This window comes from Pseudomonas pharyngis (genome assembly GCF_021602345.1).
Lineage (GTDB): Bacteria > Pseudomonadota > Gammaproteobacteria > Pseudomonadales > Pseudomonadaceae > Aquipseudomonas > Aquipseudomonas pharyngis.
The window spans coordinates 1-56,053 of record NZ_BQID01000017.1 but is presented as its reverse complement, the minus strand read 5'-3'; the positions used below and the strand labels follow the sequence as shown (position 1 = coordinate 56,053).

Sequence of the window (56,053 nt, the reverse complement as noted above, 5' to 3'; positions counted from 1 at the left end):
AAATCATCCCCTCCGATATGCCCGACGAAATCGCGGGACGGGTCGACGCGTTCGTTGAGGCATTGCGCCAGACACAGCAGCACTTCATCCCCACGTCCATACCCGTAGATATCGTTAAAGGGTTTGAAGCTGTCGATGTCGACATAGCAGATCACCGACTCGCGCCCCTGCTGCAGCAACCTCGTCAAACATTGCTGAATCGGCACATTCCCCGGCAGCAAGGTCAGCGGATTGGCATAGCGGGCCTGCTGGATTTTCAGTTCGGTGATCAGTTTGAGCACGTCAATCACCCGGCCCAAGCCCAGGTAGCTGCCGTTTAGGGTGATGATGAAATCCTCTTCGATGCGTTGGCGGGCGCGGCTGGTGATCAGGCGGCTGACCTGTTGCAGCGACTGGCTCATTTCCACGGCGAGGAAGTCGTCGTTCATCAGGCGGCTGATCGGTTTGCGGGCGAACAGGTCGGTGGCAAAGGGTTTGAGCAGCGCATCGGACAACGAGTGACGATGAACAATGCCGCACGGTTGGCCCTGTTCATCGAGCACCGCCAGCGAGTTGAGGTTGGCCTGGCGGCGGAAAGCCTCCAGTACGGTGGCGGTCGGTGTGTCGCGATTCACGGCGGGTTGATCGTTGAGCAGGGCGCTGAGATCGCTGCCTTCATCGTTCAGCGCCACGGCGCTGCTGTCGTGCTTGGGCATCAAGGCGCGGGCATCGCGCGGCGGGTGTTCCTGAGGACGGCCGAGCAGGTAGCCCTGCACCAGATCGACACCCATCTCGGTGAGCACTGCCAGTTCTTCCGACAACTCGATGCCCTCGGCAATCACCTGCGCCCGGGAAGCCTTGGCGATTTGCAGGATTGATCCGACGAACTCGCGTTTCAACGCATCCTGATGAATGCCGTCGATGAAGTGCCGGTCGATCTTCACGTAATCCGGTCGCAACTCCGACCACAGGCGCAGGCTCGAATAACCGGCGCCAAGATCATCGAGGGCAATTGAAAATCCCATCGCCCGATAGTGATGCAGTGCAGTCTGCAGCAACTGGAAATCATCGATCGGCGTCTGTTCGGTGAGTTCGATCACCACCTGGCTCGGCGGAATACCGAAATCCTGCAGCAGCTGCAGCGTGCGCCCCGGCTGGTGCGCGGCTTCGAGCAGGGATTCGGGAGAGACGTTGAGAAACAGCTTGCCCGGCAGTTGTTGTTCGTTGAAGCGCCGGCATGCACTTTGGCGACAAGCGATTTCCAGTTCGCTCAAGCGCCCGGCCTGACGGGCCACGGCGAACAGGGCGATGGGGGAGTGCAGCGGGCTGTTGGACGGGCCGCGGGTCAGGGCTTCGTAGCCGAGAATGCGCCGTTCGGAGAGGCAAATGATCGGCTGGAACAGGCTGTGTAATCCGCTTTGAGTCAGGATCGAGCTCAAGGCACTCAGCTGTTCGGTCGTGGTCATGGCAATCTCTGGCGATAAAAAAAGGACTGGGAGCGTTCTCGATGAAGAGAACAGCTCCCAGTCCTTTATTGCACGACAGAATGATGACTGTTTGATGACGATCCGGGGATCGTCAGCATTAAATTGCCATCACCTTACTTCTTTGCGACCTGGTTGCTCAGCTTCAGGTAATCCAGCAGCACTCGCCCGGTCTCGCTCAGGTAGGCGTCGTCTTCCGGTTTGACCTTGTCCGGCTCGGCGGCTGCCAGGGCGTCGTCGTCTTCTTTCTTCAGCTCTTTGAGCGGTTCTTCGCCTTTGGCCTTACGACGGATGTTTTCCATCGCCAGTTGCTTGGCGTCGATGTCGGCGTGCTGGGCACGGCGTTCGGCTTCATTGAGGCTGACGGTTTTTTCTTCCAGCAGCTTCTGCGCCAGGGCCAGCTTGTCGCGGATGAACACGAACTCCGCATCCTTGGCAGAACGGCTGTCATGCTCGGATTTCAGCTGGGCCAGGTACGGCTTGAACGGATCGCTCGCCGGTTTGATCGCTGCGCGGATGGTGTCCCACGGCATGGCTTCCGGCAGGGCGCTTTCGCCGATTTCCTTGGTGTCGATGATCGACGGGTAATCGATGTCCGGCAGTACGCCCTGATGCTGGGTGCTCTGGCCGGAAACCCGGTAGAACTTGGCCAGGGTCAGTTTCAGTTCGCCGTGGTTCAGCGGCTGGATGGTCTGCACGGTGCCTTTGCCGAAGGTCTGGCCACCGATGATCAGCGCACGGTGGTAGTCCTGCATGGCGCCGGCGAAAATCTCCGAAGCCGAGGCGGACAGGCGGTTGACCAGCAGCGCCATCGGGCCTTTGTAGAAGGCGCCCGGGTTTTCATCTTCAAGTACATCGACCCGGCCATCGGCGTTACGCACGAGCACGGTAGGGCCCTTGTCGATGAACAGGCTGGTCAGCTCGGTGGCTTCCTGCAGGGAACCGCCGCCGTTGTTGCGCAGGTCGATGACCACGCCGTCGACTTTCTCTTTCTGCAGTTCGGTCAGCAGCTTCTTGACGTCGCGAGTGGTGCTCTTGTAGTCCGGATCGCCGGCACGGAAGGCCTTGAAGTCGAGGTAGAACGCCGGAATCTCGATCACGCCGAGCTTGTAGTCCTTGCCGTCCTGTTTCAGGTTCAGCACGGACTTCTTCACGGCCTGGTCTTCGAGCTTCACCGCTTCGCGGGTGATCGGCACGATCTTGCTGGTCTGATCGTTCGGCGCATTGCTGGCCGGGATGACTTCCAGACGCACCACGGTGCCTTTCGGGCCACGGATCAGCTTGACCACTTCGTCCAGACGCCAGCCGACCACGTCAACCATCTCTTTGTTGCCCTGGGCAACGCCGATGATCTTGTCGGCCGGAGCAACCTGCTTGGTCTTGTCGGCCGGGCCTGCCGGCACCAGACGCACGACTTTCACCTGGTCGTTGTCGCTCTGCAACACGGCGCCGATGCCCTCGAGGGACAGGCTCATGTTGATGTCGAAGTTCTCCGCGTTATCCGGCGACAGATAGTTGGTGTGCGGATCGTAAGACATGGCGAAGGTGTTGATGTACGCCTGGAAGATGTCTTCGGCGCGGGTCTGGTCCAGACGCGCCAGTTGATTCTTGTAGCGCTTGGTCAGGGTTTCCTGGATCTGCTTCGGCTCTTTGCCGGCGATCTTCTGCCGCAGCACTTCGTCCTTGACGCGTTTGCGCCACAGGTCATCGAGTTCGGCGGTGGACTTGAGCCACGGAGCATCCTTGCGATCGATCAGCAAGGTTTCCCTGGTGGTGAAGTCCATCTTGTCGACGCCTTTGTTCAGCTCGGCAAGGGCGAAGTCCAGACGCGCCTTCACGCGGTCCAGGTAGCGCTTGTAGATGGTGAACCCGGCGTTGAGGTCGCCGCTCTTGAGGAAGTCGTCGAATTGGGTCTTCCACTTGTCGAATTCGGCGATGTCGCTGGCCATGAAATAGCTGCGCGACGGGTCGAGCAGCTTGATGTAGCTGTCGTAGATGATCACCGAGCGCGCATCGTCGAGCGGCGGCTTGCTGTAGTGATGACGCTTGAGCAACTCGACGACGTTCAGACTGGCGATCACTTCGTCGCGATCAGGCTGTAACTTGTCCCAGCTGTTGGCTGCGAATGTGGTGCCCGACACCGGCAACAGACCGATACCGATGAAAAGAGCGAGGGCGGTGCTGGGGAGCAGATGCTTCATGCTGATTCGACGCGGGGACAATTGATAACGCATATTAGGCCGTCTTTGAAGTCGCCGGTACCGCTACGCTCTGTACGATAACTGCTGTTCAGCGTTCGTTCAGACCCCAGGGCCGGTCGCATAATGCAAAAAGCCCGGCGCTACAGCTTCGGGCTCAGTCCAGACTCACTATGGAGGCACTGTGAAGGCATTGCAAGGCGTTGAAGGTCAAGTGGCATGGGTTGATGAACCAAGTCCTACATGCGATGTAGGACAAGTTCGCATCCGGGTGGCGGCAGCGGGCCTCAATCGCGCGGATTTATTACAGAAAGCAGGACTTTATCCACCCCCTCCGGGTGCCAGCCAGGTGCTGGGTCTTGAGTGTTCCGGGGTGATCAGCGAGGTCGGTGCAGGATCGTCCTGGCAGGTCGGTGACCGGGTCTGCGCCTTGCTGGCCGGGGGCGGGATGGCCGAAGAAGTGGTCGTCGACGGACGGCATGTGCTGCCGGTTCCGGAAGGTGTATCGCTGATCGAGGCCGCTGGCTTGCCCGAGGTGTACGCGACCGTCTGGCTGAATGTGTTTCAACTTGCGGCGCTCAAACCGGGTGAGAAAGTTCTTCTGCACGCCGGAGCCAGTGGTATCGGCTCAGCCGCGATTCAACTGTGCAAGGCTTTCGGCAATCCGTCCTGGGTCAGCGTCGGTTCGGCTGAGCGGCTGGTCTATTGCGAGTCGTTGGGTGCCCAGGGCGGGGTGGTGCGCACCGACGACCTGGAAAGCCTGCGGGATTTCGGGCCGTTCGATGTGATCCTGGATCCGGTGGGCGGCAACTATTCGGCGTTGAACCTCAAGCTGATGGCGCAGGACGGACGCTGGGTGCTGATCGGTCTGATGGGCGGCCGCGAGGCAAAACTGGATCTGGCCCAGGTGCTGGCCAAGCGCGTGCAACTGCTGGGTTCGACCCTGCGCAGCCGTGACGATCAGTTCAAGGCGGATCTGTTCAGCGATCTGAGCCAGCACGTGTGGCCACTGTTTTCCGAAGGACGCCTGAAGCCGCAACTGGCCAAGGCGTTCCCGATCAAGGATGCCGAGGCTGCGTTTGCGGAGCTTGCGAGCAACACCGTAGCAGGGAAGCTGGTGCTGGTGATCGACGAAAGCCTGAGCTGATAATCGATGCTTGTGGGAGCAGGTCTGCTCCCACAAGCCAATCGCCTATTTCCAGAGGTGGATCGGCCAGCCGGACTTCTCGGCCTCTGCAAGCAGTACCGGATCCGGATTGACCACATGCGGATAATCCACCTTCAACAGCAGCGGCAGATCATTGCGTGAGTCGGAATAGAAACTCGCGCCCTCAAGGTTTTCCTCTTCGGCATCCAGCCATTCCAGCAGACGGGTGATCTTGCCTTCGCGGTAGGTCAGGGTGCCCACGGTGTGGCCGCTGTAGACGCCGTGCGCCACTTCCAGCTCGATTGCCAGGACCTCGTCGATGCCCAGCCGCTCGGCGATGGGTTTGACCAGGTGCGTGCCCGAGGCCGAGATCACCAGGATCCGGTCGCCGGCCTTGCGGTGAGCGGCGATGGTCTTGGTGGCGTCGCTGAAGATGATCGGCTCGATGAAGTCTTCAACCCACGGCCCGACCAGATGCTCGACTTCCTCAGGGGTACGTCCGATCATCGGTTCAAGGCTGAAGTCCATGTAGTCTTCCATGCGCAACTTGCCATGGCTGTAGGCGTCCATCAGCTCGTTGTTTCGGCGCATGAACGACTCGGGATCGACCCAGCCCAGGCGCCCCATCTGCTCGCACCAGAGGGTGGCGCAGTCGCCGTGGATCAGGGTGTCGTCCAGATCAAAAATTGCCAGGGCCATCAGTTCAGTTCCCTCTTGGGTGTCAGCAAAGTCATCAGGCTACCTTACACAGGGCGGTGGGATCGATGGAAAGTGACAGGCGCTGACCGTCGGGATGCAGATCCGCCGCCGAGCGGTTGAGCACATCCACCACCAGTTCCACGCCCCGAGCTTCGACGCGATAGCGAATCACGTTGCCCAGCAGGCTGTGGCTGCGGATTTGCGCATCGGGTTCGCCGTTGAGGCTCAGCTCGATGGCCTCCGGGCGAATCGCGATGCGGTGGCTGATCGGCCGCTGCAACAGCTTCGACGCACTCTCGGCATCCAGCAGGTTGTAGTTGCCGATGAAGCCGGCGGCGAACACGTCGACCGGCGCGGTGTAGAGGGTTTCGGCATCGCCGCTTTGTACGATCTTTCCCTGATTCATCAGGAAAATCCGGTCAGACATGGTCAGGGCTTCTTCCTGATCGTGTGTGACGAAAATTGTGGTCAGGCCGAGTTCGCGCTGGATCTGACGGATCTGTTCGCGCAGGTGTTTGCGAATCCGTGCATCGAGGGCCGACAGCGGTTCATCCAGCAGCAACAGGCGCGGACGGGTCACCAGTGAGCGGGCGAGGGCGACACGCTGACACTGACCGCCGGACAGCTGATGCGGATAGCGACTGGCGAAATCGTTGAGTTCAACCAGCTTCAACACTTCGGCAACCCGTTTGTGGCTGTCGTCGGCATTGACCTTTTGCATGCGCAGGCCGAAGGCGACGTTTTGCTCCACGGTCATGTTGGGGAACAGCGCGTAGCTCTGGAACACCATGCCGATCCCGCGTTTCTGTGGGGTGAGCGGCACGATGTCGACGCCATCGAGCAGAATCTTGCCGCCATCCACCGGCGTCAGCCCGGCGATGCAACGCAGCAGGGTGGATTTGCCGCAACCGGACGGGCCGAGCAGGGTGACGAATTCACCCTTCTGGATTTCGCAGTTGATGTCGCTGAACACCGTGGTGCCGGCGTAGTTTTTTTGCAGGTGTTGGACGCTGACATAGCTCATTCGCTTTTGTCCTTGTTCAAGATGTTGGCGACCCAGGTCAGGACCAGCACGAAAAAGAAGTAGGAGATCACCAGCGCGCTGGTGAAGTGGCCGCTGCTGTTGCGCATGTTGTTCAGATAAACCTGCAGGGTCTCGTAGCGGGTGCCGACCAGGATGTTGGCGAACACGAACTCACCGAACAGGAACGAGAACGACAGCAGCAACGCGACCATCAGACCTTTGCGCAGGTTCGGCAGCACCACCAGGAAGGCTGCCTGAAAGGTGCTGGCCCCGAGTAGTTGGGCAGCGTCCATCAGGTCGCGCAGGTTGATCGCTTGCAGGTTGTTGGTGATCGCCCGGTACATGAACGGCAGCGCCACGGTGAAGTAGCAACCGATCAGGATCCACGGCGTGCCGACCATCGCGAACGGCCCGGAACCGTAGAGCTGCAGCAGGCCCACCGACGACACCACCGGCGGCACCGCGAAGGGCAGCAGGATCAGGATGTTCATCAGTGCATCGAGTTTCGGGAAGTGGTAATGCACCACGAACAGCAGCGGCAGGATCAGCACCACCGACAGGAACAGCGCGCCGACGCACACCAGCAACGACTGACCGAAGGCGTGCAGAAAACGCGGATCGCTCCACAGCTGGAGGTACCACTTGAAGGTGAAACCGCTGGGCAGGATGGTGGCCGACCAACTGCTGGCGATCGAATAGATCAGCGTGCCCACCAGCGGCAGCAGCAGGATGGCGAACAACAGATAGACCACGACGCGGTGGTAGACGCCGGCCGGTCCGGATTCAGCGCGAGACATGGTAGCTCCTCTTCAGCAGCAGTTGATGCACGACGGTCACCAGGGTCATCAGCGCCACCAGCACCACGGCCAGGGCACTGGCCAGGTTCGGATCGAGGGAAATGTCGCCGGAGACCATCGCCGCAATCCGGATCGGCAATACGTTGAAGTTGCCGGTGGTCAGCGCGTAGACCGTGGCGTAGGCGCCGAGGGCGTTGGCCAGCAGGATCACGAAGGTGCCGAGCAGGGCCGGGGTCAGTACCGGCAGACCGATGTGGCGCCAGAACTGCCAGCTGTCGGCGCCGAGCAGTGCGGCGGATTCGCGCCAGTCTTCACGCAGTGCGTCGAATGCCGGGTACAGCAGCAAGACGCCGAGGGGAATCTGGAAGTAGGTGTAGAGGATTATCAGCCCGGTTTTCGAATACAGGTTGAAGTCCTCGATGATCCCGGCCTGCTTCAACATGATGGTGATGCTGCCGTTGAAGCCGAGCAGGATGATGAACGCGAAAGCCAGGGGCACGCCGGCAAAGTTGCTGGTCATGTTGGCGAACGCGTTGACGAAGTTGCGCAGTTTCGAGTCGACCCGGCGCAGAGAATACGCACCCAGCACCGCGATGATGATCCCGAACACACTCGACCAGAAACTGATTTCGAGGCTGTACCGGATCGCCTGCAAATAGAATTTCGAATTGAAGATCTTGCTGAAGTTGGCGAAGCCCCAGCCGAACTCTTCCGATTGCAGGCTGTTGATCATCACCCAGATCAGCGGGGCGATTTCGAACACGATAAAGAACAGCGCGAAAGGCACCAGGCACAGGGCGGCCAGCCATTTGCCGCGAGTCATTGAGTTCACTTGAGCAACTCCCGGCACACAGGTTTGTCGTGGGGCACGCCAAGCAGTTCGCACACGGTGCCGCAGATGTCGGTCTGCTTCGGTGCAGCGTCACTGTTCAGGCTGAACGCATCACCGATCACGAACAGCGGCACCTGGCGCTCTTCCGGCAGCAGGCCGTTGTGCGATCGGTCGTTGTTCATGCCGTGGTCGGCGGTCACCAGCACCTGGCAGCCGGCGTCGAGCCAGCCTTGCAGGTAGTCGGCGAGGATGATGTCGGCGCTGCGTGCGCTGTTGCGGTATTGCGGGGTGTCGAGGCCGTGCTTGTGCCCGGCGTCGTCGATGTTCATCGGATGGATCAGCAGAAAATCCGGGGCGTGGCGCAGGCGCAGGTTTTCGGCGTCGGCGAACAGGTGCGAATCCGGGTAGTGGTCGTTCCAGTAGAAGTGGCCGTGCTGGATCGGTAGCGTCGGGTCATCGGTATGCCGATCCCGTGCCGCCACGAACGGCGAGCGGTTGTAGAGCTCGCTGACCCAGTGGTACGCCGCGGCGGCGGTTGTCAGACCGGCATCGCGGGCGTAGTGATAGATGCTGCGCTGGTTGGACAGGCGCGAGACGTTGTTATGGACGATGCCGCTGTCGATGGGCGGCACGCCGGTGAGGATGCATTCGTAAAGCGGTCGGGACAGGGCCGGCAGCTCGCACTCCAACTGGTAGAGTGCGGCGCGTCCTGCGCCAACGTAAGCCTGCAGATGCCCCATGGCGTGACGCGCGACCTCGTAGTTGAGGCCGTCGAGCACGACAAGGATGACGGTGTGCTTCATAGGGGCAAAAACTCCGCGAAACAGAAAATTTCAGGTTCAACCCGGATCCCCCTGTGGGAGCGGGCTTGCTCGCGAAAGCGGAGTGTCAGTCGATAATTTTTTGACTGATCCACCGCATTCGCGAGCAAGCCCGCTCCCACATTTGGATCTTCAGCAGATCACAAAAGGGTGATCAGCCGCTTTATTTCATCTCGACGATGACTTCTTCGTTCCACTTCTGCGGCAGGGCCTTGGAGGTTTTTTCCCAGGCATCGGCGTCCTTGATCGGCGTGACCTTTTTGTACTGCTCGTTCGGCAGCAGCTTGGCCTTCACGTCTTCCGGCAGTTGCAGGTGCTCGGCGCGGATCGGGCGAGCGTTGCCGCGGGCGAGGTTGGTCTGGCCGGCGTCGCTGAAGATGTATTCGCGGGTCAGCTTGGCGGCGTTCGGGTTCTTCGCGTATTTGTTGATGATGGTGGTGTAGCCGGAAATCACCGAACCATCGGACGGGATCAGCACCACGTAGTCATCCGGGTTGGCCATCTTGGCCTTGTAGCTCAAGCCGTTGAAGTCCCAGACCACGCCGACTTCGATCTCGCCTTTTTCCATGGTGGCGATGGTCGGGTTGGCCATCGACAGGCGCCCCTGCTTGGCGATGTCCGCGAACAGCAGCAGGGCAGGCTGGATGTTTTTCTCGTCGCCGCCGTTGGCCAGTGCGGCGGCGAGTACGCCGTTGGCAGCTTGTGCGGCGGTGCTCACGTCACCGATGGAAACCTTGTATTTGCCGCCCTTGAGGTCAGCCCATTTGGTCGGTACTTCGGAGCCGTGCAGCAGCTTCTTGTTGACGATGAAGGCGATGGTGCCGGTGTAGGCCAGCGCCCAGTTGCCGTCCTTGTCCTTGGCCCAGTCCGGCACCTGGTCCCAGGTACTCGGCTTGTACGGTTGCACCACGCCCTGCTTGACCGCGATCGGGCCGAAAGCCGCGCCGACATCGCCGATGTCGGCGGTGGCGTTGTCTTTTTCAGCGGCGAACTTGGCGATTTCCTGGGCCGAGCTCATGTCGGTGTCGATGTGTTTCAGGCCGTATTTCTTGGCCAGGTCTTCCCAGGTGCCTTTCCAGTTGGCCCAGTCATCGGGCATGCCAACACTGTTGACGGCGCCTTCCGCTTTCGCAGCGGCTTCGAGGGTTTTTAGATCGTCAGCCGCCATGGCGGCGGTGCACATGGCAATGGTCGAGCCTAACAGTGATGCCAGGAAAAACTGTTTCATTCCAAAGCTCCTTGGTCGTGTTCAACGCTGCAATTGCGGTTTGTGTTGGTCTAGGTCAGCAATACCTGAGCCAATTTAAGGGGGCTCGATGACACTTTGATGTCGGCGATGGCTCGCCCAGCCTTTTCTATCTCCGGTATCAGCGAGTGCCCGGTAAGCGTAGACCACCCGCCAAGTCCCGGCGGGCAAGGGACTTGGCCGATGTATTGCAAGTTGTCAGGGCGACCGTTCGGTAGTTTTGTCATCTCTCGGTCATCTGCACTGCCTAGGCTTGCAACACAACCGGACGGCACGATTGCTGTGCGGTTTTGCCCCGAAACAGTGCTGGTCTAGTCCAGATAGGTAACGTTGATGCGCGATGAGGCAACAAAAGCGGTGACAGCGATTGGCCAGATCCTTCAGGAGCAACTCGACCATGGGTTGCTGGCGGCGGGGAGCAAGTTGCCGGCCGAGCGCAAGCTCAGTGAGCTGTTCGGCACGACGCGAATTACGGTACGCGAAGCCTTGTTGCAGCTGGAGGCGCAAGGGCAGATTTATCGCGAGGAGCGGCGTGGCTGGTTCGTGTCGCCACCGCGTCTGGCTTACAACCTGATGCAGCGCAGTCACTTTCACGCGATGGTCAGTGCGCAGGGGCGGGTGCCGTCGACCGAGGTGATTTCGGCGCGGTTGCAGCCGGCTTCAGCGGCGGTCTGTGCGTGGTTGCAGTTGCCGGCGTTGTCGAGCGTGATTCAGATCTGCCGGTCGCGGCGGATCGATGGGCGGCTGGTGTTGTATGTGGAGCATTATCTGAATCCGCAGTTTTTTCCGGGGATTCTGGAGTTTGATCTGAATCAGTCGATTACCGAGCTGTATGCGCGGCATTACGATTTGCATTATGGGCGGGTGCGGTTCGAGATTGTGCCTACGTCATTGTCGGTGGATGCGGCGGCGGCGTTGCGTGTGTCGGTGGGGAGTCCGGGGTTGAGGATTGCTCGGGTTAATTATGATCAGGCTGGGCGGTTGATTGATTGTGATCTGGAGTTTTGGCGGCATGATGCGATTCACGTTGGGGTTGATGTTGTTTGACCTTGGCGGCCTCTGGGCCGACCAGGTTTTGGGTTGACTGTGTACATATCCGTTTCTTCGGGTGCTGCCGCTGACGGTTTCGCCCTTACGGCGAGTCACTTTGGCAAACGCCCCAAAGTAACCAAAACGCTGGGCCCCGGCGTTCGGCCCCTCGCTTTGGCTCGGTGTTCCTTCGTTCCGGGATTCATCCGGGGGCATCGCCTACGGTTTGCTTCGCTGCACCTCCTCTCGATGCATGCGGCTTCGCCGCACGGTCGCTGCGCTCCCACCCCCGGATAAATCCCTCCACTCAGCCTTCCGATGGGGCCGGCACGTCAAAAGCGGTACTCGAGCTAACGCTCATTGTGTTGAGTGGTGGAAGGGCATATGTGTTGCTTTTGCTCTCTGTGGGAGTTGGCTTGCCAGCGATGGCGGCCTGAAGTCGGTCAGATTCTCCGGATCTATTCTTGAGTTTGGCCGCCACCGCCTGCGGTGATCACTTGCACATTCATCCTTGGCGTCGCCAAGTCCAGTCCGGCCTCATCCAGATGCCGTTTCAGCGACAGGTTGAATGCTCGTGAAACTTCCCATTGTTTGATCGGTGCGGTCTTGAACCTTGCCCGCAGTATCGCGTTGCCGGATTCAAAGCTTTCCACGCCCTGAAACTCCAGCGGTGACCAGATGTTGCGTCGTTGCAGCGGGTCGGTGCGCATTTTCTGGCCGACGTCGCGCATCAGTTTGATGGCTTCGTCGATGCTCATGTTGAACGGCACGGCCACGCGGAAGATCGCGTAGCCGAATTCGCGGGAGTAGTTTTTGATGCTTTTGATTTCGCTGAACGGGATGGTGTGGACGATGCCGTCGATGTCTCGCAGGCGTACGGTGCGGATGGTCAGGCCTTCGACGGTGCCGAGGTGGCCGCCGACGTCGACGTAGTCGTCGATGGCCAGGGAGTCTTCGATGATGATGAACAGGCCAGTGATCAGGTCGGCCACCAGTGACTGGGCGCCGAAGCCGATCGCCAGACCGATCACGCCGGCACCGGCCAGCAACGGCGTGACGTTCATGCCCATGTTCGCCAGGGCGACGATCAGGGCGATGATGAAGATCGCCACGAACAGCACGTTACGGATCAGCGGCATCATGGTTTGTGCGCGGGCGTTGGCCAGGCCTTTGCGGGAGCGGGTGAGGGCGTGGTGCACGGCGGTGTCGCTGAGGATCCAGATCAGCCAGGCGAAGATCAGCGTGCCGATCAGGCTGAACAGTTTGACGCTGACGTCGTGGCCTTCGCCTTCGGTGAAGCCGATCAGCGACATGCCCCAGACCCGCAGGCCGAGTTCGATGAAGGCCAGCCACACCAGCAAATGGGCGAGGGTGTAGAAGAAGCTTTTCAGGCGCTCGGAATACAGCGCGTGGCGCTTCGGCCCACGTTGAGGCTTGAGGGCATGGCGGCGGACGAGGCCGTTGATCACCATGCACAACACCAGCAGCACGGTGCAGATCAGCGACTGGCGCAGGGCGGTGCTGGTGTCGCCGGCGGAGACGAAGGTGGCGAACAGCGAAATGCCCACCAGCACCAGCGCCGGGACGTACCAGAAGGTGCCGAGGATTTCGATGGTGTCGCTGAGGGCGCGGCGGGTCAGGCGGCGGGACAGTGGCTGGTTGCGGATCAGGTGGGCGATCGGCCGGCGGAAACGCAGGATGAACAGACCGGTCGACAGTGCCGCGAGGACGTTGGCGACGGTGGCGGCGGTGTGGGCCAGGTGCACGCCGAGGCCGGCTATCAGTCGCGGATCGCTCAGGGCTTCCCCGAATGCGGCGAAGCTGCCGATCAGCCACAGCGGGCGGAAGGCCTGGTGGCGCAGGATGTACAGCGCCCGGTGGCGGTGCGGGCCGTCGAGTACGGAAAAGGCAATCACGCAGATGGCCGAGAAGCAGGTGCCGACCACCAGCGCATAGGCCAACACCATCGCCAGGCTTTTGCCCAGCGACGATGGCAGCGCGTAACTCATGTACACGGTGATGACCAGGGCGATCATCCACGGCCCGAGCTTGCGCAGGGCGAAGCGCAGCATGTCGAGGGCTCGGGGATGTTGCGGCAGTTCTTCGGTCAGACCGAAGCGCATGCGTACCCGATGACCAAGCCAGATCAGCGCGGCGGCGAGCAGGCTCCAGACCGCGAGGATCACGGCGAAGGCGAAGATGATCGGCAGCCATTCGCTGGCCGGCAGCATCAGGCCTTTGAGCTCGTCCTTGGCCATGTCGAATTCGGCGGACCAGCGATTGAGCGGGCTGTCGGCACCGGAGAACTGTTTTTCGAAAGTGGCGAGGGTGCCGCCGATCAGTCCCAGCACCCCTTCTTCCGGGGTGGCCTGGGCTTTTTTCGTGGCGTCGCGCAGTTTTTTCAGATCAGTCAGCAACTGGGCGCGTTGCTTGTCGTTTTCCAGCGACTTGATGACTTCGTCCAGGGACTGGCCGAGCGGTTCCTGAGCTTCGGGCTGAGCCTTGCCGGCGCCCGTGAGCAATCCCGGCAGACCGGCGGCGTCGGCAGGCGCTGGCGACACCAGGGTCATCAGGCAAACGAGAAAGAGGCAGGGCAGGGCAAAAAGACGAGCAAACACTAGGCGGTCAACCTCGCAAGGGGCGGATCGGGCGAGTGTACGAGCCCGCCAGATTCAATGCGAGCCGGGCGCGGATTTATTCGTTGAGTTTGGCGAGGATCTTGTAGACCACGGTGGCCAGGATCATCAGCATGCCGATCCACATGGCGAACACACCGGCGTTCTTGTCACGGAAGTTGAAACCGATGGCCAGCAGAATCATTCCGCCGAGGATGGGAATGAGCATGGAGTGAAACGCGGACATCGAGATCATGGCGACAGCCTTGTCGAAGGAGATGGTTCAAGTTTAGGTGGGTTTTCGATGGACGGTGCTGATGTGTATCAGAAATGAGCCGGTTCTAAAGGCCGGGGATCGCAGCTCGACGCTGCGATCCCGGCTGTTTCCTATGGCAACTCGCGACTGGCGTAGAACGCGCTCAGTACTTTGACCAGGTGAGCCAGGTCGTGTCTGCCGCACAGTTCGCGGATCGAGTGCATGGCGAACGTTGGCAGGCCGATGTCGACGGTGCGCACCCCCAGGTGGCTGGCGGTGATCGGGCCGATGGTCGAGCCGCAGCCCATGTCGCTACGCACCACGAAGCTTTGCACCGGCACTTCTTCGGCCATGCACAGATGGCGGAAGAAGCCGGCGGTTTCGCTGTTGGTGGCGTAGCGCTGGCTGCTGTTGACCTTGATCACCGGGCCGGCGTTGAGTTTCGGGCCGTGGTTGGCGTCGTGCTTCTCGGCGTAGTTCGGGTGTACGCCGTGGGCGTTGTCGGCCGAGACCAGCAGGGATTTCTGGATGGTGCGTACGAACTCTTCACCTTCCGGCAGCAGGCGGCGCAGGGTCTGTTCCAGCATCGGGCCGTCGGCGCCGCAGGCCGAGCAGGAACCGACTTCTTCGTGGTCGTTGCACACCAGCACGCAGGTTTCTTCGGTGTCGGCGGTCAGCAGGGCTTGCAGGCCGGCGTAACACGACAGCAGGTTGTCCAGGCGCGCGCCGGCGATGAAGTCGCCATGCAGGCCGATGACCGCAGCACTCTGGGTGTCGTAGAAACTCAGCTCGTAATCCAGCACCACGTCGGCGTTGAGGCCGTGTTCGCGAGCCAGTTGATCGGTGAGCACCGCGCGGAAGTCCACGCGCTCGTCACCGGCGAACTGCGCGAGAATCGGCGGCAGCTCGGTCTGGGCGTTGATGGCCCAGCCCTGATTGGCTTCACGGTTGAGGTGAATGGCCAGGTTGGGAATGATCGCGATCGGGGCCTTGAAGTCGATCAGCTGGCTTTCAACCTTGCCGTCGCGGCGGAAGGTGACGCGGCCGGCCAGCGACAGGTCGCGGTCGAACCATGGCGCCAGCAGCGCGCCGCCGTAGACTTCGACGCCGAGCTGCCAGAAGCCCTGGCGCTGCAATTCAGGTTGTGGCTTGACCCGCAGGCACGGGCTGTCGGTGTGGGCGCCGACCAGACGGATGCCGTCGTGCAGCGGCGAATTGCGGCCCATCTTGATCGCGACAATCGAGGAATCGTTACGGGTGACGTAGTAACGACCGTTCGCTTCGGTGTGCCAGGTTTCGCGCTCGTCGAGGCGCACATAACCGGCGGCCTCCAGGCGTTGAACAAGGCTGGCGGTGGCGTGGAACGGGGTAGGGGAGGCCTTGAGGAAGTCGATCAGGCCTTGGTTCAACTCTTCGCGCATAAGAAGCTCCAGACAGCAATGGGCGGGAGTTTAACGCATCGGCCTGATGCTTGGGACATGACATGTGCCGCTCGCGTCAACGAGCGGCTGCCACGCGTTTTTTCAGGTAGTTCATGATCACTTTTTCGTCTTCAGGCTTGTCCGGACGGGGTAGCTGTTTTGGCCAGCGACTCTGTTCCAGAAGCTTTTTCTGACGGCTCTCGTCCCAGCGCAGAATCTCCCGCGAGGCGCATTCCCACCACTCATGACGACAGGCGCTGTAGTACGGGTGATCCGGCGCGGCGCTGCCATACAACAGATCCCGACCCACCTTGCGCATGGCGCCGCTCTGGTTGCGCAGCTTCCACTTGATCTTCAGGCGCTGCCAGGCGGACGGAAAGGGTTTGACCCGGGGCACGTCAGTGCACAGGTCCACCAGTCGCTGGCTGAATTTTTCGCCGTGCTGAGCGAAGAAGAATGCCTGCATCGCATGGAAGAAGCGTTTTTCCGCAAAGTAGTGGTAGACGTGTTTGCGCGCTTCCACCACCGGCCGTTCGCGCATCGCGTAGGACAAGGCGATCTGCTCGATGGTGTGAATCTCGAATCCGTCGGCCGTCCATTCATCGATCAGGCGGATCGATTCCTCGAACAGCGCCGAATCGCGGTCGGTGACACCACACAGGCCGCTGTTGTAGAGCTTGAAACCGTTCTGCGGGCAAACGCCATGGGCTCTGAGGTCGCGAGCGAGCTTCAGGTAATCCGGTCGCTCGAAGACGTCTTTCCAGTCGTATTCGAAGCGATCCATCACTGGCTGATTCGCCTCGATATATTGGAACAGGCTGCTCGGGTGGCTGGTGAACAGGGTGTCGGTGTCGACGAACAGGGTTTTCTCGGCCAGTTGCAGGCCGGCGGCGATCGCGCAGGCCTTGCGCCGATGGTGATAGCCGTTCTGCCCTTGCCAGCGGGTCAGGGTCGCTTCGTCGAGCAGCACGGTGTCGACCGGCCAGCCTTCGTAATCCTGCGGCCGGTCAGTGAGGATTCTGATCGCCGGGCGCTTGCCGTTTTTGGCCTGGGACAGGGCGGTCAGGATGCTGAACTTGGCTTCGCGCCGGTAGACATCCTGATTGCCGTAAATCAGGTAGAGCAGTTGATGACGGGTCTTCTTGACGGGTGTTGCCAGGGAATCAGTACAACTCATCCGGAACAAAATCCTATAAATCGGGCAGCTGTCGGTCCGACAGTGCTTAAAACGGTGCCGGGCATTCGAAACGCAAGCGTTCGCCGGACTGAGGATGGGTGAAGCTGAGCATGCTCGCGTGCAGGCACAGACGCGGCCAGGCGGCCAGGGCTTGTTCGTGGGCGTAAAGGCCATCACCGAGCAACGGATGACCGATGGACAACATGTGCACCCGCAACTGGTGCGAACGGCCGGTGATCGGTGTCAGTTCGACGCGGCACCAGTCGCCGCAGCGTTCCAGCACACGCCAGAAGGTCAGGGCGTGCTTGCCGTGTTCGTGATCGACCACGTGGCGCGGTTTGGTCGGCGGGTCGTAGCGCAACGGCAGATCGATGCTGCCGCTGTCCAGTTCCGGCTGACCCCAGCAGAGCGCAGTGTAGGCTTTCTCTGTTTCACGATCGTGAAACTGGCGCGACAGTTCGCGGTGGGTGTCGGCGTCGCGGGCCAGCAGAATGATCCCCGAGGTTTCCCAGTCCAGGCGATGGACGATGCGTGCTTCCGGGTAGCCGTTTTCCTGCAGACGGGTGATCAGGCAGTCCTTGTTGTCATCGGCCCGGCCGGGGACGGAGAGCAACAGGGTCGGTTTGTTCACCACCAGAACGGCGGCGTCCTGATGAATGATTTGGACGTTGGACAACGGCATTAAAACAGCCTCGTAACAAATGCCAACGGCGGCTCAGGGCCCCTCCGGTGTCGGAAGGGCCCTGAGCCGCCGTCGTTCTTGCCGGATCGACTCAGCGGTCTGGCAGGGTGATGTTGAGTTCCAGAATCGAGCAGCTGCCCTGGCTCTCCAGTGCCACGTGCACGTCGTCGTTGCCGATGTTGACGTACTTGCGGATCACTTCCACCAGTTCCTTCTGCAAGGAGGGCAGGTAGTCCGGGGTGCTGCGCTGGCCGCGTTCATGCGCCACGATGATCTGTAGACGCTCTTTCGCGACCGAGGCGGTACTTGGCTTTTTGTTGGCACGAAAGAAGTCAAAAAGGTTCATTACCTACCTCCAAACAGACGCTCGAAGAATCCCTTCTTCTCGACATTCAGGAACCGGTGTTCTTTTTCCTTGCCCAGCAGGCGATCAACGGTATCGCTGTAGGCCTGGCCGGCGTCGCTTTGATCATCGAGGATCACAGGTACGCCCTGGTTGGAGGCCTTGAGCACGGCCTGGGATTCCGGGATGACGCCCAGCAGGCGTACGGCGAGGATTTCCTTGACGTCTTCGACGCCGAGCATTTCGCCTTTTTCGACGCGCTCCGGGTGGTAGCGGGTGATCAGCAGGTGTTCCTGGATCGGCTCTTCGCCGCGTTCGGCGCGACGGGACTTGCTGGCCAGCAGGCCGAGCATGCGGTCCGAGTCACGTACCGAGGAGACTTCCGGGTTGGTCACGACGATCGCTTCGTCAGCGAAGTACATGGCCAGGTGCGCGCCTTTCTCGATACCCGCCGGGGAGTCGCAGACGACGAAGTCGAATTGTTCCTTGAGCTCCATCAGGACTTTTTCCACGCCTTCGACGGTCAGCGCGTCTTTGTCGCGGGTCTGGCTGGCGGCCAGTACATAGAGGTTTTCCAGGCGCTTGTCTTTGATCAGGGCCTGTTGCAGGTTGGCTTCGCCGTTGACGACGTTGACGAAGTCATACACCACGCGGCGTTCGCAACCCATGATCAGGTCGAGGTTACGCAAGCCCACGTCGAAGTCGACGATCACTGTTTTGTGGCCGCGCAGAGCGAGGCCGGTACCGATAGCGGCGCTGGTGGTGGTCTTACCCACACCACCCTTGCCGGATGTAACCACGAGAATCTTGGCCAAGGTGTTTCACCCCTAAGGAAGAAGGACTGTTCAGCCCCTGAAAAACATCTCTAGAAAACTACTGCAGTCGGACAGCCTTGGCTGGAATTCGGCTTTTGGCCTTTTTCCTACTTCGTTTGAGCCGTTTTCGCTACGTTTTAGAGATGCTTGGAAAATGCGGCAGTATCCGTTAAAGCCGAATGATGTTCAACACGTCGCCCGACAGGCTGACCTGTACGCCCGAACCCCACATCGGATCGCGACGCAGGTCCTCGGAAACCTTGTAATGGCCTGCGATGGAGATCAGTTCAGCGCTCAATTGCTGACAGAAAATCCGCGCCTTGGTGTCGCCCTTGACCCCGGCCAGCGCACGACCGCGCATCGGGCCGTATACATGGATGTTGCCATCGGCGAGAAGTTCCGCCCCCGGGCTGACCGAGGAAACCACCACCAGATCGCCACCTTGCGCATATATCTGTTGGCCACCACGTACTGGCGTGGTGATGACGCGGGTCGGTTTGACGGCCGGCTCCGACGGCTTTTCCGGCTTCTTCGGGGCGACGGGTTCGGCTGCTTCCAGCGGTCGTTCGCGGGCGCCGGACGGCGGCAGCACCGGGATGTCGATGGCGATGGCGGCGGCGATGTCTTCGATGCGGCTGGCGCGGATCGCCAGGGTACGCAGGCCGTGCTGACGGCACACGCGCATCAGGCCCGGCAGGTCGACGGCGCCTTCGCTTGGCGGCAGTTTGTCCAGCGCCAGAACCAGCGGCGCGTTGCTGAAGAAATTCGGTGCCTGGGCGACTTTGGCGGCCAATTGCCGATCGAGGCTGTCCAGGTCGTTGCGGGACAGCTCCAGCACCGTAATGGCGAGCATGCTGCCCTTCAGCTGGAACACGGGATCTTGGTCTTTCGGTTCGGTTTGGCTCATGTCGGCATACAACGGCTTGTCACTAAAAGTGCCGAGACTTATAACGAGAACGCCCGCAGGCCGCAAGCCGGGTCGAACGATGTAGAATGCGCGGCCACTGTATTTACGGAAGCTTTAATGGATCGCCCGCGTTTTCGAAAAGCATTTCTTGCCCCACGCTTCTGGCCGCTCTGGTGCGGCCTCGGGCTGTTGTGGCTGACCGTGCAACTGCCATATCCGGCGTTGCTGGCCATCGGTCGTTTTCTTGGTGCCCTGATGTATCGCTTCGCCGGCGACCGGCGGCGCATCGCCAAGCGCAATCTGGAACTGTGTTTCCCGGAAAAGTCCGCCGCCGAGCGCAAGCGACTGCTCAAGGAAAACTTCGCCTCCACCGGCATCGCCTTCTTTGAAATGGCGATGAGCTGGTGGTGGTCGCGTCAGCGTCTGGCGAAACTGGCCCACGTCGAAGGTCTTGAGCATTTGCAGAAGGCCCAGCGCGAAGGCAAGGGCGTGATTCTGATGGCGGTGCATTTCACCACCCTGGAAATCGGCGCGGCGCTGCTCGGCCAGCAACACACCATCGACGGCATGTACCGCGAACACAAGAACCCGCTGTTCGACTTCGTCCAGCGTCAGGGCCGCGAGCGGCACAATCTTGATTCGCTGGCGGTGGAACGTGACGACGTGCGCGGCATGCTCAAACTGCTGCGCGCGGGTCGGGCGATCTGGTACGCGCCGGATCAGGATTACGGCGCCAAGCAGAGCATCTTCGTGCCGCTGTTCGGCATTCAGGCTGCAACGGTCACCGCCACCAGCAAGTTCGCGCGGTTGGGCAAGGCGCTGGTGGTGCCGTTCACCCAGGAACGTCTGGCCGACGGCAGCGGTTATCGTCTGGTGATTCATCCGCCGCTGGAAGGTTTCCCGGGCGAGACCGAAGAAGAAGATTGCATCCGCATCAATCAGTGGGTCGAAGGCGTGTTGCGTGAGTGCCCCGAGCAATACCTGTGGGCACACCGGCGCTTCAAGAGCCGGCCACCGGGCGAGCCGAAGCTGTACGCCAAACGCGGTTGATTTGACCCATCCCCATAAGCACCACGGAGCGTTGCGATGAGCCCAGCTGAACCGGTCACAGGTTTGATTCTTTCCGGCGGCGGGGCTCGGGCGGCGTATCAGGTGGGGGTGCTGGCGGCGATTGCCGAATTGTTGCCGCTGGGGGCGGACAATCCGTTTCCGGTGATTGTCGGCACGTCGGCCGGGGCGATCAACGCGGTCAGCCTGGCCAGTGGCGCTACGGATTTTCGCGCCGCCATCGAACGCCTGACCCTGTTCTGGCAAGGCTTTCGCAGCCATCGGGTGTTGCGCAGCGACTGGCCGGGAGTGATCCGCCAGGCCAGTCGTTTCGTCAGCCACAGCCTGTTGGGCATGGGCCGGCAACTGCCGGTGGCGCTGCTCGACAGCTCGCCGCTGCGTCATCTTCTCAACGAAAAACTGCACCTGCCCGGCATCGCCGAGTCCATCGCGCGCAAGCAATTGCACGCGGTGGCAGTGACGGCGTTCGGCTACGAGTCCGGGCAAGCCGTGACCTTCTACCAGGGCGGCGGCACCATCGACTCCTGGCTGCGTCATCGGCGCATCGGCGTACCGACGCAGTTGTCGGTGGAGCACTTGCTGGCCAGTTCGGCGATCCCGCTGTTGTTCGCGCCGGTGAAGATCGGCGATGAATATTTCGGTGATGGCGCGGTGCGGCAATCGGCACCGATCAGCCCGGCGCTGCACCTGGGCGCGAGCCGGGTGCTGGTGGTGGGTGTCAGCGGCAACCCGCGCGGTTTCGATCCGGCGCAACCGCTGGAGCGCGCCTATACCGGGCAGCAGCCGACGCTGGCGCAGATCGGCGGGCACATGCTCAACAGCACCTTCATTGATAGCCTGGAAAGCGACATTGAGCTGCTTCAGCGTCTGAACCAGTTCAGCCGTCTGATGCCTGAAGGCACGCCGACCCGCGCTCTGGGTGTGGCGCCGGTGGAAGTGTTGGTGATTTCACCAAGTCAGCCGATCGATGAAATCGCGGCGCGGCATCGTCAGGAATTGCCGGCGGCGTTGCGGCTGTTCTTGCGTGGGCCGGGGGCGACCAAAACGAGCGGGGCAGGGGTGTTGAGTTACTTGCTGTTCGAGGCGGGGTATTGCAGCGAATTGATCGATCTGGGCAGGCGCGATGCCTTGGCCAAGCGCGATGAGCTGTGCCGGTTTCTCGGGATTGGCGAGGCGGTGGCTCCCGCTTGAGATTTGTGGTGCCGCCATTCGCGAGCAAGCCCGCTCCCACACTGGTTTTGTGAACGACACAAAACCAGTGTGGGAGCGGGCTTGCTCGCGAAGGCGTCCTTTCAGACGCCACTGACACCAGGATCAGAAGTGGAACTTCACCAGGAAGCTCGTGGTGCTCTGATCGGTCTTGAAGTACTGGCTGTCCTTGATCCCGTACTTGTCCGACCAGTAGTCGTACTCGACACCCACATACAGCTGCTTCTCGCCAATGCTCAGCGCCTTGCCCAGGTCGTATTTGACCTGTGGGTTGAAGTGCAGATTGGCGTGGTAATCGCCTTTGGAGTTGGAGTCGTTGTCGACCACCCAGTCCATGAAGCCGTCGATCAGGATGTTCGAGTCGCCGACCGGAATCGTGTAGGACCAGACCGGGGTGATCTGCCAGACGTTGTCACCGGCGCGGGAGCCTTCGGTGTGGCGCTGGTAGAAGTTCAGCTGGAAGTAGTCGAAGCCCGGGATCGCCAGGTCAAAGCCTGGACCGATCAGGTACGACTCGGTATCGCCTTCACCGAATTCGTAGGTCATGGCCAGCAGTACGTCGGTGACCGGACCGAAAGCCAGTTTCTGATCGAAGATCTTGCCGAACGACAGACGCGGGCTGATTTCGCCGTAGTAAGTGTTCGAGCCGACACCGCCGTCATCCTTGCCGTTGTAGAAGATCTTGTCGACGAACACGAAGTTGTCGCCGTACTTCCAGGCATCGGCGTGTTCGAAGGTGACGGTCTGCTGAATGCGCGGGTTGACCTGGAAGTCCTTGCCATAGAGGTAGGTCAGGCTGTTGTTCTGCCATTGCAGCAGGCCGTCGGCCATGGCCTGACCCCCTGCCAGCAGCGATCCCGCAAGCATCAGGCTGGTGCACATACGTTTCATTCGGTTGCTCCCAAAGTAGGTGTTCCACGTTTATTTTTTTGAGTCGGCGCTCTGGTGTGGCGCCTTTTTTCGTTGCAGCAAAAAATCATCCATCCGGTCAGCTTTCATGCTGTTAGCAAGAGCTGAGCCAAGGCTTTTCGAAAAGCAAAAAAACGCCCGTCGGCTGCTGAAAAACAGTCGATTGAGCGTGTTTTCGGGATGCCTCGGTACTGACCGAAGCCTGGATAAGTTGGCTTTTCGGTCAGAAATTAAATTCGGGCTTTTTTTTAGACCGAATTCAGGAGGCCGCGGAGAATACTGACTCAACGGCCAGGCCTCAAGTGCCCCGCAACAGAGCACCGACGACAGGTACGGGGCACGGTTGCGGGTCATCTTAGAAGTGCACCTTGACCAGCAGGCTGGCGGTGTTCTGGTTGGTGTCGAAACTGTGGGTGTTTTCGACCCCGTATTTGTTTTTCCAGTAGCTGTATTCGGTGCCGACGTACACCTGCTTTTCACCCCAGCCGAGGGCTTTGCCCAGGTCGTATTTGATCTGCGGGTTGATGTGCAGGTTGGCGTGATAGGTGCCGCGCGAGTTCTGATCGTTGTCGACCACCCAGTCCAGATAGCCGTCGATCAACAGGTCGGAATTGCCCACGGGAATGCTGTAGGACCAGCCGGGAGTGATCTGCCAGACGCCATCGCCGGGGCGCGGGCCTTCGGTCTGGCGGCGGTAGAAGTTCAGGGTGAAATAGTTGAAGCCCGGCACCTTGAGGTCGAAGCCGGGGCCGATCAGGTAGGCCTCGCTGTCGCCTTTGCCGTACTCGTAGGTCATGGCCAGCAGTACGTCCTTGATCGGGCCGAATTCCAGCTTTTTGTCGAAGATCTTGCCGAACGACAGGCGCGGGCTGAATTCGCCATAGAACGCGTGGGGGCCTTTGTTACGGTCTTCCTGGCCGTTGTAGAAGATCTTGTCGACGAACAGGAAGTTGTCGCCGTACTTCCACTTGTCGGCGTGCTCGAACGTCACCGTCTGCTGGATCGACGGGTTGATCGCGAAGTTCTTGCCGTACAGGTAGCTCAGGCTGTTGGTCTGCCATAGCAGTAAATCGCCGGCCATGGCTTGCGAGGCGGCCAGCAGGCCGCCACCCAACAACACGTTGGTTTGAGTCCGGATCATCTGTTGCTCCCTCTTGTTTTTATTGTTTGAGGCAAAGCTGTCGCGAGGGGGCAGGCTTTGGCGAACCCCCTTTTTTACTCTTCGGATCAGTGCGGGTGTGCGTGGCAGTCGTTGATCGCGGCGCGTTCGGCGCCGCCGAGGATGTTGAACAACAGGTTCAGCGTCAGCGCGCTGAGGGTGGCCATGGCAATCCCGCTGTGGGTGATCGGGCTCATCCACAACGGCAGGTGGGCGAAGAATTCCGGACGAACCACTGGGATCAGGCCCATGCCGATGCTCACCGCCACCAGCAATTGGTTGCGACGGTCGCCGATGTCGGCTTCCTGCAGAATCTTGATGCCGGTGGCCGCGACCATGCCGAACATCGCAATCGCCGCACCTCCCAGTACCGCTGGTGGAATCGACGCCACCAGGAACGCGGCTTTGGGCAGCAGGCTCAGGACGATCAGCAGACCGCCGGCGACGATGGTCACCGAGCGGCAGCGCACGCCGGTCATCTGCACCAGGCCGATGTTCTGCGCGAAGGAGGAGTGGGTGAAGGTGTTGAAGAATCCGGCGAAGAACGACGCGCCGGCATCACACAGCAGGCCGCGACGCAGCATGCGCGGGCAGACTTCCTGGCCGGTGATCTTGCCCAGCGCCAGAAACATCCCGGTGGACTCGACGAAGATGATCACCACCACCAGACACATCGACAGGATCGGTGCCAGTTCGAACTTCGGCATGCCGAAATGCAGCGGGGTGACGAACTGAACCCACGGCGCGTTGGCCATGCCGCTCAGGTCGACCATGCCGATGGCGCCGCAGAGCACGTAGCCCAGGCACATGCCGATCAGCACGGAAATATTGACCCAGAAACCGCGCATGAAGCGGTGGATCAACAGAATGGTGGCCAGCACCAGTGCGGCGATGGCCAGGTAAATCGGTGAACCGAATTGAGCGGCGCCAGCGCCGCCACCGGCCCAGTTCACGGCCACGGGGAACAGCGACAAACCGATCGAGGTGATGACCGTGCCGGTCACCAGAGGAGGGAAGAAGCGCACGACCCTGGACATGAACGGCGCGATGAGCATGCCGAAGAACCCGGCGGCGATGGTTGCGCCGAAGATTCCCTGCAGACCGATGCCCGGCATGCCGGCCATGGCGACCATGCTGCCGACGGCGGCGAAACTGGCGCCCATCATCACCGGCATGCGAATGCCCATCGGGCCGATGCCCAAGGACTGCACGATGGTGGCAATGCCGGCGACCAGCAGGTCGGCGTTGATCAGGAAGGCGATTTCTTCACGACTCAGGCCAGCGGCCTGTCCGATGATCAGCGGTACCGCGATGGCGCCGCCGTACATCAGCAGAACATGTTGCAGACCGACCAGGATCAGTTGCAAAAGGGGCAAACGCTGAATGGCGGGTGCGTCGGGGATGCGCGCTTTGGACAGCTCGGACATGCAACACCTCGGATCTTTTTTATTCTTGTGATTGAACAGCTGCCGGGTTGCTCACAGCTGTTTCTTTGCATCAGGTAAACCGCGTTGCGGCTAATCGCTGGCGAGCCAGCTCCCACACAGGCAGTGCAAAGCCCTGTGGGAGCTGGCTTGCCAGCGATGCTTTTACTGCTTAGTTGGTCTGGGCTCCCTGGGCGATCCATGCACCGATCAGATCACGTTCCTGCTGGGTCATCTGCGTGATGTTGCCCAGTGGCATGATCTGCGTGGTGATGGCTTGCGCCTGGATCCGCGCCGCGTTCTGGCGGATCTGCTCGGGGGTGTCGAACATCACACCGGCCGGTGCAGCGCTGAACAGCGGGCTGGTCGGTTTGGCCGAGTGGCAGACCGCGCAGCGTTCCTGGATCACCGTGTGCACCTTGTCGAAACCCGGGCCGGCATTGGACGCCTGCGCCGGAGCGGCAGCAGGAGCGGCAGGGGCTGCCGGTTGTGCCGCTTCAGCCGGTTTCGCGCCACCACCCAGCGCCGTTTCCGGCAGCGGCTGGTACTCGATTTTCGCAGGTGCCTTGGCCACGTCCGGCGCGGTCGTCATCGGCGCCGGGCCGGTGACGTACGCCAGACTGATCATGCCCACCGCTGCCACTGGCAGGGTCCAGGCAAACTTGTGGCTGTCGTGACGGGTGTTGAAGTAGTGACGCACCAACACCGCCAGCACGGCGATCCCGGCCAGGATCAGCCAGTTGTACTGGCTGCCGTAGGTGCTCGGGAAGTGGTTGCTGATCATGATGAACAGCACCGGCAGGGTGAAGTAGTTGTTGTGACGCGAACGCAGCAGGCCTTTGGCCGGCAGGGCCGGATCCGGCGTGCGGTTCTCGGCGATCGCGGCGACCAGGGCGCGCTGGGCCGGCATGATGATGCGGAACACGTTGCCGACCATGATGGTGCCGATGATCGCGCCGACGTGCAGGTAGGCACCGCGACCGCTGAACACCTTGCTGAAGCCATACGCCGCGCCGATGATCAGCACGAACAGGATGAAGCCGAGCAGGGCCGGTTTCTTGCCCAGAGGCGAGTCGCAGAGGAAGTCGTAGATGAACCAGCCGGCGATCAGCGAACCGATGCCGATGGCCACGCCTTCAGGGCCGGTCAGGCCGCTGCCGGGTGCCACGAGGTAGAGCACGGGGTTGGAGTAGAACACCACGCACAGCAGCGCGATCCCCGACATCCAGGTGAAGTAGGCTTCCCATTTGAACCAGTGCAGGTTCTCCGGCATCGACGGAGGGGCCAGTTTGTATTTTTCCAGGTGATAGATACCGCCGCCGTGGATCGCCCACAGATCACCGGCCAGACCGGTTTTCGGGTTGACGCGGTTGAGGTTGTTCTCCAGCCAGACGAAGTAGAACGACGCGCCGATCCAGGCCACGCCAGTGATCATGTGAACCCAGCGCACGCTCAGGTTCAGCCATTCCAACAGATGTGCTTCCACAGTCTTTACCTCTCGCCCGTCACTCTTGTTGTCGAGTGATCGGACCTTCTCTTATTGGTGGGGGGCGAGGATCAAACGCTCATCCTCTTTGAAAAAATGCTCATCGCAGTTGTTGCCTGTGCCACTGCGATCAACCACCAGGAAGTCATCCCGCTTTTCGATCGTCAGCACCGGGTGGTGCCAGACGCCGCGATGGTAATTGATGCCCTGCCTGCCGTTGGTGACGAAGGCGCGGACCAAGCCTGATACAGGTACATCGCCAAGTGGCGCGACCACGATCAGAAAGGGGTTGCCGAGCAGCGGAATGAAAGCCTGGCTGCCCAGCGGATGGCGTTCCAGCATGCTGACGGTCAGCGGCATGTCCTGCGCGTCGGCGCGGAAGATGCTGATGATCGCGTTGTCCTCAGGCGTCGCGGTTTCGACCGTCGCCAGTTTGTGGAAGCGCATGGTCGAACCGTTGTTGATCATGAAGTGATCGCTGCCGTCGGTTTCGATCACGTCACCGAAAGGGGCGAAGGCTTCTTTGGTCAGCGGTTCAATCGTCAGTGTGCGCATGCTGTTCTTCTTTTCGTTGAGTTCTGTGTTGTTGGTTCTGACGCCTTCGCGAGCAAGCCCGCTCCCACATTCGATCGGATTCCCCTGTGGGAGCGGGCTTGCTCGCGAAGGGCGCACCGCTTATTTAGCGACCTTGCCGAGAACGCGCAGGCGGCTCACACCACCATCCGGGAACACGTTCAGACGGATGTGGGTGATCGGGCCCAGTGCCTTGATCTGCTCGACGAAGGTGTGTTCGGCGTGCATTTCCAGCTTCTGGCTTGGCAGCAGTTCACGCCAGAACAGCGACTGGGTTTCGATCTGGCTGTCGGTGCCGCCCTTGACGAACGCGCCCTGGATCGAGCAAGTGTCCGGGTAGTTGCCCTTGAAGTGCAGGGTGTCGACGATGATTTTTTCGATCTCGCCCGGGTGGCCCAGCGCGACGATCACCCAGTCATTGCCTGGCGTGCGACGACGTGCGGTTTCCCAGCCGTCGCCCATGTTGATGCCACGGCCCGGGTTGAGGATGTTGCTCATGCGGCCGAAGTGTTCGTCGGAGCAGGCAAGGGCGCGGCCACCGTTGAGGGCTGCGGCGAGGTCGACTTGCTCGTTGTCGCCAACAGCGGACCAGTCGCGGAACGGAATGCCGTATACGCGCAGACGGGCCACGCCGCCATCCGGGTAGATGTTGAAGCGCAGGTGGCTGAACGCCTTGTCGTTGCTGATTTCGTGGTAGTGGTGGCTGTTGCCTTGCAGTTCGACGGCCGACAGCACTTCAGTCCACTGGGTGTTTTCGTCCGGCTCGCCCGACGCCAGGAAGCACGCTTCCAGCGAGGCCGATGGCGGGAAGTTGCCGGTGAAGAATGAAGTGTCGATGTCCACGCCTTTGATCGAACCCGGTACGCCCAGGCGGATCACCGCGCTGTCGTAGCCTTCGAAGCGCTTGCGGCGGGACTCCCAGCCGTCCATCCACTTGCCGTTGTCATCGAACACGCCCTCCTTCCACACGGCCGGGGTCGGCTGAAACAGACGATTGGCGTCTGCGAACCAGTCATCGGTGACCGAGATGATTTTGGTGCCCAGACGGGCATCGGCCAGGTTGACGAACTTCTCGAAAGGTACGGCGTAAGCTTTCATTCTTCTTGTCTGCCTTTAAATAAGTGGCTGGGGATGCTTGCAAGGCCCTGGGAAACGCAAGCGTTCTAGAGGTTTCTCGGGCCAGGCTTGCTAGAGAGTCAGTAATCGGAACAGGGCGATCTTGTTGATCTCCGCCAGCGCGCATTTGAACTCGGTGTCCACCGGGTTGTGAATGCGCGTTTCGAACGCCGCGAGGATCTGATGCCGGTTGCTGCCTTTTACCGCCATGATGAAGGGAAACTTGAACTTGGCTTTGTAGGCGTCGTTCAGCTCGGTGAAGCGCTGGAACTCTTCGGCCGTGCATTGGTGAATACCGGCGCCAGCCTGTTCATGGGTGCTGGCTTCGGTCAACTCGCCCTGGACGGCAGCTTTGCCGGCCAGGTCCGGGTGAGCGTTGATCAGTGCCAGCTGACTGGCGTGATCGGCGCTCAACAGGATGTCGCTCATGCGCTGGTGCAGGGTTTCGATCTGGTCGATCGACGCATCCTGGCCCAGGTCGAAGGCCTTCTCGGCCACCCATGGCGAATGTTCGTAGATGTCGGCGAAGGCGTTGACGAAGGCGTCGCGGCTCAGAGTCGACGGTTGCAGGGTTTGAAAGGTGCTCATTTGGCAGCCCCTTGGTACGGGTGGGTTTCGTGCCAGTGACGTGCGATGTCGACGCGGCGGCTGAACCACACCTGTTCATGACTTTTAGCGTATTCGATAAAGCGCTTGAGCGAAGCCAGACGCGCCGGACGGCCGATCAGACGGCAGTGCAGACCGATCGACAGCATCTTCGGCGCTTCGGCGCCTTCGGCATAAAGCACGTCGAACGCATCCTTGAGGTATTCGAAGAAATCGTCGCCCTTGTTGAAACCCTGGACCTGGGTGAAGCGCATGTCGTTGGTGTCCAGGGTGTACGGGATCACCAGGTGCGGCTTGCCGGTCGGGTTGTTCGGTTCCCAGTAGGGCAGGTCGTCGTCGTAGGTGTCGCAGTCGTAGAGGAAACCGCCTTCTTCCATCACCAGACGACGAGTGTTGGGGCCGGTGCGACCGGTGTACCAGCCCAGTGGGCGCTCGCCGGTGAGTTCGGTCAGGATGCGGATCGCTTCGAGCATGTGCTCGCGTTCCTGCGCCTCGTCCATGTACTGGTAGTCGATCCAGCGGTAGCCGTGGCTGCAGATCTCGTGACCGGCCGCGACCATCGCGCGGATCACATCCGGGTGACGCTGGGCGGCCATGGCCACGGCGAAGATGGTCAGCGGAATGTCGAATTCCTTGAACAGTTTCAGGATCCGCCAGACGCCGGCACGGCTGCCATACTCGTAAAGCGATTCCATGCTCATGTTGCGCGCGCCTTGCAGAGGCTGGGCCGCGACCATTTCCGAGAGGAAGGCTTCCGATTCTTTGTCGCCATGCAGGATGTTGCGCTCGCCACCTTCTTCGTAATTGAGTACGAAGGACAGGGCGATCCGGGCATTGCCCGGCCAGTGTGGGTGAGGAGGGTTACTGCCGTAACCGATCAGGTCGCGTGGGTAGTCAGCGCTCACTGCAGTCTTCCTTCTTATTCGTTGACAGATTGTGTGGCGCCTTGAAGATGGGATGGCAGCTGGCGTCACAGCGATGGGCTGATTGTATACAACTTTATTCTCAATTTGTAAGCCTGAATTTTCGCATTTTTCACCGGCCGTCCTCTTTTGCTGATAAAGGCGAGAGCCTGCAAGAAATCTGCCTGATCAGTCAGCTAATGGATCAGAGGTTCAATGAATGCATGGTTCGAGGCCTGAGCAGCGGAAAATCGGCGGAGGCTGGGGGTGGGAGGAAAAATGTCGTTTTTATTGTGTACAATTTTTTTGAAAAGTGTCTTAATCAGTCGCTCGCCGCAGCTTTTCGTGCTCCGAAACGGTGCGGTCTCCTTTTCAACTGACTTCGGGAGGCGCGAGGTCTGACTGCTCCACGCAGGCAGGCGCGCAGAATCAATGGGACGTTTGACAACACACGTTTTGGACGCTGCACACGGTTGCCCGGGCAGCTCGATCAAGGTCGAGCTGTACCGCGTTGAAGGTTCGCACCTGGAATTGGTCGCCAGTGCGCTTACCAACAGCGATGGCCGGGTCGATGCGCCGCTGCTGCAAGGCGATGACTACCGTACCGGTGTCTATCAGGTTCAGTTCCACGCCGGCGATTACTACCGCGCACGTGGCGTCCAGTTGCCGGAGCCGGCATTTCTGGACGTGGTGGTGCTGCGGTTCGGCATCTCTGCCGAACAGGATCACTACCACGTGCCGTTGCTGATCTCGCCTTACAGCTATTCCACCTATCGGGGCAGCTGACCCCCAAGCAGCTGCCCCTGCCGGGAAGCGACTGCGCATATAGCTTCTTTGGTCTTTCGCCCGCTCACACTGCGGGCTTTTTTTTGCGTTTCGAACCACGCCCGGCAGGCAGAGTCACGGCTTCAAAGCCTCGCGTCATTGTCCCTGACGATGAAAACGGTATCCGCGTGGGAGGCGAGTATTTGAGATCCACCCTTGAGCCAGATCAACCGGTTTTGTGCATGTGCCTCTCTGACCACCTGTGCTGCCGGCGGGTCGACCAGATGCTCCAGTCGTGCGTCGAAGTTGTTCGGCTCGAGATTCGTCAGCCGATGAATTTTCCGGCCCCTGACGCGATATAGGCTCAGGCAATACACAAAGTCGTGCATCTTCTGGCGAAGAACCAACGTTGGATATACGGTTGCCCTGCTGGGATCGAAAACTTCGTAGCCATTGTGTCGCAGCACGTACGCCATGAAGCGCTTCAGGTCGACCGCTGACTGCGTCAACATGTAATTTCGCCATTGCGGCCGAAACCTCTCCGGATCGAAGTCCAGTCGTTGCAGGGAGCCGTCCGTATTGGGAGTCGGAAGCTCCAGCGTCAGATCGTTGCTGTGGGCGTTGCTGGACGTATGCAGTATCGGCAGCATCAGCAGTGGATCGGCCAGCTCCGGGCGCAGTGCATCGTTGCCCATGCGCCAGTCATTGAAGGTTTGCCTGAGCCGGGTAAGTCCGCTGCCCGTGGCAATGTCGCCGCCATTGGCGAGGACGAACTGGTGTCTGGCCACGTTGCGGACCGTGGTTTGGGACAGTTGTGGAAACCGATTGGCGACATAGTCCGTCAACGGTTGCTGGAAGGGCGGATTCGGGTCGATTTCCCAGTGAAACGCAGGAGGTACGCGGATCGCGCCACGGGGTTGTTGCATGAAATCTCTTCGCAGAACCCGCTCCAGCAGCGCGAAGTCGTAAATCATGTGCTCCGGGTTCTTGATATATACGATCGGATCTCCGGCATCGGTGCCACGCGGCAGCAATTTGTAATGGATTCCGTCGACGATGATGTCGTCTGGCGATCGGTGATGGAGAGGAGGTTCCCATTGTCGCCACGGGTCAGCCCATTGTCCGGATGTGGCAGCGTCCTGCGGCACTGGCACGCGACTGATGAACAGCGTGGAAGGCGCGTCGTCGGTTTCAGCCCTCGAGCGTACGCGCCATTGAAGTGAGCCTTCTATCTGTTCGAGCCGAGGGCCGGAAGGGTTGATTTCACTCGCAAGCCTGGCCCTGAAACCGTTTTCCGCATCGTTGCCGACCAGCACTGTTCCACCTTCCTGGAGATCGACATAGTGCCTCAGCGCCCCGGCTGATCGAATGCCTGATCGTGGATCGGGATCGGGCAGGCGGGTGAGCAGTCTCGGTGGGAGAAAATACTGGTCGATCGGCATGTGGGGAGCGACAGGGGTGATCAGCGTGTCAGCGGGGAGGTCGACGATCTCAAGGACACTGTGTTCGGGATATGTATGAACAAACTCGCGCGGGGCGATTGTGGGTGTTGCGTCGATACCGTGATGAGGGGCTGTCGGGGGTGGACGTGAAATGATCGGAATCGTTGAATCGCGGATCCCGACGTTCGATTCCTGTGATGAGGTTGCTGGTTTGGGGCGTGTTGGACGTTTGGGGCTCATGGGATAGGTACTCGCAGAGTCGATTCATGTCTCTCCGGACGGGAGAGGCTGGATGTTCAATGAATCGACTCGGCGAAATGCGGTAGATATGTCTACGCACCGAAACAGATGTTTCCAGGTGTCAGCCGGTGTGCCGGGGTCAGTGGCTGCTCAGCAACGATGCCGCCCCTGCGCCACCAAACAATCCGGCGCTGATGCGGTTGAACCAGCTCTGGCCCTTGCCGCTGCGCAGGTAACGCGCCGCGCCGTGGGCGCCGAGGCCGTAGGTCAGCTTGCACAACAGATCAAGCACCGTCCAGGTCGCGATCATCACCAGCAGTTGTTGCAGAAATGGCTGCTCGGCATTAAGGAACTGCGGCAGGAAGGCGGCAAAGAACAGGATGTCTTTTGGATTGCTTGCACCCAGTACAAAGGCTCGACCGAACAGCGCGCGAAAGCGTGGAGCCGGCGCTGCATTCGGGACTTCGGCCCCGACCGATGGCTGACGCGATTGCTGCCAGCTCTGCCAGGCGAGGTAGAACAGGTACAGGGCGCCGACGATCTTCAATGCGCTGAACAGCTTTTCCGATGCCAGCAGCAGGGCACCCAGGCCCAGAGCCGAAGCGCTGAGCAGGCAGATCGATGCACTCACGCCACCCAGAAAGGCCGGGTAGGAACGGCGTAGACCGTAATTCAGACTGTTGCTGATCATCAGCAACGACAGTGGCCCCGGAATCAGGATCACCACCAGCGCAGCGCCGCTGAACAGCAGCCAGGTTTCCAGACTCATCATGTGCTCCTTTTTATCGTTATCGAGAATGTGCAAAAGCCCCACCCGGTGAGGTGAGGCTGTTTTGAAGCATGAACCGCGTAGTGCTTACAGGAAGATGAACTTGGCGATGAAGATCGCGCAGAGCACCCACAGGCTGACGGAGATTTCCTTGTATTTACCGGTGCCGGCCTTCAGCGCGACATAGGTAATGAAGCCCAGCGCGATACCGTCGGCGACCGAGAAGGTCAGCGGCATCATGATCGCGGTGACGATCGCCGGAATGCTGTCGGTCGCTTCGTCCCATTCGATGTGCGCCATGCCGCCCATCATCAGCATCGCTACATAAATCAGCGCGCCAGCGGTGGCATAGGCGGGAATCATGCCGGCCAGCGGTGCAAAGAACATCGCGGCTATAAATAGCACACCCACGGTGACGGCGGTAAGACCAGTCCGACCACCAGCGGCCACACCGGCTGCACTTTCCACGTAGCTGGTGACGGGAGGGACACCAACTACCGCGCCGAATACGCTGGAGGCGGAGTCGGCTTTCATGGCGCGGGACAGGTTTTCGATGCGCCCGTCAGGGTTCACCAGGTTAGCGCGCTGGGCGACGCCCATCAGGGTGCCGGCGGTGTCGAACATGTGCACGAACAGGAAGGCCAGCACCACGCTGATCATGCTGACGTTGAATACGCCGGCGACATTCATGGCCATGAAGGTTGGCGCCAGGCTTGGCGGCGCGGACATGATGCCCTCGTAGTGCACCAGACCAATTCCCCAACCGGCCAGTGTCACGGTGATGATGCTGATGAGGATTGCGCCGAACACTTTGTGATAGCTGAGGATCGCGATCATCAGGAAGCAGATGGCGGCAAGTAGCGGACCGGGTTCACGCAGCGAGCCGAGCTTGATCAGGGTGGCCGGGCTATCGACGACGATGCCGGCGGTTTTCAGGCCGATCAGCCCGAGGAACAGACCCACGCCGGCACCCATCGCATAGCGCAGGCTGACCGGAATGCTGTTGAGCAGCCATTCGCGAATCCGCGAAAAGGTCAGGATCATGAACAGCACGCCCGAGACGAACACCGCACCGAGCGCGGTTTCCCAGTTGTAGCCCATGGTGCCGACCACGGTGTAGGTGAAGAAAGCGTTGAGACCCATGCCCGGCGCCAGGCCCACCGGCCAGTTGGCGTAGAGGCCCATCAGCAGGCAGCCCAGCGCGGCGGCGATACAGGTGGCGACGAAGGCGGCACCGTGATCGATCCCGGCATCGGCCATGATGTTCGGATTGACGAAGATGATGTAGGCCATGGTGATGAAGGTTGTCAGACCGGCAATCAGCTCGGTCTTCACCGTGGTGCCATGCAAGCTGAGTTTGAAGATGCGCTCAAGCAGGCCAGTGCGTAACGGCGGCGAGAGTTCCAGCGTCGATGCTTCGGATTTGCGGCTTTCCACAGCGAGTACTCCTCAAGAGTTTTATTGTTATTTCCAGGACCGGACCCATGAGGGGTGGCAGCGGTCCTTTGAGGCATACGCGAATTTGTTGACCGTGTAGTCAGGAACTCGCACGCTGTGGATTATGCTTTTGTGTACAAATAAAGCAAATATTGTTTTTGGTTTTGTAGACGAAAAGACTGGTGATCGAGCTATATCACTCGGCCGGGCGATTGGTTCCCAGCGCCAGATTCACCGTCAGCCAGCCGTTGACCGCCGTTTCGCCGGCTTCGGCAAAGACGCGCTCGAGCAATTTCACCTGTTCACGACGCAGCGCCTGCTCAAATTTCGCACCTTCGGCGGTCAGCTCCAGCAGGCGTTTACGTTTATCGGTCTCGGACGCGACGCTGTTCACCAGGTGCATTTCCTGCAATTGCCGCAACGGCATGTTCAGCGCCTGCTTGCTGACGCCGAGCAGCGCGAGCAACTCCTTGACGCTCAGGTTCGGATAGCGAGCTATGAAAAACACAATGCGTTGATGCACTCGGGACAGGCCGCGACGCTCGAGCATTTCGTCAGCCTTGGCGGTGAACGCCTGATAACCGAAGAAGAAGGCTTCCATGGCCTGTTGTTGGCTGGCGCAGTTTTTAAGGTCAAGCATGTTGACGTTTCCGGGTGAGGTGTCGTAATTTCAGTCAACAAGTTTGACTCATTTTTCCCATGCCTCGCTAGCGGTGACTTCCATGGCTTTTTCCGAACGTGTCTCGCGCCTTAAAAGTTCTCTGATCCGTGAAATCCTTGCTGCGGCTCAGCGCCCGGAGGTCATGTCATTCGCAGGTGGTTTACCGGCCGAAGCCATGTTGCCGAAGGTCGAGTGGGCTGAGATGCCAGTTTCTCTCGGCCAGTACGGCATGAGTGAAGGTGAGCCGGCACTGCGCGAAGCGCTGGCGGCAGAGGCGAGGGCGTTGGGTTTACCGTGTGAGGCGAGTCAGGTGCTGGTAGTCAGTGGTTCCCAGCAGACTCTGGACCTGGCGGCCAAGCTGTACATCGACAAGGGCACCGAAATCCTGCTCGAAGCACCGACCTATCTGGCGGCCTTGCAGATTTTTCAGCTGTTCGGCGCCGATTGCCTGACCGTGCCGCTGGAGGCTGATGGCCCGAACCTCGCACAGTTGCGCCAGCGTCTGGAGCAGCACCGCCCGGCGTTCATCTATTTGATTCCGACCTTCCAGAACCCATCGGCCGTGCGCTACAGCGAAGCCAAGCGCGAAGCCGTTGCGACATTGCTCGACGAATTCGGCGTGACCCTGATCGAAGACGAGCCTTACCGCGAACTGACCTTCGACGGCGGCAGCGCTCAACCGATTGCCGGGCGCCTCAAGAAATCCAGCTGGATCTACACCGGCACCGTGTCGAAAACCCTGCTGCCAGGCCTGCGCGTCGGCTACCTGATTGCCAGCCCGGACCTGTTCCCGCACCTGCTCAAACTCAAGCAATCGGCGGATCTGCACACCAATCGCATCGGTCAATGGCAGGCGTTGCAGTGGATCGGCAGTGAGCAGTATCAGCAGCACTTGAGTGAATTGCGCAGCTTCTATCGTCAGCGCCGCGACGCCTTTCAAGCGGCGCTGGAAACCCATTTCGCCGATCTGGCGGACTGGAACACGCCGCAGGGCGGGCTGTTTTTCTGGCTGACCCTGAAGCAACCGCTGGACACTCGCACATTGCTGAACACCGCGCTGGCCAATGATGTGGCGTTCATGCCCGGCGAACCGTTCTTCCCCGATCCGGATCGCAACCCCGGGCATCTGCGCCTGAACTTCAGTCACATCGATCCGGCTCGACTGGACGAAGGGCTCAAACGCCTGGCAGCGGTGGTGCGCCAGGCACAGGCCGCACAGGCGGCATAAAAAAACCGGCCATCAGGCCGGTTTTTTTTGATTCAGACTGCGGCGAACCGCTGGTTCAGATACTCGATGATGGTGTTGGACTCATACATCCAGGTGGTCTGGCCGTTCTCTTCGATGCGCAGGCACGGCACTTTGATCTTGCCGCCCTGTTCCAGCAGGGTCTGACGATCCTGCTCGTTGTTTTTCGCATCCTTCAGGGCCACCGGAACGTTCAGGCGACGCAGGCTGCGGCGGGTCTTCACGCAGAACGGGCAGGCGTGGAACTGATACAGGGTCAGGTTCCTGGCGGCGGCATCAACCTGAGCCTGGGCAGCGGCGGGGCGCTGCTTCTTGCCCGGGCGGGTCAGAAAGTCCACGAAAATGATCAGTTGGCCGAGGCCGACACGAAGCGCTTTGACGAACACGTTACAAGCCTCACAGGGAGATTGAAGAAGGCGCGCAGCTTACCCGATTTTTCACGGACGAAAAAAAACCGGCGATCAACGCCGGTTTTTTCTGTCACGCATTACTTGATCAGGCTGAGAAACTCGCTGCGGGTCGCCGCGTTTTCACGGAACTCACCGAGCATCACCGAAGTGATCATCGACGAATTCTGTTTCTCCACACCGCGCATCATCATGCACATGTGCTTGGCCTCGATCACCACGGCCACGCCCAGCGCGCCGGTGACTTGCTGGACCGCATCGGCGATCTGGCGGCTGAGGTTTTCCTGAATCTGCAGGCGGCGGGCGTACATATCGACGATCCGCGCGACCTTCGACAGGCCCAGCACTTTGCCGCTCGGGATGTACGCGACGTGGGCCTTGCCGATGAACGGCAGCAGGTGGTGTTCGCACAACGAGTAGAGCTCGATGTCCTTGACCAGCACCATTTCGCTGTTGTCGGAGCTGAACAGGGCACCGTTGGTGACCTCTTCGAGCGTCTGTTCATAACCGCGGCAGAGGTACTGCATGGCTTTGGCGGCACGCTTTGGCGTGTCGAGCAGGCCCTCGCGGGAGACGTCCTCGCCCAGTTGGCCGAGAATCGCGGTGTAGTTCTGTTCCAGTGTCACAGGGGCTGATTCCATAAGGGTTTCAGAGGGGTACTGTTTCTGTCTGTACCAATTTTGTACCAATCAAGCTGTTTTCGAGCTTACCGAGTTCACCCCAGTCAGTGCTGGAGTTTATCCATCGGGCGTAAGTCGATAGCAACATCTGAACGCTATGACCAAGCTGAGTGGCAATAAACGCAGGGTTCATACCCGCCATGAGGCACATGGTAGCGTATGTGTGTCGGCAGTTGTATTGCCGGCGGGCGCGAATCCCCAATTCGGTAAGTGCAGCCTGGAAGTGTTTGTCGGTCACACTCGATTGTTGAATGAACTCAAAGTTCTTCGTCGGCGGGAACACGTAGGGCGATTCGGCGCGTTTGCGGCGGCTCTGCAAAGCGCGTTGTTGCGCCTCCAGCTCGGCCTCATCGAGGGCGTGCAGCGCGCGGCTATTGAGCATGACCTGGCGCACGTTCCGGGTTTTGGTGCGTTCCTCGATCTTATAGTCCGCGACGATCCGACACACGTTGACGAGTCGCTTTTCCTTATCGACCTCTTCCCAGCGCAGCGCTGCGATCTCGCTGGGGCGCATGCCGGTGTAGAAGGCGAACTCGAAGTACGCCGCGTAGATCCGCATCGAATGGGTCAGCGTCTTGTACAGGTGTTCGATGATCTGGTTGGCCTCACCGACCGTGAAAGGATCGATGGGTTTCTTGGCCTTCACCGGCAGCTCGATGGACTCCACCGGGTTACGGTTTATCAGCCCGTCCTTCACTGCAGTACCAAACACCGTGGTCAGGCGCTGGATCGCCGCGCGCTTTACGCCCGGCGTCGGCCATTCGGTATTGGCTACTACCTTGCGCAGCATCACTGACGTGATGCCGTCGATGGGGAGCATTGCCAGATACGGCATCCAGTACAGATTGAGCGAGCCGAGGTAGTTCTTGCGTGTCCCGGCCACGATCTCCCTGCTGTTGAGCCACTCTTGGGCATACTCCCCGAAACGGGGAGTCGCCGAGTAGTTGGCATAGGTGGAGTTGGGGAACAGTTCGGCGTAGCGCTGATCATCCAATACGCCATGCTTGATCAGGCTGGTTACGTTAGCGCGTAGGTCGGCGGCAGCCTTAATCCCCTTTGGCGTTTGGGGATAGGGGAGGGTTTCGCAACGGCGTTGCCCGTTCCAGGTGAAGCGAATGCGGACGGACTGTCCAGCAAATTCAACTCCGGTGGGCAATCCCATTGGCTTTCTAGCCATGCCTCGTATCTCCTAATGCTGTAGTAAATGCGGCTGTCGATGGTGTTCCAGACACCTTTGGGGATAACGCCTCTGGCGCGTTTACCTTGTAACGCCCGGCGGGTGGTACCAACCAACTCGGCCATCTTGTCTTCTGGAATCTTGTCCAGGTGATAGGTCGGGAGCGATGAGTCTGCATCGTCATCAACGGGCGTATACCCCTCAGCAAGCTGCGCGGGCGGGCGTTGCTGAGCGGTCAGCGTTGCATTGGGTGCCGCTGCCCGGCGCAGCTTTTCTTGGGGGGGAAGTGCCTCGGTAGCGGCTTGAGGAAAAGCACTAATGCCTGCTGCTGCGCAGCAGAGACTTTTTATTTCTTGAGTGTCGACGCGCGTGCTGTCGCAGAGCAACGCGGTCGATAATCGTGCTCGTACACGAGATTGCTCGCCGCCTTGCTCTGAGATCCGGTAATGCGTCGGTCCGAAGTAGGAGAGTGTGCCGTTCATGCGGCTTCTCCCTCATTTGCAACCTGCAGAAGGTCTGCCATGGCCAGTGCTTGGTCGCGCAGGGCTCTGGTCTCGCGTTCGAGTTTTTTGCCGGTGCGGAAGGCGGCGAATGTCTCGGCGGCAATGCGGAGCTTTTCGGCGATGTCGAGCAGCGTCTGGCGTTCGGGTTCGCCGAGTGCCAGCGCTTGCTGAAGGCGTTTGCTGAATTGGGCTAGGTGGGCGTGGTCGGCCCTGATGAAGTCGAGGGATGCCCTTAATTCGCGAATGGTCTTGGCGCTTTCGGCGCGCTGGATGTCGTCGCTTTCTTTCATGCCGGCGACCATGCCGTCGCTGTGGCCCATGAAGTAGCCGGCCCAGACTAATAACCCGGCCAGGGTGATCAGGGCGATGAGTGCGCAGATCGGAATTGCAGTCATGTGGTGTGCTCCTGGTGATGTCATTGGCTGGTGGTGGCAGCCATTCGGTTTTGGTGGTTACTCGTTGCTGTCGTCCTGTTGCCGCTGCATGTCTTCGTCGGCCTTGTAGGCGCGGATGTCGATCAGGGAGGCGACGTGGCGGATGTGGGCGTACTTCGGTGCCTTGCGGCTGGTGTCCAGCGTGGTGATGGGGAGCTGGATGCGGCCGCTGCTGATTTCGGCCGCGAATGATTGCTCGTTGAGGTTGCGAAAGTAGCGTTCGCGAACTCTGTCTAGCGGGATCAGAACGTCGCCGAAGGTGCGAAAGAGCAGCTCGACGGTGGCTGACTCCGGTGCCGGGTGTAGGCGTAGCGGATTTTGGGCTGTGTTACTCATGGCTCTGTTGGGCCTCCTTGCGTTGTTTTCGGGCCGGGTGGTTCCAGGCGTTCAGGCAGTGGGTTCTGGTCAGCTCGCGCAGATGTTCGGGCACTTCGAGGAGCGCGGCGTTGCGCTCCTCTCGTGTCCGCATGGCGATGATCTGGCGGGCGTATTCCCTAGGCCACGTCACGGTTGTCTGCCGGGATGGCAGGCAGGTCGATGCCCAACTGTTCGGCCAGCCAGCGGATGCCGGGTTGTTTCACCCTGGTCGACTGGCTGTACTGCATGCCGAGCTGGTCGTGGTACCACTGGCCGTCCTTGATGCGCAGGTAATCGCGGTCGCGGTTGGGGTAGGCCGGTAGGTTCCTCTCGTTCAGCAGGCCTTTTTCCCGCATGCGAGCGATGAGTTTTGGCCGAGTGAGGCCGAGTTGGGTTGCGGCTTGGGCGAGGGTGCGTTCCATGGCGCCCTCCTCATGCCGCGTGCGCGGCTGGGGTGGCCGCTGCAGCGAGGTGGTTGATGGACTCGGTGACCTTGCCGTAGATCTCGACATCGGTGCCGTAGGCGGTGAAGCAGCGGGTGTGCGGGCTTTTGTTGCCGATGCTCAGGATGGTGGTGACACCTGAGCGCGATTGCGTGCGATGCACCGCGACTTGCAGGGGGTAATCGAAGCCCATATCGAGGCTCAGCACGCCGCCGGTGCGGACCAGCTCGAACACGCGTTGCTTGTCGGAGACTTCGAAGCGGCCATATTCACGGCTGGCATGCGGGCGGTGCACCAGGTCGCTGGTGTTGCTTGCATCGAACGGGCCGTTGGCAATCTCTTCGATAAAGTCGGCCAGCTTGAGGTGCGTTTTTTTGTCGTTCTGCAGGGTCAGCGTGTGGCGTTCGCTGCCCAGCTCGACGACGAAGGTGCTCTCCGTTGTACCGCGTTCGACCTTGAGACGGAACGCCAGGCACTCACGCTTGGGCGCTGTTCGGAGGACGTGGTTGAAGGTCTCGGTCAGGTTGACCTGGGCGTTGAGCAACTGCAGGGTGCGGTTGTCGATTTTGTACTTGATCATGCAGCATGCCCTCCGCCATTCGGATCGAATGGGGTGGGGGCGGGACGTGCGAGCTGTTTCGGTTTGCTGGTGACAAATGAGCAGCCGCTCTCGCGCGCTAAGCGGCGGATTTCGAAGATTCGGAAGGGATCAGCAGCGGCCGGGTGGACGTGCAGGGTTGCTTTGGTGTGCATTGGTTTGTTTCGCTCTGTGGTGGAGAGGAAACAAAAAATTAACCTTTAAGGTTAATTTTTGTCAAGCTTCACTTTATTGAAATGCTTGATAAGCTCTCCCGCACTGGGATTGATGGCAATTGGTCACCAGTAGGGTTTGGTTTCTTTAACTCACTTCTGACTATGGAGCGGTTTGTGAGCGAATATTTTGAGATTGCCTATGCTGCTGCTTCAAAGAGACTGTGTTTTTTTACAGGGACGGGATTCTCAAAATCAGTGACGGGGAACTCTGCTCCAAGTTGGCAAGAGCTCTTAGAGCTTGTATGTAATTCAACAGCTGATCCAGTTTCGTTGAAGCAAGCGCTTTTTCCAGTTTCAGGAACGAATCCTCTAAGTTTAGAGGAAGCAGCTCAGGTTATAGCCTTAGAGTTGGTAAAAGTTGATAAAAGTATTCATTTTGAAATTTCTGAAATAATTAAATCATTGGTGTTGGTGGGTAATAACTCTATAATTAGTAACTTCATGTCTAATAACTATGTAGATGTGGTTACAACTAATTATGATCTTCTTCTTGAGGGGTTGTCTGGGAATGGTTGGCAATCTTTGGCGCCTGGGCTTCCGGTACCTCGCTCTGATGCAAGAGTGCGCATATATCATGTCCATGGTTCTGTAGTTTCACCAGGTAATATGGTTGTGACTTCTGAGGATTATTTTCGCTTTTTAAATAGTGAATCGTATTTCTCAAGAAAACTTAGTACGGTGCTGCACGAGAATACAGTTGTTATTTTGGGCTATTCACTCGGAGATACCAATCTCAAGGCGATAATCAATGAATATAAGGGTTTTTCTAAAGCGCATGTAATTAGCTCTAACATTTTTTTAGTATCAAGGTCTGCTGTAAGTCAATACGTCAAGGATTACTATTATCACTGTTATGGAATCCGAGTCTTGGATTCTTTGCAAGTCCATGATTTTTTCTTCAGGCTCAACCTGTACATGCCTGTCGCGGCACGGTGTACTCAACCCTCATTGGAAAATATTCGGAAAATATTATATGACGGCCAAGAGTACACACCCGCATATCTTCAGGCAGAGAACTCATTTTACGAGATAGTTTCGTCTTTTTCCGCCGTTGGAGTTAGTATTAATACCCCGGCAGTGGTAAATAGTATTGGTAGAATTATTCAAACGAAGCAAGTGTTGAGTTCTGTCAGTGGTGCGTGGGATCAGTACACGCATATGGCAAAGTGGTTGGTTTATTTAGGAGGTATTCTGGAAATAAAGGGCACCTCGATTGAGGGTCTTTATTTGTCGGCAGTCCAGTCTTCTATGGCTAATATGACTAATACATTTCTTTATGGATATTCGTGGGACGCGTTTGCCTGCTGGAATACTGGATGGAATTCCGTCATTGCATCTAATAGGTCAATGATCAAAAGACATATTTTTAACAACCTTATGCTATGGCCTCCGGCGATGGCAGTAGTGAATCAGTGATATTTAACTCGGTGGGAGGCTCTTTGGTTTCATTACAAATCGGAAATCTTCCAGCGCGCACGTCCGCAAATGCTCCAGTCTTCTGTTAGTCGAATTATTCTTTCTGGCCAATCGGGATTAAGAGCATAAAGATAGTGCTCGTTGCCTTCTTTCTTTAATTGCTTAAGCGTGGCTGCTTCGTCGCTAGTTCTTTTTGCTACTACGAAGTGGCCTGGCAGAGCTTCAAGTGAAGGATCGATAACAATTTTATCGCCTTCAAAGAATTTAGGCTCCATGCTTATTCCTTCAACACGTAGTATGAATGCATTGGGGCCTACTGGGCCGGGCGCATCAATCCATTCCTCGGCTTCTATGGGTTCAATCTCTCCATTCATTTCGCACCAAGCGCCAGCCGCGATAGCACCTATTACTGGCAGCTTTCGGCCGGTCATGGTCAATACCGTCGCGTTGTTAAACTCCCCTAGACCAAAGGGCATATCAAGGTAGCCCTGGTGCAAATTCAAGGCTTTTTCAATCTCTCTAGCAATTTGGTCGCCGATGCCCTTGGTCGGATTTTTCCCACCGAAAGCGCTGACTTGAGCCGGCGCCTTCCCTAGCAAATCTGCGATGTCGGTCAGTCTTAGCTTTTTGTCTGCTAGGACGCGTCGGAAATTTTTTAGGCGGGTATCGGAAATTTTCATGACTGGATTCTGAGCAGATTAACCTATAAGGTGAATGTCCTTATAGGTATTGATAAAAATAACCCGCAGGGTTAATATTGAGGCTAGGGAGGTACATATGAGGCTTCGCGAATACATTCACAACCTGGACCTTAGCGGCCAAAAGGCATACGCAATGCGATGCGGCATTGCCGTGAGCTATCTGCGTCTTCACATTAAATATGCAAGCAAAGACCCCAGCATTTCATTAATCAAATCACTGGCTCGCGAGAGTGAGGGACGCGTTTCTCTTGGTGAAGTGTTGGAACATTTCGGAGTTACTGAAGCTCCGCCACTTAGCAATGCGGCGTAGATAGAAAAAAGGCGACCCAAAGGCCGCCCAGTTCCTCCCGACACGCACCACCACAGCGCTGTCGGGTCGCGATAAAGGTAGGCGGGCACACCACATGCAACCACCTCTCTTTATCGCGCTTTTCCAAGGCTCGGAAGCCTTGGTGTTGCTGCCTTTTCCACCACAGATTGGGCAGCTGTTGCGCCAGGGGGGAACAACGGATTGTTCGCCCCGGCACGGTGCCGGTATCGATCCCGAAGATCTAGCCGGCGTTTGGGCCCTTTCAAGCCACGCGGCAAATGTATCACCACTGCATGCCGCGCGGCACTGGCAACTTACAAGGATTAATGCCATGAGCCGTATCATTCTGAGCTCTCGAGACCGGGCGCAGCGGGAAGTTTTGCCGCTCGATCTTGCGCTTTACCATGCTGCCCGGGACTACCCCGGCGGCGCCGCTGCTATCGCCGCCACCACCGGCCGAAATGCGACCACGCTGCAGCACAAGCTTTCCCCGACCCATCCCAGCCACACGGTGAACATCCAAGAGTTCGGTGAGATTCTGGAGTTGACCAAGGATCGCCGCATTCTGGATGCGGTGCATGCGCTGGTCGGTGACACGACCTGGCAGGAGCTGGCCGAGGCGTACACCAATGACATGCCCGAGACGTTGACCACCGGTATCGCGAAATACTTTCGCGAGGTGGCGGATCTGGCGGACACCTGGGCCAAGAGCATTGGTGACGGTGTCGTCACTGATGAGGAACTGGCCGCGATTCGCCTGCAGGTGTTTCGTGGGATTCAGGGCTTGCTGGGGATGTTCAACCGCGCCACGTATGTCAACCAGACGACGCGGGGTGTTGATCGTGGCTGATATCGCTGACTTCGCTAATGACCTGGTGCAAGAGCGTATCGATCAAGCGCTCGCTGCACGCAACGCCGCCAAGCCCGCTTTGGCGGCGCATTCGTTTCTGTACTGTGAAACGTGTGATGACCCGATCTCGGAGGCTCGTCGTTTAGCGTCGCCCGGCTGCACACAATGCGTGGGATGCCTCTCAGTCGAGGAACTGAAGGGGGCTCGCCATGCTGGATGAGGTACTAGGGCAATTCGCCGACTATGGGCTTGAGCCTGCGCAGCCATTGGTGTTCGGTAAGCTCACCCGGTGCAAGACGGCGCAGGACAAGGGCAAGGAGAAGAACGGCTGGTACATCGCCCATGAGCATCGCACAGAGAAGGGCGAGACGCTGATTTTCGGCGCGTTCGGTGACTGGCGTTCAGGTGAGTCGCAGAAGATCAAGGTCAAGGCCGGGCGGATGTCGCCGGAAGAGCGTGAGGTCATGCGCGCTCGGCAGGAGGAGGCCAAGCGCCGCGCTGCAGAGATTGCGGCCAGTGCGGCACGTCGTGCAGCCAAGCGAGCGGCGGGCATGTTCAAGCGCATGCCGGAGAAGGGCCGTAGCGATTATCTGGATCGTAAGCAGATCGTCGGTATCGGTGTTCGGTATGCCCCGCGAACTGGTGCATTCCTGGTGCCGATGTGCAACGTGCGCGACGAGATCGTCGGCCTGCAGGTGGTGTACCCAACCAAACAAGAAGACACCGGTCGCGACAAGACGTATTGGCCCTATGGGATGTCGAAGGAGGGCGCTTTTCACCTGATCGGTCCGCATCCGGATCCGGGTGAGCCGGTGTTGGTGTGTGAGGGCTACGCCACGGGCGCAAGCCTGCATATGGCGACGTCGCTGACCGTGGCCATCGCGTTTGACGCCGGCAACTTGCTGGTGGTGTGCAAGGCGATGCGTGAGCGCTTCGCCGGCTGCCCGCTGATCATCTGCCGGGACGATGACTGGAAGACTACGAAACCGAACGGCGATGCCTGGAACCCTGGTGAAGAGAAGGCCAACAACGCGGCGCTGATCGTCGGTGGCCAGGTGGTTGCGCCGATCTTTTCCGGTGAACGGGAGATCAAGTGGACCGACTTCAATGACCTGCATGTTGCCGAAGGTTTGGAAGCGGTGCGTCGTCAGGTACTGGCGGTGGTCAAGCCGCCGGCCGCTGGTGGCTGGAAAGACATGCTGGCTCGAAGCGAGAGCGGGGCGTTGATCGCGCACATGCAGAATGTCGAGTTGATCCTGGCCAACGATGAACGTTGGGCCGGGGTGATCAGTTACAGCGCGTTCAGTTCGAAGATCGTGAAGCTGCGTGCGGCGCCGTACGGCGGCGGCACGGGCGATTGGGCGGACATCGATGATGTGCGGGTGATGAAGTGGCTCGCGCAGCAGTACAACTTGCGGGTCAAGGCGTCGCATGTGATCGAGGCGGTGAGTGTGGTTGCGCATGACCATGCGTTTCATCCGGTGCGGCAGTATCTGCGCAAGCTTGAGTGGGATCGCGTGCCGCGCCTGGAAAGCTGGCTCACGGATGTCATGGGCGTGAAGGCCACCGATTACTCGAGCAAGGTCGGCAAGCGCTGGATGTTGTCGGCCGTGGCGCGGGTGATGAAGCCGGGCTGCAAGGCTGACTCGGTGATGATTCTTGAGGGTGCGCAGGGCGCCGGTAAGTCGACGGCGATGAGCATTCTCGGCGGCGAGTGGTTCATGGATACGCCGTTCGCCCTGGGCGACAAGGACGGCTTTCAGGCGATACGGGGTAAGTGGATCGTCGAGCTGGGCGAGTTGGACAGCTTCAACAAGGCCGAGAGTACCAAGGCCAAGCAGTTTTTCTCGGCGTCCACCGATACCTACCGTGAGAGTTACGGCCGTCGCACGATGGACGTGCCGCGTCAGTGTGTGTTTGTGGGTACGACGAACCAGGACGAGTACCTGAAGGACGCGACCGGTAACCGCCGTTATTGGCCGGTGGCGTGTACCAAGGTGGATCTGGAGCTGTTGCGTTCGATCCGCGATCAGCTGTGGGCTGAGGCAGTGTTCTGTTACGACGCGGGCGACCTTTGGTGGGTGACGCTGGATGAGGCGGCGATGTTCGGCGAGGAGCAGGACGAGCGCTTTGTGGTGGACGAGTGGGAAGGGCCAATTCTGACCTGGCTGGAAGAGTCGCAGATCGGCGAGACCACCACCGGTAGCGAAGTGCTGAGCAGTGCGTTGAAGTTGGACTTTGGGCATTGGGGCAAGCCTGAGCAGATGCGCGTCGGGGCGATCATGCATCGGTTGGGATGGCGCCGTGTTCGGATGCCTCCGTTGGTGAAGAGTGGCCAGCGGCCGTGGGCTTACAAGAAACCGGCAGGTTGGGGCGGTGCTTCGGCGTTGAAGCGGGAACCGATTGAGGAGCCTTGCTTTGATTAAGGAGATCGATTCGCTGCTTCGGTTGTGGGCGCAGGAGCTGCATTCCGAACATTCGAAAGGGGGGCTTGCTGGGGGGAACATGGTTGCCATGATGATGGAGAGCAATGGGCAACTTATCCGTGGACGGCGGGCCTTTCGTGCGCCGCTGGAGAGTTCTCTCGACATCGAGCTGATCGTGACCAAGCATCTGGCGCCCGAGCTGGTGACGGTTGTGCGGGAGCATTACTGCATGCTCGATGTTGATATGCGCTCGCGTTACGCACACTGCGGTTGCGGCCGCGATACGTACTACCAGCGTCTGCATGACGCACACCTGCAGATCTTCGGGGTGATGATGGGGATTGCTGCGTGACCCCAGGCATTCGTCCGGCTGTTGCTGTCCCACTGGCCCGTCTTGTCCCGCTGCGTTTCGATGCAGTGGGACAGGTGCGGGCCTTGTCGTTGTTGGGTTGTCCCACCGTCCCGCTACAAAGTGCCTCCCGCCCGTGTAAGCGTAGCGGGCAGCAATACGCGCGTTTCGCGCGCACGCGTGTTCTTTAAGATTCTTCCTTACACGAGAAAGGAGAAATCAAAGTAGGACAGTGGGGCGAAGCCCCGAATTTAGGCGCTTTCAGGCGTCCCACTTCGATTCTGAAAAGTGGGACAGATGGGACGCCGCCGAAACAGCAGCATGCCGGGGTGGGATATTCGCCGACATTCGCTAGGCGTTCACCCGGTGTTACCCACTTATTCGCCGGGTGGCATTAAACCGGGGTTGCTGCCACCGGAATCGACCTGTAAAAAGTAGTCATCTTCGATAGGTGCGACCGCAGAGAGCGGCAGGCACCACACCACCAAACCCGGCCATTGCGCCGGGTTTTTGCGTTTAGGGGTTGGCGATGACAAACGAGCAACAAGCGCTGGCAGAGATGCCGATCTGGTTAGTGATCGTCCTGGCCCTGGTCGGCGGCGTATCGGGGGAGATGTGGCGGGCCGACAAGGATGGGGCGCGGGGCTGGGCATTGTTGCGCCGCCTCGCGCTTCGGTCCGGGGCCTGCATTGTCTGCGGGGTGTCGGCGATGATGCTGATGATCGCAGCCGGCATGACGCTCTGGACGGCGGGCGCCTTGGGTTGCCTGACGGCAATGGCCGGTGCCGATGTGGCCATCGGGTTGTACGAACGCTGGGCTGCCAAGCGGCTGGGCGTCTGCGAAGTCCCGCCAGCCGGGGGCGAGCAGGGGTGATGCACCGATCTGGGACGCCGAAAACCGCCGGGGACCCTGGCGAATTTCGGGGGGTACGGGGTCGGAAACCCGCGGGAAAGTGTTAGCGGGAGCGCCCCCAGCTTACTGAAATTCAATCCATTGAAATTGAAAGGTCTGCATTGAAAAGCCGTTGAAAGGAGGGCTTATGACAGAACCAACCTACCTGTCGAAAAGCGCCTTCGCGGCGCGGATCGGCAGGGCACCGAGTTACATCACCTGGTTGAAAAACAACAACCGACTGGTGCTGTCGCCAAACGGAAAACTAGTGGACGTGCAGGCCAGCGAAGCGTTGATTCGCGACACCGCTGACCCAAGTAAAACCGCCGTCGTTGACCGGCACCAACAAGACCGGATTCAGCGCGACGTTTACAGCCAACTTTCCCCCACGACCGAGCCGACTTCCACGGCTGCGCCGCCGCAGGTGCTTACCGGCGAAGGCAAGCTTCCCGACTTCCAGAAAGCCCGCGCCCTGCGCGAACACAACATGGCCAAGCTGGCCGAGATCGAGTTGGGCAAAGCACAAGGCTCACTGGTCTCCAAAGAGGCAGTCGAGACAGGTGCCTACAACGCCGGCCGCTTGCTGCGCGACCAACTGTTCGGCCCGCTGCCGCAACTGTCCCACGATCTCGCGGCCATGACCGATCCCTGGCTGATCGAAAAACACCTGACGGCCACCTTCCGTCGAACGCTGGAAGAGGCCGAGCGCCTCTCATCAGCCGACCTTGAACACGCCATGACAACGGACTGAACCCATGCACACGGAATTTCCTGACGGTGCAGAGGTGTACCGTGAGGCTTATTTCCGTGGACTGCGCCCCGATCCTGATCTCTGGATCGATCAATGGGCCGACGAGTACATGCGGATCCCGCGAGACACCGGCGCCCCAGAGCCCGGCCAGTACCGCACCTCACGGACGCCTTATGCCCGCGAGCCCATGCGTTGCCTGTCGCCGGCTCACCCCTGCAGACGCGTGGTCACCATGGTGGCCTCGCAGTTGATGAAAACCCAGATCGCCCTGAACTGGATGGGCGGCCTGATCCACATGGCGCCCTCCAACATCCTGGCGCTGCTGCCCAGCCTCGGCCTGTCCAAGCGCGTGTCGGGGCGGATCAGCAAGACCATCAAGGCCACCCCCGTTCTGCGCGAGCGGGTTGCGGCCACCCGCTCACGGGATGCCCGCAACACGATGGATACCAAGGAATTCGAGGGCGGCTCGCTGTACGTCACAACCGCCGGTTCTGCGGCCAACCTGTCGGAGCTGTCGGCACGCTACATCTACGGCGACGAGGTCGACCGTTGGGAGAACGATGTCGGCCAGGAGGGCGATCCCATCAAGCTGGCAGAGACGCGGGCGACCAACTTCGGTCGCAACGCCAAGATCTACTTCTCCAGCTCGCCGACGATCAAGGGCGCCTCGCGGATTGCCGACCTGTTCGAGTCCAGCGACCAGCGTTACTACTACGTGCCGTGTCCCACCTGCGGCCATATGCAAGTGCTGGAATGGGAACGCCTGCTCTACAGCAAGGACTACAGCACCGTCCATTACCAATGCGCAGCCCCTGAGTGCGACGTGCTGATCGAGGAGCACCATAAGAGCGACATGCTCGCCCGAGGCGAGTGGCGCGCACATGGTAGCGGCGACGGCAAGACCGTCGGCTTCCATCTCAACTCACTCTACTCGCCCACCGGCTGGATGGACTGGGCCTCGCTCGCCGAAGAATTCGAGGACGCAAAAAAGGCTCAGGCTCAAGGCGATACAAGCCTGATGCAGGTGTTCTACAACACCCGTCTGGCCAAGGTTTGGGACAGCGCACTTGAACAGACCAAGGCGGAAGTGCTGATCGCCCGGGCGCGGCAGGAGACCTACACCCTCGGCGCGATGCCGGCCGGTGTGCTGATGCTGACCGGTTCCGTCGACGTTCAGGCCAACCGCCTGGAAATGATGGTGATGGGTTTCGGCGTCGGCATGGAGCGCTGGGTGGTCGATCACCAGGTCATCTGGGGCGATCCAGCCGACGAGCGCACCTGGTCCGTACTGGACGAAAAGCTCAAGGCTCGCTACCGGCATCCTTGCGGCGTCGGCTTGGGCATCCTTGCCGTTGGCGTCGACTCCGGCGGTCACCACACCGACGAGGTCTATCAGTTCTGCCGTGTGCGTCGTTGGCGCAACGTGTTTGCCATCAAAGGCGCGAGCAAGCCGGGTAGGCCGGTCATTGCACAGCGCCCGTCCCTGGTCGACGTGACCTGGAAAGGCCAGACCGAACGCAACGGCGCCGAGCTCTGGTTCGTCGGCACCGACACGGCAAAGGATTGGATCTACAACCGCTATCCGTTCCCGGACGGCCCGGGCTCGCTGCACTTTGCCAATGACCTGCCGGACGAGTTCTTCGTCCAGTGTGTCGCCGAGCGCAAGGTCGTGCGCTACGTGCGCGGCCACAAACGCATCGAATGGGTCAAGGGCAAGGCCGAGCGCAACGAAGCGCTCGACCTGATGGTGTACTGCCTGGCCATGGCCCATTACCTCGGCATCAATCGCTACCAGGAACACGACTGGGATCGGGTGCGTCAGGCACTGGCCCAGTCTGGTCTGTTCGACGACGCGCTTGGCGTCAAACCGGTTCAGGGTGAGCGCGTTGATGGAGGCCAAACACCTGAACCTGCTGCTGTGCGACAGGCTCAAGTCGCGGCACCACCACCTGCTGCGCCGGTCGTGCAGGCACGCCCAGCCGCACCCCCTCAACGCCGCAGTTCCACCAGCGGTTATCTGAAGAGACGCTGATATGTCCTTTACCCAGAAACACCTCGAAGCTATCGAGCGCGCCATCGCACGCGGTGAAAAGACCGTGCGCTACAGCGACCGAACGGTGGAATACCGCGACGTCGACGAACTGCTCCGCGCTCGTGAAGAAATCCGCAGTTCGCTAATCAGCGCTGCCGCTCCGCGCTCGCGGGTCGTGCGGCTCAGTCACGGAGGCAAGGGAATCTGATGTCTCGACAATTTCCGGCTCTGACCCGTAGCGGATTTTTGCTGCCATCGAACATCAAGGCCAGCTACGAAGGCGCCGGAGAGGGCCGTCGTTCGGCCAGTTGGGATGCTTCCGATAACGGCATCAACAGCATCAACACCCCGGCGCTACGCAACCTGCGAGCCCGGTCGCGGGCAGCGGTACGCAATGACCCGTATGCGGCCAACGCGATCAACAAGCGTGTCAGCAACCTAATCGGCACCGGTATCACGCCTCGCCCGAAGGTCAAGGACGAAGCACTGCGAACGCTGCTGCAGGAACTTTGGGACGACTGGGCCGACGAGTCGGATGCAGACGGCCTCTGCGACTTCTACGGGCAGCAGGCACTGGTGGCTCGCACCGTCGAAACGGCGGGCGAGTGCTTTGTCCGATTGCGTCCGCGTAGTCTCGACGATGGACTGGTCGTGCCGCTGCAGCTGCAGACCCTGGCGCCGGAGTTTGTGCCGCACGACAAATTCGAAACCACTCGCGATGGCAACATCATTCGCGCCGGGATCGAGTTCAACCCGGCCGGCAAGCGCGTGGCCTATTGGATGTACCGCTCGCACCCGCGTGACGCGTCGTCGCTCAACAGTGGCTACAACCAGCTGGTGCGTGTACCGGCCAGCCAGGTGCTGCACATCTTCGAACCGCTGGAACCGGGTCAACTACGCGGCGTGCCTCGCATGTCACCAGTCCTCAAGCGACTGCGTAGCCTGGACAACTACGACGACGCGGTACTGTTCCGGCAAGAGGTGTCCAACCTGTTCGCTGGTTTCATCAAACGTCCGTCGCCGGACATGGGCCAGGTTCCTCGCGACCCGGTCACCGGCCAGTTGATCACCGCCGACCGCGACGGCTTCACGCCGATGGTCGCGCTGGAGCCCGGCACCATGCAGGAGCTGGGCGCCGGTGAGGAGGTCGAGTTCTCCAAACCACCGGATGCCGGCAACAACTACCCGGACTTCATGCGTCAGCAACTGATGGCCGCAGCAGCCGGCACCGACACGCCTTACGAGATCCTCACCGGTGACATGAAAGGCATCAACGACCGGGCGCTACGAGTGGTGCTGAACGAGTTCCGGCGCCGCCTTGAACAGCTGCAATTCAACGTCTACATCCACCAACTCTGTCGACCGGTACGCGCCGCGTGGCTGGACATGGCCGTGCTGGCTGGAGTGATTGACCTACCGGACTACGCCAGTCGCCGCCGCGAATTTCTGCGCACTCGCTGGGTGCCGCAAGGCTGGGCCTACATCCAACCAGTACAGGACGTGCAAGCGCGAATGCTGGAGGTCAACGCCGGATTCGCCTCGCGCAGTGAGATGTGCCTGCGCACAGGCTACGACGCCGAAGCCGTCGACGCGGAGAACGCGGCTGACGCCCAACGTGCCCGCGACCTGGGCCTCAATTACCGAACGCTCGTCGAGGTCGATACCCACCCTGACGACCAGGAGAAACCATGAAACCGCCGTTTCCTCTACGGATCTTCAACAAACTGGACGGGCAGCTGCCCGTGAAAGACAAACACTGGTACAGCCTCCGGGCCAGCGGTGAAGCCGAACAACGCACAATCGAGGTGTACGTCTACGGCGAGATCGGTGCCTGGGGCATCACCGCCAATCAGTTTGTGCGTGATTTGGCGGCGCTTGATGACGGCGTGTCGCCCGTCGTTGCAGCCTTCAACAGCATCGGGGGCGACCTGTTTGATGGTCTGGCTATTCACAACGCCTTGTCGCGATTGGGCGAACGCTGCACTGGCCGGGTTGATGCCCTAGCTGCCAGTGCCGCGAGCGTTGCAGTCTGCGGCGCTCATCGCGTGGTCATCGCGGAAAACGCCGCGCTGATGATCCACAACCCGTGGACGTATGCCTCGGGTGATGCCGAGGACATGCGCAAGGTGGCGAACGCGCTGGATCAAGCGCTGGAGCTCATCATCACGGCCTACAAGGCCAAGGCGCCGAACATCGACGAAGTCGAGCTGCGGCGTCTGGTCAATGCCGAGACCTGGCTGACGGCCCGCGAAGCGGTGGCCCTCGGGTTGGCCGATGAGGTGGGCGACGGCGTACAGATCAAAGCATGCCTGGGACAGGGCACGGTGATGCAGAAATACCAGCACACGCCCCAGGCGCTGCTGGATCTGCTCAACGAGCCCGCGAAACCGACCGAGCCGGTGATCGACGATCCTCAACCCCCGGAGCCTGGTGCGGATGCGGCGGCGCTGGCTCTGCTGATCAGCAAGTCCTGTAACCAAGGCGGAATGAGCAACCTCATCGAGCCACTGCTGGCCACCACCAAGTTGGTCGATGAGGCGACCGTGAAGGCAGCGATCACCCAGGCCAAGTCGATCCGCGATCTGTGTGTTGCCGCCCGGCTGCCAGAGTTTGCGGTGGAGTTTGTGCAGGCCGGACTGGATACCAGCGCCGTGCGTGCGCGGCTCTTCGACAAAGTCGTGGGGAAGGGCGGAGGCTTCGAGATCGACAACAGCCTGCCACAGAACGAAGACCCGGCTCCCAAAATTCAAGCCAAACAACCCGATCCGCCGTCGATCTGGGCGGCACGTCAGGCCGCTCAATCTCAAGCCTCTAAAGGAGCAAGACCATGACCATCAAACGCGAACCGATGCATGCAGGTGAGTTCCTGCTGTCCGAGGGCGCCGGGACCATCTCGCGAGAAGCAATCAATGTTGCGGCTGGTCCGGCGCTGGAGCCGGGTCAAATCCTCGGCCTGGTGGCTACGACCAGTGAATTCGCCCCGTACAACCCGACCGCCGAAGACGGCACGGAAAACGCCGTCGCCATTCTCTACGGCCCACTCGGCGAATCGGACGTCGTTCGTCGCGGTCGCGCCGTGGTGCGGTTGGCCGAGGTCAGCGAAGCACACCTGACCGGCCTGGATCTGGCCGCCGAGAAAGCCCTCGCCACTCACTTCGTGATCGTCCGCTAAGTCGATCCTTCTTTTGTAAGCATCCCGCCGTGTGCGGGATTTTTCGTTTCTGGAGACTACCCATGGCCGATATCGCCATTTTTGACGACGAAGCATTCAGCGTCGATTCGCTGACCGCTGCACTCAACGATCAGCCTTACTTGCCGGGGCGCATCAGCGCGCTGGGTCTGTTCCGCGAGGAAGGCATCACCACTCTGACCGTGCAGATTGAAAAGGACGGCGACACTCTGGCCCTGGTGCCGGCGGGTGAGCGTGGCACGTCCGGCTTGGTGGTCGCAGGCAGCAAGCGCAACCTGATCCCGTTCAACACCGTGCACCTGCCGGAGCGCTTCACCATCAAGGCCGACGAGATTCAAGGCATCCGCGCCTTCGGTACCCGCACTGAACTGCAGGCGGTGCAGGACGTAGTCAATGCACGGTTGGCCAAGGCGCGGCGCCAGTTGGACGCCACGCACGAGTTTCAGCGCATGGGCGCATTGAATGGTCAGATCCTCGACGCCGATGGCTCGACGGTCCTGCTGGACCTCTATGACCGCTTCGGTGTGCAGCGTCAGAAGCTACCGATGGGGTTGGCAGACCCGAGCACTGAGCTGCGGGTTAAATGCGGTGAAGCCCTGGACATGCAGGAAGATGCACTCGGTAGCGTGACAAGCACCGGAGCTCGCGCCTTCTGCGGCAAGAACTTTTGGAACAAGCTGATCATTCACAAGTCCGTCAAGGAGACCTACCTCAACAGCCAGCAGGCAGCCGCCCTGCGCGGTGATGCTCGTGAAAGCTTTGAGTTCGGCGGCATCATCTGGGAACGCTACCGTGGCAAGGTGGCCGGTGTGTCGTTCGTGCATGACGACAAGGCGCTGCTGATCCCTGAAGGCGTGCCGGATCTGTACATCTCGGTGTTTGCGCCGGCTGACTACATGGAAACGGTCAACACCCAAGGCATTCCGTACTACAGCATGATCGAACCGTTGCCGTTCAAGAAAGGCATGGCCGGTGAAGCCCAGTCCAATCCGCTGCACCTGTGCACACGACCACGGGCGCAGATTCTCCTGGAGCTGTAACCATGGCCTTCCGGGAGCTGCTGGAAGACCTCGACGACACGGTGTTCGAAACCCTCGGCGACACGGCCCGGATCGAGGGCTACGACGAACCGGTGCTCGGCATGTTCGCGGCACCGTGGATGCAACCCAAGATGGGCAGCGTCAAAACGGCGTTGCGCGAGCCGAAGTTCGAAATCCGCGTCCGTGATTCGCACGGCCTGAAAAAAGGGCTGCTGGTGAGCGTAGATCTGCCGGAGCTGGACGGCGGCGGCGACTACGACCTGCTGCAGCTGGAGCCGGGCGGTGACGGACTTGTCGCCTTGATCCTGAGGAAACGACCATGAGTGTCGGCAGATACTTCAAGCCCTCGGCCGGCGGCGGGATGATCTCCCTGCAGACCTCGGCGGCAGACCTGAAAGCCTTTCAGGATTTCGCCGCCCTGGTGCCCAAGGCTGCCGCCGCTGCTCAGCGCCGAGCCATCAACAAAACCCTGCGTTGGCTCGCCACACACATCGCCCGCGCTGTCGGCCGTCAGGAACGTATCGCCGTGGCAGCAGTGCGGCAGCGCCTGCGGGCCTACCCGGTCAGCGGGGGAGCCAACAGCGGCAAACTCTGGTTTGGCCTCAACGCCATGGAAGCCAGTCGCATCGGTCGTCCTCGGCAGAGTCGGTCCGGTGTATCGGTGGCCGGTCGACGCTTTCAGGGCGCGTTCTTCAAGAAGGTCTACGGCAACAGCGCGGACGTCTGGATCCGCACAGCCAGCAAGCATTTCGACGCCCGTGACTACCCCGACAGCGATGTCAGCGGGGCGGGCGGGGC

Annotated in this window: 60 protein-coding genes (1 of these 60 cut by a window edge); 21 read left to right on the top strand and 39 right to left on the bottom strand. The window is 59.9% G+C overall.

Features of this window, described 5'->3' with window-relative positions; genetic code table 11:
- Both L6D74_RS25970 and L6D74_RS25965 read right to left on the bottom strand, forming a co-directional pair.
- On the bottom strand, nt 1–1,445 hold the 5' portion of the coding sequence (locus L6D74_RS25970) for a bifunctional diguanylate cyclase/phosphodiesterase (RefSeq protein ID WP_236191002.1). Its footprint begins 346 nt before the window's first position; only the first 1,445 of its 1,791 coding nucleotides appear in the window; its start codon is at nt 1,443–1,445; its stop codon lies beyond the left edge, outside the window.
- A 134-nt stretch (nt 1,446–1,579) separates the two neighbouring features.
- Entirely contained in the window at nt 1,580–3,664 is a 2,085-nt protein-coding gene (locus L6D74_RS25965; protein ID WP_166742345.1) for a carboxy terminal-processing peptidase, read from the bottom strand.
- A 181-nt stretch (nt 3,665–3,845) separates the two neighbouring features.
- Here L6D74_RS25965 and L6D74_RS25960 point away from each other — a divergent pair, with 181 nt between their 5' ends.
- On the top strand, nt 3,846–4,808 hold the full coding sequence (locus L6D74_RS25960) for a zinc-binding dehydrogenase (protein WP_236191000.1): 963 nt from the start codon (nt 3,846–3,848) through the stop codon (nt 4,806–4,808).
- A gap of 45 nt (nt 4,809–4,853) precedes the next feature.
- Here L6D74_RS25960 and L6D74_RS25955 read toward each other — a convergent pair whose 3' ends face one another.
- The 6 genes from L6D74_RS25955 to L6D74_RS25930 all read right to left on the bottom strand — a co-directional run bounded on the left by L6D74_RS25955 (nt 4,854) and on the right by L6D74_RS25930 (nt 10,209).
- A complete protein-coding gene (locus L6D74_RS25955; protein ID WP_085613511.1) occupies nt 4,854–5,507 on the bottom strand; it encodes an HAD family hydrolase in 654 nt (217 codons plus the stop codon).
- A gap of 34 nt (nt 5,508–5,541) precedes the next feature.
- Nucleotides 5,542–6,531: an ABC transporter ATP-binding protein gene (locus L6D74_RS25950; RefSeq protein WP_236190998.1), complete on the bottom strand. Its 990-nt coding sequence runs from the start codon at nt 6,529–6,531 to the stop codon at nt 5,542–5,544.
- Entirely contained in the window at nt 6,528–7,328 is an 801-nt protein-coding gene (locus tag L6D74_RS25945) for an ABC transporter permease (protein ID WP_039769862.1), read from the bottom strand. Before L6D74_RS25945 ends, L6D74_RS25950 begins: the two co-directional genes overlap by 4 nt.
- Nucleotides 7,315–8,151, bottom strand: a complete 837-nt coding sequence (locus tag L6D74_RS25940) for an ABC transporter permease (RefSeq protein ID WP_172829520.1) — start codon at nt 8,149–8,151, stop codon at nt 7,315–7,317. The genes L6D74_RS25945 and L6D74_RS25940 overlap by 14 nt, the downstream gene beginning before the upstream one ends.
- Before the next feature lie 5 nt (nt 8,152–8,156).
- Nucleotides 8,157–8,963 (bottom strand): alkaline phosphatase family protein, encoded by an 807-nt coding sequence (locus L6D74_RS25935; RefSeq protein WP_236190996.1) that lies wholly within the window; start codon nt 8,961–8,963, stop codon nt 8,157–8,159.
- Nucleotides 8,964–9,144: 181 nt separating this feature from the next.
- Nucleotides 9,145–10,209 (bottom strand): ABC transporter substrate-binding protein, encoded by a 1,065-nt coding sequence (locus L6D74_RS25930; protein WP_064594574.1) that lies wholly within the window; start codon nt 10,207–10,209, stop codon nt 9,145–9,147.
- 351 nt (nt 10,210–10,560) lie between these two features.
- Between L6D74_RS25930 and L6D74_RS25925 the strand changes: the two genes are divergently transcribed.
- Entirely contained in the window at nt 10,561–11,274 is a 714-nt protein-coding gene (locus L6D74_RS25925) for a UTRA domain-containing protein (RefSeq protein WP_085701120.1), read from the top strand.
- Between the two features lie 440 nt (nt 11,275–11,714).
- Here the strand turns inward: L6D74_RS25925 and L6D74_RS25920 are convergent, their stop codons facing one another.
- From L6D74_RS25920 to minC, 8 genes are all read right to left on the bottom strand, one after another.
- Nucleotides 11,715–13,874, bottom strand: coding sequence for a mechanosensitive ion channel family protein (locus tag L6D74_RS25920; RefSeq protein ID WP_085613507.1), 2,160 nt, complete (start codon nt 13,872–13,874; stop codon nt 11,715–11,717).
- A gap of 76 nt (nt 13,875–13,950) precedes the next feature.
- The gene (locus L6D74_RS25915; protein WP_165369545.1) at nt 13,951–14,127 is read right to left on the bottom strand and encodes a hypothetical protein; all 177 of its coding nucleotides are present in this window, start codon (nt 14,125–14,127) and stop codon (nt 13,951–13,953) included.
- 131 nt (nt 14,128–14,258) lie between these two features.
- Nucleotides 14,259–15,548: a M18 family aminopeptidase gene (locus L6D74_RS25910; protein WP_236190994.1), complete on the bottom strand. Its 1,290-nt coding sequence runs from the start codon at nt 15,546–15,548 to the stop codon at nt 14,259–14,261.
- A gap of 76 nt (nt 15,549–15,624) precedes the next feature.
- On the bottom strand, nt 15,625–16,725 hold the full coding sequence (locus L6D74_RS25905; RefSeq protein WP_236190992.1) for a hypothetical protein: 1,101 nt from the start codon (nt 16,723–16,725) through the stop codon (nt 15,625–15,627).
- Between the two features lie 46 nt (nt 16,726–16,771).
- A complete protein-coding gene (locus L6D74_RS25900) occupies nt 16,772–17,407 on the bottom strand; it encodes an RluA family pseudouridine synthase (protein ID WP_039769876.1) in 636 nt (211 codons plus the stop codon).
- Nucleotides 17,408–17,498: 91 nt separating this feature from the next.
- Nucleotides 17,499–17,753 (bottom strand): cell division topological specificity factor MinE, encoded by a 255-nt coding sequence (gene minE / locus L6D74_RS25895; RefSeq protein ID WP_007960071.1) that lies wholly within the window; start codon nt 17,751–17,753, stop codon nt 17,499–17,501.
- Nucleotides 17,753–18,565, bottom strand: a complete 813-nt coding sequence (minD, locus tag L6D74_RS25890) for a septum site-determining protein MinD (protein ID WP_039769880.1) — start codon at nt 18,563–18,565, stop codon at nt 17,753–17,755. Before minD ends, minE begins: the two co-directional genes overlap by 1 nt.
- 169 nt (nt 18,566–18,734) lie before the next feature.
- Nucleotides 18,735–19,472, bottom strand: coding sequence for a septum site-determining protein MinC (minC, locus tag L6D74_RS25885; RefSeq protein ID WP_039769884.1), 738 nt, complete (start codon nt 19,470–19,472; stop codon nt 18,735–18,737).
- Between the two features lie 117 nt (nt 19,473–19,589).
- On the opposite strand from minC, the gene L6D74_RS25880 reads away from it, so the two are divergent.
- The gene (locus tag L6D74_RS25880) at nt 19,590–20,522 is read left to right on the top strand and encodes a lipid A biosynthesis lauroyl acyltransferase (protein ID WP_064594584.1); all 933 of its coding nucleotides are present in this window, start codon (nt 19,590–19,592) and stop codon (nt 20,520–20,522) included.
- A 36-nt stretch (nt 20,523–20,558) separates the two neighbouring features.
- Nucleotides 20,559–21,731 carry a patatin-like phospholipase family protein gene (locus L6D74_RS25875; protein ID WP_221399078.1) on the top strand — a complete coding sequence of 391 codons (1,173 nt, stop codon included), beginning with the start codon at nt 20,559–20,561 and terminating at the stop codon, nt 21,729–21,731.
- Nucleotides 21,732–21,854: 123 nt separating this feature from the next.
- On the opposite strand, the gene L6D74_RS25870 is transcribed toward L6D74_RS25875, so the two are convergent.
- The 9 genes from L6D74_RS25870 to puuE form a co-directional block, all read right to left on the bottom strand.
- Nucleotides 21,855–22,640 carry an outer membrane protein OmpK gene (locus tag L6D74_RS25870; RefSeq protein WP_064594588.1) on the bottom strand — a complete coding sequence of 262 codons (786 nt, stop codon included), beginning with the start codon at nt 22,638–22,640 and terminating at the stop codon, nt 21,855–21,857.
- Between the two features lie 30 nt (nt 22,641–22,670).
- Entirely contained in the window at nt 22,671–23,012 is a 342-nt protein-coding gene (locus L6D74_RS25865) for a hypothetical protein (protein ID WP_129973340.1), read from the bottom strand.
- A gap of 1 nt (nt 23,013) precedes the next feature.
- On the bottom strand, nt 23,014–23,799 hold the full coding sequence (locus tag L6D74_RS25860; protein ID WP_236190990.1) for an outer membrane protein OmpK: 786 nt from the start codon (nt 23,797–23,799) through the stop codon (nt 23,014–23,016).
- An 86-nt stretch (nt 23,800–23,885) separates the two neighbouring features.
- Complete coding sequence (locus L6D74_RS25855) at nt 23,886–25,244, bottom strand: nucleobase:cation symporter-2 family protein (protein WP_236190989.1); 1,359 nt, start codon at nt 25,242–25,244, stop codon at nt 23,886–23,888.
- A 169-nt stretch (nt 25,245–25,413) separates the two neighbouring features.
- Entirely contained in the window at nt 25,414–26,727 is a 1,314-nt protein-coding gene (locus L6D74_RS25850) for a urate hydroxylase PuuD (RefSeq protein WP_236190988.1), read from the bottom strand.
- A 51-nt stretch (nt 26,728–26,778) separates the two neighbouring features.
- Entirely contained in the window at nt 26,779–27,282 is a 504-nt protein-coding gene (locus tag L6D74_RS25845; protein WP_027613342.1) for an ureidoglycolate lyase, read from the bottom strand.
- 120 nt (nt 27,283–27,402) lie between these two features.
- Complete coding sequence (gene alc / locus L6D74_RS25840; protein WP_007960036.1) at nt 27,403–28,398, bottom strand: allantoicase; 996 nt, start codon at nt 28,396–28,398, stop codon at nt 27,403–27,405.
- A 90-nt stretch (nt 28,399–28,488) separates the two neighbouring features.
- Nucleotides 28,489–29,004 (bottom strand): 2-oxo-4-hydroxy-4-carboxy-5-ureidoimidazoline decarboxylase, encoded by a 516-nt coding sequence (gene uraD / locus L6D74_RS25835; RefSeq protein WP_085613502.1) that lies wholly within the window; start codon nt 29,002–29,004, stop codon nt 28,489–28,491.
- A complete protein-coding gene (gene puuE / locus L6D74_RS25830) occupies nt 29,001–29,927 on the bottom strand; it encodes an allantoinase PuuE (protein ID WP_064594599.1) in 927 nt (308 codons plus the stop codon). Before puuE ends, uraD begins: the two co-directional genes overlap by 4 nt.
- A 429-nt stretch (nt 29,928–30,356) precedes the next feature.
- Here puuE and uraH point away from each other — a divergent pair, with 429 nt between their 5' ends.
- A complete protein-coding gene (gene uraH, locus L6D74_RS25825; protein WP_011333195.1) occupies nt 30,357–30,710 on the top strand; it encodes a hydroxyisourate hydrolase in 354 nt (117 codons plus the stop codon).
- Between the two features lie 122 nt (nt 30,711–30,832).
- Here the strand turns inward: uraH and L6D74_RS25820 are convergent, their stop codons facing one another.
- From L6D74_RS25820 to L6D74_RS25805, 4 genes are all read right to left on the bottom strand, one after another.
- On the bottom strand, nt 30,833–32,371 hold the full coding sequence (locus L6D74_RS25820) for a hypothetical protein (protein WP_236190987.1): 1,539 nt from the start codon (nt 32,369–32,371) through the stop codon (nt 30,833–30,835).
- A gap of 139 nt (nt 32,372–32,510) precedes the next feature.
- Complete coding sequence (locus tag L6D74_RS25815; RefSeq protein WP_085649368.1) at nt 32,511–33,140, bottom strand: LysE family translocator; 630 nt, start codon at nt 33,138–33,140, stop codon at nt 32,511–32,513.
- Nucleotides 33,141–33,227: 87 nt separating this feature from the next.
- Complete coding sequence (locus L6D74_RS25810) at nt 33,228–34,577, bottom strand: NCS2 family permease (RefSeq protein WP_064594610.1); 1,350 nt, start codon at nt 34,575–34,577, stop codon at nt 33,228–33,230.
- A gap of 196 nt (nt 34,578–34,773) precedes the next feature.
- A complete protein-coding gene (locus L6D74_RS25805; protein ID WP_236190986.1) occupies nt 34,774–35,217 on the bottom strand; it encodes a MarR family winged helix-turn-helix transcriptional regulator in 444 nt (147 codons plus the stop codon).
- A gap of 82 nt (nt 35,218–35,299) precedes the next feature.
- Between L6D74_RS25805 and L6D74_RS25800 the strand changes: the two genes are divergently transcribed.
- Nucleotides 35,300–36,466, top strand: coding sequence for an aminotransferase-like domain-containing protein (locus L6D74_RS25800; RefSeq protein ID WP_236190985.1), 1,167 nt, complete (start codon nt 35,300–35,302; stop codon nt 36,464–36,466).
- Between the two features lie 32 nt (nt 36,467–36,498).
- On the opposite strand, the gene L6D74_RS25795 is transcribed toward L6D74_RS25800, so the two are convergent.
- From L6D74_RS25795 to L6D74_RS25755, 9 genes are all read right to left on the bottom strand, one after another.
- Nucleotides 36,499–36,870: a glutaredoxin family protein gene (locus L6D74_RS25795; protein ID WP_064594616.1), complete on the bottom strand. Its 372-nt coding sequence runs from the start codon at nt 36,868–36,870 to the stop codon at nt 36,499–36,501.
- A 101-nt stretch (nt 36,871–36,971) separates the two neighbouring features.
- The gene (gene folE, locus L6D74_RS25790) at nt 36,972–37,517 is read right to left on the bottom strand and encodes a GTP cyclohydrolase I FolE (protein WP_010456659.1); all 546 of its coding nucleotides are present in this window, start codon (nt 37,515–37,517) and stop codon (nt 36,972–36,974) included.
- Between the two features lie 22 nt (nt 37,518–37,539).
- Nucleotides 37,540–38,688 carry a tyrosine-type recombinase/integrase gene (locus L6D74_RS25785; protein WP_236191021.1) on the bottom strand — a complete coding sequence of 383 codons (1,149 nt, stop codon included), beginning with the start codon at nt 38,686–38,688 and terminating at the stop codon, nt 37,540–37,542.
- Nucleotides 38,589–39,230, bottom strand: a complete 642-nt coding sequence (locus L6D74_RS25780; protein WP_236190984.1) for a hypothetical protein — start codon at nt 39,228–39,230, stop codon at nt 38,589–38,591. The genes L6D74_RS25785 and L6D74_RS25780 overlap by 100 nt, the downstream gene beginning before the upstream one ends.
- Nucleotides 39,227–39,646 carry a hypothetical protein gene (locus L6D74_RS25775; RefSeq protein ID WP_236190983.1) on the bottom strand — a complete coding sequence of 140 codons (420 nt, stop codon included), beginning with the start codon at nt 39,644–39,646 and terminating at the stop codon, nt 39,227–39,229. The genes L6D74_RS25780 and L6D74_RS25775 overlap by 4 nt, the downstream gene beginning before the upstream one ends.
- 57 nt (nt 39,647–39,703) lie before the next feature.
- Nucleotides 39,704–40,021, bottom strand: coding sequence for a pyocin activator PrtN family protein (locus tag L6D74_RS25770; RefSeq protein ID WP_236190981.1), 318 nt, complete (start codon nt 40,019–40,021; stop codon nt 39,704–39,706).
- Nucleotides 40,014–40,154 carry a hypothetical protein gene (locus L6D74_RS25765; RefSeq protein ID WP_169431171.1) on the bottom strand — a complete coding sequence of 47 codons (141 nt, stop codon included), beginning with the start codon at nt 40,152–40,154 and terminating at the stop codon, nt 40,014–40,016. Before L6D74_RS25765 ends, L6D74_RS25770 begins: the two co-directional genes overlap by 8 nt.
- Before the next feature lie 25 nt (nt 40,155–40,179).
- On the bottom strand, nt 40,180–40,464 hold the full coding sequence (locus L6D74_RS25760; RefSeq protein WP_236190980.1) for a phage antirepressor KilAC domain-containing protein: 285 nt from the start codon (nt 40,462–40,464) through the stop codon (nt 40,180–40,182).
- A gap of 10 nt (nt 40,465–40,474) precedes the next feature.
- Nucleotides 40,475–41,065 (bottom strand): hypothetical protein, encoded by a 591-nt coding sequence (locus L6D74_RS25755; protein ID WP_236190979.1) that lies wholly within the window; start codon nt 41,063–41,065, stop codon nt 40,475–40,477.
- Nucleotides 41,066–41,412: 347 nt separating this feature from the next.
- Here L6D74_RS25755 and L6D74_RS25750 point away from each other — a divergent pair, with 347 nt between their 5' ends.
- Entirely contained in the window at nt 41,413–42,714 is a 1,302-nt protein-coding gene (locus L6D74_RS25750) for an SIR2 family NAD-dependent protein deacylase (RefSeq protein ID WP_236190978.1), read from the top strand.
- Nucleotides 42,715–42,746: 32 nt separating this feature from the next.
- Here L6D74_RS25750 and L6D74_RS25745 read toward each other — a convergent pair whose 3' ends face one another.
- Complete coding sequence (locus L6D74_RS25745; protein ID WP_236190977.1) at nt 42,747–43,394, bottom strand: LexA family protein; 648 nt, start codon at nt 43,392–43,394, stop codon at nt 42,747–42,749.
- 662 nt (nt 43,395–44,056) lie between these two features.
- Between L6D74_RS25745 and L6D74_RS25740 the strand changes: the two genes are divergently transcribed.
- From L6D74_RS25740 to L6D74_RS25675, 14 genes are all read left to right on the top strand, one after another.
- On the top strand, nt 44,057–44,575 hold the full coding sequence (locus L6D74_RS25740) for a phage regulatory CII family protein (protein WP_236190976.1): 519 nt from the start codon (nt 44,057–44,059) through the stop codon (nt 44,573–44,575).
- Entirely contained in the window at nt 44,568–44,795 is a 228-nt protein-coding gene (locus L6D74_RS25735; RefSeq protein ID WP_236190975.1) for a TraR/DksA family transcriptional regulator, read from the top strand. The genes L6D74_RS25740 and L6D74_RS25735 overlap by 8 nt, the downstream gene beginning before the upstream one ends.
- Complete coding sequence (locus L6D74_RS25730) at nt 44,785–47,001, top strand: VapE domain-containing protein (RefSeq protein ID WP_236190974.1); 2,217 nt, start codon at nt 44,785–44,787, stop codon at nt 46,999–47,001. Before L6D74_RS25735 ends, L6D74_RS25730 begins: the two co-directional genes overlap by 11 nt.
- Nucleotides 46,994–47,353: a PA0613 family protein gene (locus tag L6D74_RS25725; protein WP_236190972.1), complete on the top strand. Its 360-nt coding sequence runs from the start codon at nt 46,994–46,996 to the stop codon at nt 47,351–47,353. The genes L6D74_RS25730 and L6D74_RS25725 overlap by 8 nt, the downstream gene beginning before the upstream one ends.
- Before the next feature lie 526 nt (nt 47,354–47,879).
- Nucleotides 47,880–48,224 carry a phage holin family protein gene (locus L6D74_RS25720; protein ID WP_119427028.1) on the top strand — a complete coding sequence of 115 codons (345 nt, stop codon included), beginning with the start codon at nt 47,880–47,882 and terminating at the stop codon, nt 48,222–48,224.
- 166 nt (nt 48,225–48,390) lie between these two features.
- Nucleotides 48,391–48,993, top strand: coding sequence for a terminase small subunit (locus L6D74_RS25715; RefSeq protein ID WP_236190970.1), 603 nt, complete (start codon nt 48,391–48,393; stop codon nt 48,991–48,993).
- 4 nt (nt 48,994–48,997) lie between these two features.
- Nucleotides 48,998–51,025, top strand: a complete 2,028-nt coding sequence (locus L6D74_RS25710; protein WP_236190969.1) for a phage terminase large subunit family protein — start codon at nt 48,998–49,000, stop codon at nt 51,023–51,025.
- 1 nt (nt 51,026) lies between these two features.
- Nucleotides 51,027–51,233, top strand: a complete 207-nt coding sequence (locus L6D74_RS25705; protein WP_134785639.1) for a phage head-tail joining protein — start codon at nt 51,027–51,029, stop codon at nt 51,231–51,233.
- On the top strand, nt 51,233–52,717 hold the full coding sequence (locus L6D74_RS25700) for a phage portal protein (protein WP_236190967.1): 1,485 nt from the start codon (nt 51,233–51,235) through the stop codon (nt 52,715–52,717). Before L6D74_RS25705 ends, L6D74_RS25700 begins: the two co-directional genes overlap by 1 nt.
- A complete protein-coding gene (locus tag L6D74_RS25695) occupies nt 52,714–53,856 on the top strand; it encodes a head maturation protease, ClpP-related (RefSeq protein ID WP_236190965.1) in 1,143 nt (380 codons plus the stop codon). Before L6D74_RS25700 ends, L6D74_RS25695 begins: the two co-directional genes overlap by 4 nt.
- Nucleotides 53,853–54,197 carry a head decoration protein gene (locus L6D74_RS25690; RefSeq protein ID WP_236190963.1) on the top strand — a complete coding sequence of 115 codons (345 nt, stop codon included), beginning with the start codon at nt 53,853–53,855 and terminating at the stop codon, nt 54,195–54,197. Before L6D74_RS25695 ends, L6D74_RS25690 begins: the two co-directional genes overlap by 4 nt.
- A 62-nt stretch (nt 54,198–54,259) precedes the next feature.
- A complete protein-coding gene (locus tag L6D74_RS25685; protein WP_236190962.1) occupies nt 54,260–55,255 on the top strand; it encodes a major capsid protein in 996 nt (331 codons plus the stop codon).
- Between the two features lie 2 nt (nt 55,256–55,257).
- Nucleotides 55,258–55,578 carry a head-tail joining protein gene (locus L6D74_RS25680; protein ID WP_236190960.1) on the top strand — a complete coding sequence of 107 codons (321 nt, stop codon included), beginning with the start codon at nt 55,258–55,260 and terminating at the stop codon, nt 55,576–55,578.
- Nucleotides 55,575–56,053: hypothetical protein (locus L6D74_RS25675; RefSeq protein WP_236190959.1), on the top strand; the 479-nt coding region annotated here is incomplete at its 3' end. The genes L6D74_RS25680 and L6D74_RS25675, both read left to right, overlap by 4 nt.

Coding starts and splice junctions, on each gene's coding strand:
- L6D74_RS25855 (WP_236190989.1), bottom strand. CDS start 25,244: ATGTCCGAGCTGTCCAAAGCGCGCATCCCCGACGCACCCGCCATTCAG.
- L6D74_RS25815 (WP_085649368.1), bottom strand. CDS start 33,140: ATGAGTCTGGAAACCTGGCTGCTGTTCAGCGGCGCTGCGCTGGTGGTG.
- L6D74_RS25770 (WP_236190981.1), bottom strand. CDS start 40,021: ATGAGTAACACAGCCCAAAATCCGCTACGCCTACACCCGGCACCGGAG.
- minE (WP_007960071.1), bottom strand. CDS start 17,753: ATGAACCTTTTTGACTTCTTTCGTGCCAACAAAAAGCCAAGTACCGCC.
- L6D74_RS25705 (WP_134785639.1), top strand. CDS start 51,027: ATGTCCTTTACCCAGAAACACCTCGAAGCTATCGAGCGCGCCATCGCA.
- L6D74_RS25915 (WP_165369545.1), bottom strand. CDS start 14,127: ATGATCTCGATGTCCGCGTTTCACTCCATGCTCATTCCCATCCTCGGC.
- L6D74_RS25720 (WP_119427028.1), top strand. CDS start 47,880: ATGACAAACGAGCAACAAGCGCTGGCAGAGATGCCGATCTGGTTAGTG.
- L6D74_RS25940 (WP_172829520.1), bottom strand. CDS start 8,151: ATGACTCGCGGCAAATGGCTGGCCGCCCTGTGCCTGGTGCCTTTCGCG.
- L6D74_RS25900 (WP_039769876.1), bottom strand. CDS start 17,407: ATGCCGTTGTCCAACGTCCAAATCATTCATCAGGACGCCGCCGTTCTG.
- L6D74_RS25945 (WP_039769862.1), bottom strand. CDS start 7,328: ATGTCTCGCGCTGAATCCGGACCGGCCGGCGTCTACCACCGCGTCGTG.
- minC (WP_039769884.1), bottom strand. CDS start 19,472: ATGAGCCAAACCGAACCGAAAGACCAAGATCCCGTGTTCCAGCTGAAG.
- L6D74_RS25955 (WP_085613511.1), bottom strand. CDS start 5,507: ATGGCCCTGGCAATTTTTGATCTGGACGACACCCTGATCCACGGCGAC.
- L6D74_RS25710 (WP_236190969.1), top strand. CDS start 48,998: ATGCACACGGAATTTCCTGACGGTGCAGAGGTGTACCGTGAGGCTTAT.
- L6D74_RS25765 (WP_169431171.1), bottom strand. CDS start 40,154: ATGCGGACACGAGAGGAGCGCAACGCCGCGCTCCTCGAAGTGCCCGAA.
- L6D74_RS25755 (WP_236190979.1), bottom strand. CDS start 41,065: ATGATCAAGTACAAAATCGACAACCGCACCCTGCAGTTGCTCAACGCC.
- L6D74_RS25820 (WP_236190987.1), bottom strand. CDS start 32,371: ATGAGCCCCAAACGTCCAACACGCCCCAAACCAGCAACCTCATCACAG.
- L6D74_RS25910 (WP_236190994.1), bottom strand. CDS start 15,548: ATGCGCGAAGAGTTGAACCAAGGCCTGATCGACTTCCTCAAGGCCTCC.
- L6D74_RS25780 (WP_236190984.1), bottom strand. CDS start 39,230: ATGAACGGCACACTCTCCTACTTCGGACCGACGCATTACCGGATCTCA.
- L6D74_RS25775 (WP_236190983.1), bottom strand. CDS start 39,646: ATGACTGCAATTCCGATCTGCGCACTCATCGCCCTGATCACCCTGGCC.
- L6D74_RS25805 (WP_236190986.1), bottom strand. CDS start 35,217: ATGCTTGACCTTAAAAACTGCGCCAGCCAACAACAGGCCATGGAAGCC.
- uraD (WP_085613502.1), bottom strand. CDS start 29,004: ATGAGCACCTTTCAAACCCTGCAACCGTCGACTCTGAGCCGCGACGCC.
- L6D74_RS25965 (WP_166742345.1), bottom strand. CDS start 3,664: ATGAAGCATCTGCTCCCCAGCACCGCCCTCGCTCTTTTCATCGGTATC.
- L6D74_RS25695 (WP_236190965.1), top strand. CDS start 52,714: ATGAAACCGCCGTTTCCTCTACGGATCTTCAACAAACTGGACGGGCAG.
- L6D74_RS25730 (WP_236190974.1), top strand. CDS start 44,785: ATGCTGGATGAGGTACTAGGGCAATTCGCCGACTATGGGCTTGAGCCT.
- L6D74_RS25715 (WP_236190970.1), top strand. CDS start 48,391: ATGACAGAACCAACCTACCTGTCGAAAAGCGCCTTCGCGGCGCGGATC.
- L6D74_RS25930 (WP_064594574.1), bottom strand. CDS start 10,209: ATGAAACAGTTTTTCCTGGCATCACTGTTAGGCTCGACCATTGCCATG.
- L6D74_RS25865 (WP_129973340.1), bottom strand. CDS start 23,012: ATGACCCGCAACCGTGCCCCGTACCTGTCGTCGGTGCTCTGTTGCGGG.
- L6D74_RS25935 (WP_236190996.1), bottom strand. CDS start 8,963: ATGAAGCACACCGTCATCCTTGTCGTGCTCGACGGCCTCAACTACGAG.
- L6D74_RS25685 (WP_236190962.1), top strand. CDS start 54,260: ATGGCCGATATCGCCATTTTTGACGACGAAGCATTCAGCGTCGATTCG.
- L6D74_RS25760 (WP_236190980.1), bottom strand. CDS start 40,464: ATGGAACGCACCCTCGCCCAAGCCGCAACCCAACTCGGCCTCACTCGG.
- L6D74_RS25700 (WP_236190967.1), top strand. CDS start 51,233: ATGTCTCGACAATTTCCGGCTCTGACCCGTAGCGGATTTTTGCTGCCA.
- L6D74_RS25745 (WP_236190977.1), bottom strand. CDS start 43,394: ATGAAAATTTCCGATACCCGCCTAAAAAATTTCCGACGCGTCCTAGCA.
- L6D74_RS25680 (WP_236190960.1), top strand. CDS start 55,258: ATGGCCTTCCGGGAGCTGCTGGAAGACCTCGACGACACGGTGTTCGAA.
- L6D74_RS25870 (WP_064594588.1), bottom strand. CDS start 22,640: ATGAAACGTATGTGCACCAGCCTGATGCTTGCGGGATCGCTGCTGGCA.
- L6D74_RS25925 (WP_085701120.1), top strand. CDS start 10,561: ATGCGCGATGAGGCAACAAAAGCGGTGACAGCGATTGGCCAGATCCTT.
- L6D74_RS25880 (WP_064594584.1), top strand. CDS start 19,590: ATGGATCGCCCGCGTTTTCGAAAAGCATTTCTTGCCCCACGCTTCTGG.
- L6D74_RS25905 (WP_236190992.1), bottom strand. CDS start 16,725: ATGAGTTGTACTGATTCCCTGGCAACACCCGTCAAGAAGACCCGTCAT.
- L6D74_RS25875 (WP_221399078.1), top strand. CDS start 20,559: ATGAGCCCAGCTGAACCGGTCACAGGTTTGATTCTTTCCGGCGGCGGG.
- L6D74_RS25950 (WP_236190998.1), bottom strand. CDS start 6,531: ATGAGCTATGTCAGCGTCCAACACCTGCAAAAAAACTACGCCGGCACC.
- alc (WP_007960036.1), bottom strand. CDS start 28,398: ATGAAAGCTTACGCCGTACCTTTCGAGAAGTTCGTCAACCTGGCCGAT.
- L6D74_RS25845 (WP_027613342.1), bottom strand. CDS start 27,282: ATGCGCACACTGACGATTGAACCGCTGACCAAAGAAGCCTTCGCCCCT.
- L6D74_RS25740 (WP_236190976.1), top strand. CDS start 44,057: ATGAGCCGTATCATTCTGAGCTCTCGAGACCGGGCGCAGCGGGAAGTT.
- L6D74_RS25800 (WP_236190985.1), top strand. CDS start 35,300: ATGGCTTTTTCCGAACGTGTCTCGCGCCTTAAAAGTTCTCTGATCCGT.
- L6D74_RS25860 (WP_236190990.1), bottom strand. CDS start 23,799: ATGATCCGGACTCAAACCAACGTGTTGTTGGGTGGCGGCCTGCTGGCC.
- uraH (WP_011333195.1), top strand. CDS start 30,357: ATGGGACGTTTGACAACACACGTTTTGGACGCTGCACACGGTTGCCCG.
- L6D74_RS25690 (WP_236190963.1), top strand. CDS start 53,853: ATGACCATCAAACGCGAACCGATGCATGCAGGTGAGTTCCTGCTGTCC.